Annotated in this window: 51 protein-coding genes (2 of these 51 running past the window's edge); 30 read left to right on the top strand and 21 right to left on the bottom strand. The window is 74.3% G+C overall.

The features are described from left to right. Positions 1-257, bottom strand: partial view of a prolipoprotein diacylglyceryl transferase gene (gene lgt / locus AAG589_RS20785; RefSeq protein ID WP_430569197.1) — the 5' end (the start) only. 730 nt of this gene lie to the left of the window's left edge; the window shows 257 of its 987 coding nt (coding positions 1-257); the start codon lies at positions 255-257; the stop codon falls past the left edge of the window. A gap of 62 nt (positions 258-319) precedes the next feature. Beyond that, positions 320-1,891, bottom strand: coding sequence for a SulP family inorganic anion transporter (locus AAG589_RS20780; protein WP_446719772.1), 1,572 nt, complete (start codon positions 1,889-1,891; stop codon positions 320-322). A gap of 173 nt (positions 1,892-2,064) precedes the next feature. Between AAG589_RS20780 and AAG589_RS20775 the strand changes: the two genes are divergently transcribed. Then, complete coding sequence (locus AAG589_RS20775; protein ID WP_430569196.1) at positions 2,065-3,279, top strand: MFS transporter; 1,215 nt, start codon at positions 2,065-2,067, stop codon at positions 3,277-3,279. 30 nt (positions 3,280-3,309) lie between these two features. On the opposite strand, the gene AAG589_RS20770 is transcribed toward AAG589_RS20775, so the two are convergent. The 5 genes from AAG589_RS20770 to AAG589_RS20750 all read right to left on the bottom strand — a co-directional run bounded on the left by AAG589_RS20770 (position 3,310) and on the right by AAG589_RS20750 (position 8,986). After that, complete coding sequence (locus AAG589_RS20770; protein ID WP_430569195.1) at positions 3,310-4,698, bottom strand: MFS transporter; 1,389 nt, start codon at positions 4,696-4,698, stop codon at positions 3,310-3,312. Beyond that, a complete protein-coding gene (locus AAG589_RS20765) occupies positions 4,695-5,669 on the bottom strand; it encodes a ChbG/HpnK family deacetylase (protein ID WP_430569194.1) in 975 nt (324 codons plus the stop codon). Before AAG589_RS20765 ends, AAG589_RS20770 begins: the two co-directional genes overlap by 4 nt. Next, positions 5,666-6,832 carry an ROK family protein gene (locus tag AAG589_RS20760; RefSeq protein WP_430569193.1) on the bottom strand — a complete coding sequence of 389 codons (1,167 nt, stop codon included), beginning with the start codon at positions 6,830-6,832 and terminating at the stop codon, positions 5,666-5,668. Before AAG589_RS20760 ends, AAG589_RS20765 begins: the two co-directional genes overlap by 4 nt. A 130-nt stretch (positions 6,833-6,962) precedes the next feature. Further along, positions 6,963-7,760, bottom strand: coding sequence for a glycosyltransferase family 2 protein (locus AAG589_RS20755; protein ID WP_430569229.1), 798 nt, complete (start codon positions 7,758-7,760; stop codon positions 6,963-6,965). 392 nt (positions 7,761-8,152) lie between these two features. Then, the gene (locus AAG589_RS20750) at positions 8,153-8,986 is read right to left on the bottom strand and encodes a DUF5926 family protein (RefSeq protein WP_430569192.1); all 834 of its coding nucleotides are present in this window, start codon (positions 8,984-8,986) and stop codon (positions 8,153-8,155) included. Between the two features lie 279 nt (positions 8,987-9,265). On the opposite strand from AAG589_RS20750, the gene AAG589_RS20745 reads away from it, so the two are divergent. From AAG589_RS20745 to AAG589_RS20730, 4 genes are all read left to right on the top strand, one after another. Continuing rightward, complete coding sequence (locus tag AAG589_RS20745) at positions 9,266-10,639, top strand: CoA transferase (RefSeq protein ID WP_430569191.1); 1,374 nt, start codon at positions 9,266-9,268, stop codon at positions 10,637-10,639. 117 nt (positions 10,640-10,756) lie between these two features. After that, on the top strand, positions 10,757-11,350 hold the full coding sequence (locus AAG589_RS20740; protein WP_430569190.1) for a sulfite oxidase-like oxidoreductase: 594 nt from the start codon (positions 10,757-10,759) through the stop codon (positions 11,348-11,350). After that, the gene (locus AAG589_RS20735; protein WP_430569189.1) at positions 11,347-12,057 is read left to right on the top strand and encodes an FAD-binding oxidoreductase; all 711 of its coding nucleotides are present in this window, start codon (positions 11,347-11,349) and stop codon (positions 12,055-12,057) included. Before AAG589_RS20740 ends, AAG589_RS20735 begins: the two co-directional genes overlap by 4 nt. Beyond that, the gene (locus AAG589_RS20730; RefSeq protein WP_430569188.1) at positions 12,057-12,341 is read left to right on the top strand and encodes a DUF6510 family protein; all 285 of its coding nucleotides are present in this window, start codon (positions 12,057-12,059) and stop codon (positions 12,339-12,341) included. The genes AAG589_RS20735 and AAG589_RS20730 overlap by 1 nt, the downstream gene beginning before the upstream one ends. Positions 12,342-12,371: 30 nt before the next feature. Here AAG589_RS20730 and AAG589_RS20725 read toward each other — a convergent pair whose 3' ends face one another. The 3 genes from AAG589_RS20725 to AAG589_RS20715 form a co-directional block, all read right to left on the bottom strand. Beyond that, positions 12,372-13,328: a Ppx/GppA phosphatase family protein gene (locus AAG589_RS20725; RefSeq protein WP_430569187.1), complete on the bottom strand. Its 957-nt coding sequence runs from the start codon at positions 13,326-13,328 to the stop codon at positions 12,372-12,374. A 121-nt stretch (positions 13,329-13,449) separates the two neighbouring features. Continuing rightward, the gene (locus AAG589_RS20720; protein WP_430569186.1) at positions 13,450-13,824 is read right to left on the bottom strand and encodes an SHOCT domain-containing protein; all 375 of its coding nucleotides are present in this window, start codon (positions 13,822-13,824) and stop codon (positions 13,450-13,452) included. Positions 13,825-13,998: 174 nt separating this feature from the next. Then, on the bottom strand, positions 13,999-15,456 hold the full coding sequence (locus AAG589_RS20715; RefSeq protein ID WP_430569185.1) for a glutamyl-tRNA reductase: 1,458 nt from the start codon (positions 15,454-15,456) through the stop codon (positions 13,999-14,001). Between the two features lie 49 nt (positions 15,457-15,505). Here AAG589_RS20715 and hemE point away from each other — a divergent pair, with 49 nt between their 5' ends. The 7 genes from hemE (at position 15,506) to AAG589_RS20680 (ending at position 23,282) form a co-directional block, all read left to right on the top strand. Then, positions 15,506-16,675, top strand: coding sequence for a uroporphyrinogen decarboxylase (gene hemE / locus AAG589_RS20710; RefSeq protein WP_430569184.1), 1,170 nt, complete (start codon positions 15,506-15,508; stop codon positions 16,673-16,675). After that, positions 16,672-18,189 (top strand): protoporphyrinogen/coproporphyrinogen oxidase, encoded by a 1,518-nt coding sequence (locus AAG589_RS20705; RefSeq protein ID WP_430569183.1) that lies wholly within the window; start codon positions 16,672-16,674, stop codon positions 18,187-18,189. The genes hemE and AAG589_RS20705 overlap by 4 nt, the downstream gene beginning before the upstream one ends. 273 nt (positions 18,190-18,462) lie before the next feature. Then, positions 18,463-19,551, top strand: a complete 1,089-nt coding sequence (gene hemC / locus AAG589_RS20700; protein ID WP_430569182.1) for a hydroxymethylbilane synthase — start codon at positions 18,463-18,465, stop codon at positions 19,549-19,551. Continuing rightward, positions 19,548-20,393, top strand: a complete 846-nt coding sequence (locus tag AAG589_RS20695) for a uroporphyrinogen-III synthase (RefSeq protein WP_430569181.1) — start codon at positions 19,548-19,550, stop codon at positions 20,391-20,393. The genes hemC and AAG589_RS20695 overlap by 4 nt, the downstream gene beginning before the upstream one ends. 62 nt (positions 20,394-20,455) lie before the next feature. Then, positions 20,456-21,406, top strand: coding sequence for a porphobilinogen synthase (gene hemB, locus AAG589_RS20690; RefSeq protein WP_430569228.1), 951 nt, complete (start codon positions 20,456-20,458; stop codon positions 21,404-21,406). Then, positions 21,394-22,746, top strand: coding sequence for a glutamate-1-semialdehyde 2,1-aminomutase (gene hemL, locus AAG589_RS20685; RefSeq protein ID WP_430569180.1), 1,353 nt, complete (start codon positions 21,394-21,396; stop codon positions 22,744-22,746). Before hemB ends, hemL begins: the two co-directional genes overlap by 13 nt. Beyond that, entirely contained in the window at positions 22,743-23,282 is a 540-nt protein-coding gene (locus AAG589_RS20680; protein ID WP_430569179.1) for a cysteine hydrolase family protein, read from the top strand. Before hemL ends, AAG589_RS20680 begins: the two co-directional genes overlap by 4 nt. A 22-nt stretch (positions 23,283-23,304) precedes the next feature. On the opposite strand, the gene AAG589_RS20675 is transcribed toward AAG589_RS20680, so the two are convergent. Continuing rightward, positions 23,305-23,862 (bottom strand): TetR/AcrR family transcriptional regulator, encoded by a 558-nt coding sequence (locus tag AAG589_RS20675; protein WP_430569178.1) that lies wholly within the window; start codon positions 23,860-23,862, stop codon positions 23,305-23,307. A gap of 127 nt (positions 23,863-23,989) precedes the next feature. Between AAG589_RS20675 and AAG589_RS20670 the strand changes: the two genes are divergently transcribed. The 13 genes from AAG589_RS20670 (at position 23,990) to AAG589_RS20610 (ending at position 41,609) form a co-directional block, all read left to right on the top strand. Beyond that, complete coding sequence (locus AAG589_RS20670; RefSeq protein ID WP_430569177.1) at positions 23,990-25,822, top strand: ABC transporter ATP-binding protein; 1,833 nt, start codon at positions 23,990-23,992, stop codon at positions 25,820-25,822. A 199-nt stretch (positions 25,823-26,021) separates the two neighbouring features. Beyond that, positions 26,022-27,152 (top strand): LacI family DNA-binding transcriptional regulator, encoded by a 1,131-nt coding sequence (locus tag AAG589_RS20665; RefSeq protein ID WP_430569176.1) that lies wholly within the window; start codon positions 26,022-26,024, stop codon positions 27,150-27,152. Between the two features lie 160 nt (positions 27,153-27,312). Next, a complete protein-coding gene (locus AAG589_RS20660; protein WP_430569175.1) occupies positions 27,313-28,974 on the top strand; it encodes an ABC transporter substrate-binding protein in 1,662 nt (553 codons plus the stop codon). A 129-nt stretch (positions 28,975-29,103) separates the two neighbouring features. After that, complete coding sequence (locus AAG589_RS20655; RefSeq protein ID WP_430569174.1) at positions 29,104-30,084, top strand: ABC transporter permease; 981 nt, start codon at positions 29,104-29,106, stop codon at positions 30,082-30,084. A gap of 5 nt (positions 30,085-30,089) precedes the next feature. Beyond that, the gene (locus AAG589_RS20650) at positions 30,090-31,079 is read left to right on the top strand and encodes an ABC transporter permease (protein WP_430569173.1); all 990 of its coding nucleotides are present in this window, start codon (positions 30,090-30,092) and stop codon (positions 31,077-31,079) included. Then, positions 31,076-32,761: an ABC transporter ATP-binding protein gene (locus AAG589_RS20645; protein WP_430569172.1), complete on the top strand. Its 1,686-nt coding sequence runs from the start codon at positions 31,076-31,078 to the stop codon at positions 32,759-32,761. The genes AAG589_RS20650 and AAG589_RS20645 overlap by 4 nt, the downstream gene beginning before the upstream one ends. Positions 32,762-32,901: 140 nt before the next feature. Further along, the gene (locus tag AAG589_RS20640) at positions 32,902-33,783 is read left to right on the top strand and encodes an alpha/beta fold hydrolase (RefSeq protein WP_430569171.1); all 882 of its coding nucleotides are present in this window, start codon (positions 32,902-32,904) and stop codon (positions 33,781-33,783) included. 66 nt (positions 33,784-33,849) lie between these two features. Continuing rightward, positions 33,850-35,025, top strand: a complete 1,176-nt coding sequence (locus tag AAG589_RS20635; protein WP_430569170.1) for a glycoside hydrolase family 1 protein — start codon at positions 33,850-33,852, stop codon at positions 35,023-35,025. Positions 35,026-35,282: 257 nt separating this feature from the next. After that, entirely contained in the window at positions 35,283-37,523 is a 2,241-nt protein-coding gene (locus AAG589_RS20630; RefSeq protein ID WP_430569169.1) for a glycoside hydrolase family 3 N-terminal domain-containing protein, read from the top strand. 35 nt (positions 37,524-37,558) lie between these two features. Continuing rightward, positions 37,559-37,951, top strand: coding sequence for a VOC family protein (locus tag AAG589_RS20625; RefSeq protein WP_430569168.1), 393 nt, complete (start codon positions 37,559-37,561; stop codon positions 37,949-37,951). A 58-nt stretch (positions 37,952-38,009) separates the two neighbouring features. Next, positions 38,010-38,351: a metal-sensitive transcriptional regulator gene (locus tag AAG589_RS20620; RefSeq protein ID WP_430569167.1), complete on the top strand. Its 342-nt coding sequence runs from the start codon at positions 38,010-38,012 to the stop codon at positions 38,349-38,351. 35 nt (positions 38,352-38,386) lie between these two features. Continuing rightward, entirely contained in the window at positions 38,387-38,764 is a 378-nt protein-coding gene (locus AAG589_RS20615) for a heavy-metal-associated domain-containing protein (RefSeq protein WP_430569166.1), read from the top strand. Between the two features lie 196 nt (positions 38,765-38,960). Further along, positions 38,961-41,609 carry a heavy metal translocating P-type ATPase gene (locus AAG589_RS20610; RefSeq protein WP_430569165.1) on the top strand — a complete coding sequence of 883 codons (2,649 nt, stop codon included), beginning with the start codon at positions 38,961-38,963 and terminating at the stop codon, positions 41,607-41,609. A gap of 87 nt (positions 41,610-41,696) precedes the next feature. On the opposite strand, the gene AAG589_RS20605 is transcribed toward AAG589_RS20610, so the two are convergent. Genes AAG589_RS20605 through AAG589_RS20590 form a run of 4 tightly spaced genes read right to left on the bottom strand, consistent with a single transcriptional unit; the run spans position 41,697 to position 44,395 of the window. After that, positions 41,697-42,488: an ABC transporter permease gene (locus tag AAG589_RS20605; protein ID WP_430569164.1), complete on the bottom strand. Its 792-nt coding sequence runs from the start codon at positions 42,486-42,488 to the stop codon at positions 41,697-41,699. Then, complete coding sequence (locus tag AAG589_RS20600) at positions 42,485-43,432, bottom strand: ABC transporter ATP-binding protein (protein ID WP_430569163.1); 948 nt, start codon at positions 43,430-43,432, stop codon at positions 42,485-42,487. Before AAG589_RS20600 ends, AAG589_RS20605 begins: the two co-directional genes overlap by 4 nt. Continuing rightward, complete coding sequence (locus tag AAG589_RS20595) at positions 43,429-43,731, bottom strand: transcriptional regulator (protein WP_430569162.1); 303 nt, start codon at positions 43,729-43,731, stop codon at positions 43,429-43,431. Before AAG589_RS20595 ends, AAG589_RS20600 begins: the two co-directional genes overlap by 4 nt. Then, positions 43,724-44,395 (bottom strand): hypothetical protein, encoded by a 672-nt coding sequence (locus AAG589_RS20590; RefSeq protein ID WP_430569161.1) that lies wholly within the window; start codon positions 44,393-44,395, stop codon positions 43,724-43,726. The genes AAG589_RS20595 and AAG589_RS20590 overlap by 8 nt, the downstream gene beginning before the upstream one ends. 147 nt (positions 44,396-44,542) lie before the next feature. Between AAG589_RS20590 and AAG589_RS20585 the strand changes: the two genes are divergently transcribed. The 3 genes from AAG589_RS20585 (at position 44,543) to AAG589_RS20575 (ending at position 46,680) form a co-directional block, all read left to right on the top strand. Further along, entirely contained in the window at positions 44,543-45,487 is a 945-nt protein-coding gene (locus AAG589_RS20585; protein WP_430569160.1) for an SPFH domain-containing protein, read from the top strand. Between the two features lie 59 nt (positions 45,488-45,546). Beyond that, complete coding sequence (locus AAG589_RS20580) at positions 45,547-45,783, top strand: hypothetical protein (protein ID WP_430569159.1); 237 nt, start codon at positions 45,547-45,549, stop codon at positions 45,781-45,783. A 63-nt stretch (positions 45,784-45,846) separates the two neighbouring features. Beyond that, a complete protein-coding gene (locus AAG589_RS20575) occupies positions 45,847-46,680 on the top strand; it encodes a CPBP family intramembrane glutamic endopeptidase (RefSeq protein WP_430569227.1) in 834 nt (277 codons plus the stop codon). A gap of 102 nt (positions 46,681-46,782) precedes the next feature. Here AAG589_RS20575 and AAG589_RS20570 read toward each other — a convergent pair whose 3' ends face one another. Genes AAG589_RS20570 through AAG589_RS20555 form a run of 4 tightly spaced genes read right to left on the bottom strand, consistent with a single transcriptional unit; the run spans position 46,783 to position 52,273 of the window. Continuing rightward, positions 46,783-48,468, bottom strand: a complete 1,686-nt coding sequence (locus AAG589_RS20570; protein ID WP_430569158.1) for an ABC transporter ATP-binding protein — start codon at positions 48,466-48,468, stop codon at positions 46,783-46,785. Continuing rightward, on the bottom strand, positions 48,465-49,565 hold the full coding sequence (locus AAG589_RS20565; RefSeq protein WP_430569157.1) for an ABC transporter permease: 1,101 nt from the start codon (positions 49,563-49,565) through the stop codon (positions 48,465-48,467). The genes AAG589_RS20570 and AAG589_RS20565 overlap by 4 nt, the downstream gene beginning before the upstream one ends. Beyond that, positions 49,565-50,608: an ABC transporter permease gene (locus tag AAG589_RS20560; RefSeq protein WP_430569156.1), complete on the bottom strand. Its 1,044-nt coding sequence runs from the start codon at positions 50,606-50,608 to the stop codon at positions 49,565-49,567. Before AAG589_RS20560 ends, AAG589_RS20565 begins: the two co-directional genes overlap by 1 nt. 21 nt (positions 50,609-50,629) lie before the next feature. Next, on the bottom strand, positions 50,630-52,273 hold the full coding sequence (locus AAG589_RS20555; RefSeq protein ID WP_430569155.1) for an ABC transporter substrate-binding protein: 1,644 nt from the start codon (positions 52,271-52,273) through the stop codon (positions 50,630-50,632). 206 nt (positions 52,274-52,479) lie between these two features. On the opposite strand from AAG589_RS20555, the gene AAG589_RS20550 reads away from it, so the two are divergent. Then, complete coding sequence (locus AAG589_RS20550; protein WP_430569154.1) at positions 52,480-55,167, top strand: lysylphosphatidylglycerol synthase transmembrane domain-containing protein; 2,688 nt, start codon at positions 52,480-52,482, stop codon at positions 55,165-55,167. Beyond that, on the top strand, positions 55,164-56,075 hold the full coding sequence (locus tag AAG589_RS20545; protein ID WP_430569153.1) for an AraC family transcriptional regulator: 912 nt from the start codon (positions 55,164-55,166) through the stop codon (positions 56,073-56,075). Before AAG589_RS20550 ends, AAG589_RS20545 begins: the two co-directional genes overlap by 4 nt. On the opposite strand, the gene AAG589_RS20540 is transcribed toward AAG589_RS20545, so the two are convergent. Both AAG589_RS20540 and AAG589_RS20535 read right to left on the bottom strand, forming a co-directional pair. Then, positions 55,982-57,268 (bottom strand): MFS transporter, encoded by a 1,287-nt coding sequence (locus AAG589_RS20540; protein WP_430569152.1) that lies wholly within the window; start codon positions 57,266-57,268, stop codon positions 55,982-55,984. The two genes, AAG589_RS20545 and AAG589_RS20540, sit on opposite strands and share 94 nt — an antisense overlap. A gap of 170 nt (positions 57,269-57,438) precedes the next feature. Beyond that, positions 57,439-57,671, bottom strand: partial view of an HU family DNA-binding protein gene (locus tag AAG589_RS20535; protein WP_079573476.1) — the 3' portion only. It continues 49 nt past the right edge of the window; the window shows 233 of its 282 coding nt (coding positions 50-282); its start codon lies off the right edge, out of view; the stop codon is at positions 57,439-57,441.

The following is a 57,671-nucleotide window of genomic DNA, read 5'->3' as shown; positions in this document are numbered from 1 at the left end:
CACGGGCCGGTGCCGTCCGAGTAGTCGCCCAGGTGGGTGAGCACGTGGTAGATCCGCGCGACGACGATGCCCAGCGGCACCGCCCACATCACGATGTCGAGGGTCACCTCGGGGCCGGCGCCGCGCGCGACGAGGCGCCGGTGCGTGATCCACGTGGCCAGCACGATGCCGGCGAGCAGGCACAGCGCGTAGACGTGGACCGAGAACGGCCCGAGCTCGAGCACCGACCAGGCGGGGTCCGGGCTGGGGATCGACATGGAGAGTCCTCCGGCAGCGGGCATGGCCCGAACCTACCGCGAGCCGCCGTCCGCCCGGCGCGTCAGTGGCCGGCGCCGAGCCTGCCCGCGAGCCGGTCGAGGCGCTCGGCGCTGTCGGCGTCGAGCCCGCGGAACTCGACCGTCGTCCCGTGCTGGGCGTACTTGTGCTGGACGGCGTCGAGGGCGGCGACGGTGGACGCGTCCCACACGTGCGCGCCCGACATGTCGACGATCACGCGGCGCGGGTCGCCGGCGTAGTCGAACTGGTAGACGAGGTCGTTGGACGACGCGAAGAAGAGCTCGCCGTCGACGACGTAGACGCGCTCGCCGTCGGGGTCACCCGTGCCCTCGGCGCCGTCGTCCAGGCGCGTGACCGTGGTCAGGTGCGCCACCCGCCGCACGAACAGGACCGCCGCCACCACGACGCCGACGACCACGCCGTAGGCGAGGTTGTGGGTGGCGACCGTGACCGCGACGGTGGCGAGCATGACCGCCGTCTCCGACTTCGGCATGCGCCGCAGCGTGGCGGGGCGGATCGAGTGCCAGTCGAACGTGCCGACCGAGACCATGATCATCACGGCCACCAGGGCGGCCATCGGGATGATCGCGACGACGTCCCCCAGGCCGACGACCAGCACCAGGAGGAAGACGCCGGCGAGGAAGGTCGACAGCCGGGTGCGCGCGCCGGAGACCTTCACGTTGATCATGGTCTGGCCGATCATGGCGCAGCCGCCCATGCCGCCGAAGAGCCCCGTGACGACGTTCGCGACACCCTGCCCCCACGACTCGCGGGTCTTGTTCGAGTGCGAGTCCGTGATGTCGTCGACGAGCTTGGCCGTCAGCATCGACTCGATGAGCCCGACCAGGGCCATGGCGAGCGCGTACGGCGCGATGATGCGCAGCGTGTCGAGGGTCAGGGGGACGTCGGGGAGCCCGAGCGTGGGCAGCGAGTCCGGCAGCGCGCCCTCGTCCCCGACCGTCGGGACCGCGAGCGACGCGCCCACGGTGACGAGCGTCAGCAGGACGATGGCCACCAGCGGCGCCGGCACGACGCGCGTGAGCCGGGGGAACCCCACGATGATCGCGATGCCCGCCCCCACGAGCGGGTAGACGACCCACGGCACGCCGACGAGGTGCGGCACCTGGGACGTGAAGATGAGGATCGCGAGCGCGTTGACGAAGCCGACCATCACCGAGCGGGGGATGAACCGCATGAGCCTGGCGACGCCCAGCAGGCCCAGCACGACCTGGAGGATCCCGCCGAGGATCACGGTCGCGACGAGGTAGTCGACGCCGTGGTCGCGCACGACGGGCGCGACGACCAGCGCGACGGCGCCCGTGGCGGCGGAGATCATCGCCGGCCGGCCGCCGACGAACGAGATCGTCACCGCCATCGTGAACGCCGCGAACAGCCCGATGCGCGGGTCGACGCCCGCGATGATCGAGAATGCGATCGCCTCCGGGATCAGCGCGACGGCGACCACGAGGCCCGCGAGGACCTCCGTGCGCAGGCGGCGGACCGAGGAGAACGCGGCCCGGAACGAGAACTCCGCGCCGGCGTCCGGCGGGCCGGCCACGGGCTGGACGGCGGAGAGCTGGACGGCAGGCTGGTCGGCGCGCGGGTCGCGGGGCACGCGGGTCTCCGTTCGGTCGGGTGGGGACGCGCGTCGTCGCGGCGTGAGGCGGAGGGCCGCGGCCTACGAGCGGGGCCGGGCGAGCGCCGACTCTACCCGGCCGGCCGAGGGCTGCGACGATGGGCTCCGCCAGTCCTCTCCGCCCGAGCCCGTGAAAGGCGACCGACCCCGCCGTGTACTCCCTCCTCCTGGCGATCATCTACGTCGCCTTCGTCAGCCTCGGGCTTCCCGACTCCCTCGTCGGCGCCGGCTGGCCCGTCATGCACGCCGACCTCGGCGTCCCCGTCGCGTTCGCCGGCATCATCACCATGATCATCGCCGGCGGGACGATCCTCTCGAGCCTGGCGTCGGAGCGAGTGACGCGGCGGTTCGGTGCCGGCGTCGTCACCGCCGTCAGCGTCGGGCTGACCGCCGCCGCGCTCGTGGGGTTCTCCGTCTCGGGCTCGTTCTGGCTGCTGTGCCTGTGGGCGATCCCCTACGGGCTGGGGGCGGGCGCGGTGGACGCCGCGCTCAACAACTTCGTGGCCCTGCACTACGCGGCGCGGCACATGAACTGGCTGCACAGCTTCTGGGGCGTCGGGGCGTCGATCAGCCCGTTCATCATGAGCTACGCCCTCACCTCGGGCCTGGGCTGGTCCAGCGCCTACCGCGTCGTCGGCGTCGCGCAGGCCGTGCTCACGGCCGTGCTGATCCTCAGCATCCCGCTCTGGAGGAAGGTCCGGCCCACGCCGGCGGCGGAGCACGACGCCGCGGAGCCGCCGGGCGGCGGCTCCCACGTGCCGCTCACGCAGGCGCTGCGGATCCCCGGCGTGCTCCTGATCCTGGCGGCCTTCTTCGCCTACTGCGCGCTCGAGAGCACCGCGATCCTGTGGGCGTCGACCTACCTGGTCACCGACCGCGGCGTGGACTCCGCCACGGCGGCCGCGTTCGCCTCCCTCTTCCTCCTCGGCATCACGGCCGGGCGGTTCCTCGCCGGCTTCGTCGCCGACCGCATCGGCGACAAGCTCCTGATCCGCGGCGGCTTCGCCGTGGTCGGCGTCGGCGTCCTGCTGGTCGCGCTGCCCGTCGCCACGCCGGTGCCCGCCCTAGTCGGCCTCGTGGTCGCAGGGCTCGGGTGCGCGCCGGTCTACCCGGCGATCATCCACTCCACCCCGGCCAACTTCGGTGCCCGCAGCTCCCAGGCGATCATCGGGATCCAGATGGCCGCGGCGTACACGGGCTCGACGCTCGCCCCGCCCGCCTTCGGCGCGCTCTCGACCTGGGCGGGGGCCTGGATCTTCCCCCTGTTCCTCGCGGTGCTCGTCGCCCTGGGACTGGTCATGTCCGAGCGGCTCAACCGGCTCGTCGCCCGGCGGTCGCGGGTCGACGATCTCGTCGCCCGTCCTTGAGCGGGCCTGCCGAACAGGCGGTTGACACCGCTATGGGCGCGATTCGCGTCCCATAACGGTGTCAACCGCCTGTTCGGCACCCCGGGTCCGGAGCGGGTAGAGCCAGAAGCAGACGAACGCCAGCACGGCGAGGACCACCGGCACGCCGCCGATCAGCAGGCGCATGCCGGTGGCCACCTGCGGCACCTGCGTCGCCGCGCCCTCGACATAGCCGCTCGCGGCCAGCATGCCCGCCACGACCACCGCCTGCACCACCACGGAACCGCGCACCACGAAGCCGTTGGCGCCGAAGTACATGCCCTCGCGGCGCATCCCGGTGCGGCGCTCGTCGTCGTCGATCACCTGTCCGAGGGCCACCTCCAGCACCTGCATGAGGCCGGCCACGCCCAGGCCCACCGCCAGGCCGGCCGCGGCCCCGCCCAGCACGGTGGTGGGCAGCAGGTACAGGCAGGTCGCGAGCCCGTAGACCGCGACGACGGCGAGCATCGTGGTGCGCGGACCGAGCCGGCGCACCACCCACGACCAGCCCCAGATCGCGGGGATGGCGGCCACGAAGATCGGCGCCAGCAGCAGCGTCGCGTCGGCGTCCGTGCCGCCCACGGTGTACTTCACGTAGAACGGGATGCCGGCCAGCAGCACCGACGTGGTGCTCTGCAGCAGCAACGACCCCAGCACGTACGTGACGAACGCGCGGTTGGCGAACGTGTACCGCAGCTGGTCGCGCAGCCCGACGGCGGACTCGCGGGCGCGCACCGCGTCGTCGGCGTCGCGCTCCACCATGCCCAGCAGCGACCAGGCGAAGAACGCGGCGCACACCACGGCGAGCGCCACGCCCATGCCCGCCCAGCCGATCGCGTCGTAGAGCAGCGGGGCCCCCGCCGTGCCGAGGATCATCCCCACCAGCGCGAAGAGCTGCCGGGGCGCGTTGCCGCGCGCCCGCTCCGCCGTCGTGCGGAAGATCTCCGGGAACAGCGCGGACACGTTGAGCACGACCGCCACGTACGCGACGTCGAACACCGCGACGACGAGCAGGAACCACACCACGAGCCCCGCGGCGGGCAACGCGGGCGGCGCCCACACCAGCGCGAACGCCACGACGAGCGGCACGATCCCCAGCACGATCCACGGCACCCGGCGGCCCCAGCGGGTGCGGCGCCGGTCGGAGGCCGCGCCCACCACCGGGTTGAGCACCGCGTTGAGGATGCCGTGCGCCACCATCGCGCCCGCGACCCACCCGGCGGGCACCCCCAGGTGGTCGACGTAGAAGAACACGACGAACGCGGAGAACGTCTGCAGCATGAGGTTCGCCGGGAACGCCGACGCGCCGTAGGCGACGGCCTGGGCGCGCGTCGGGGCGCCGTCGAGCCGCCGGTCGCGCAGCCGCGCGAGCACGCCCGAGCCGGTCGCGGTGTCGCTCACCGCTCGCCCCGCTGCACCGTCTCGCCCCGCTGCACCGCGCGCAGGTCGCGCCAGCCGACGCGGACCAGCCCCTCGTCCGCGATCACGGCGGCCACGTCCGGGTCGCGCAGCAGCCGCTCCTCGTACCCGCGCTTGGGCGCGGCGTAGTCGACGGCGTCGGAGAGCTCGTCGCCCTGGAGCATCGGGTGCAGGAAGATCTCCGTGACCCCCGGCCGCACGCGGCGCAGCAGGTCGAGGAAGCCCGCCTTCACGGACTCGTAGTCCTCCGCGTCGGGCGTCCCCTCCCCCGCCAGCTCGAACGGGTGCGTCCACAGGCGGTCGAGGATGACGACGCCCGCCGCGTCGGCGGCCGCGGTCGCGGCGTCGAGGATCTCCTGCGAGCCCGGCGCCTCCGGGTCGGCGCCCATCGCCTCCAGCCCGTCCAGGGAGCGCGGCAGCCGGAACGGCAGGCCGCGCTCGGCCGCGAGCCGGAGCACCTGCGGCAGGAACGTGCGCCCCGTCGCCAGCCCGTAGACCGAGCCCATGTGGTTGTCCAGGTGGGTCACGTCGACGCCCGCCGCGAGGGCGGCGTCGAGCTGCGCCGCGAGCTCGGCCGCGACGTCCTCGTCCCGCGCCTGGCGCTCCACGACGTCGACCGTCGCGGGGAAGTACCCGGCGTCGTCCACCAGCGACGTGCCCACGCCCGTGAGCGGGCGCCACCGGTAGCGGGTCCACTCGCTGGTGAGCACCAGGTGCACGCCGACGTCCAGGCCCGGGTCGGCCGCGGCCCTCGCGAGCGCGTCCGGCGCCCACGGGCACGGCACCATGACGGTGCTCGAGTCGAGGTGCCCGTCGGCCAGCAGCGGCAGGATCGCGCGGTTGGCGGCCCGGCACATGCCCAGGTCGTCGGCGTTGAGGACGATCGCTCGGGCGTCGGGGGCGAGGCCGAGGCGGGCGGTGAGGTCGGACGGCGGCGCGTCGGCCGCGCTCACCGGGACGCCCCGTCGGCCGCCGCGGCGGCCTCGGCCACGTCGTCGGCCAGCCGGGCGCGCAGCGCCTCGCCGGCCGCGTACGCGGCGCCCAGCACGGCGCCGTCCGCGCCGAGGGGCGACGCGTCGACGTGCACGGGCAGGACGCCGATGCGGTCGCGCAGGTAGGTGGCGACCCGGGCGTGGATCGCGGGGCGCGCGGCCTCGTCCGCGAGGACGAAGGCCTCCGGGTCGAGCACGATGGCCAGCGACGCGATGATGACGCCGACGCGTCGCGCCAGCTCCGCGACCACCTCGTCCGCCACGCCGTCGCCCGCCTCCGCGCGGTCGATCAGCTCGCGGACCGTGACGTCCTCCGGCAGGTCGTGGTCCTTCGCCAGCGCCGCGATCGCGGCGTCGCCCAGCACCTGCTCGCCCAGCGCATGGCCCGGCTGGGGCAGGAACGCCACCTCCCCGGCGATGCCCGCCGCGCCCCGGTGCAGGCGACCGTCGAGCACGATGCCCGCGCCGAAGCCCGCGCCGAAGGAGACCGTGACGAACGACGACCGGCCGCGCCCGGCGCCGCGGTGCTGCTCGGCGACGGCGGCCAGGTTCACGTCGTTGTCCAGCGTCACCGGGCATCCGAGGGCGTCCACCAGCGCGTCGTGCAGCGCCGTCCCGCCCTTCTCGTAGCCGGGAACGTGCAGCACGGTGGTGTGGTCGGCGCCCACGACGGCGGGGAACGCGACGACGGCGCGGCTCACCTCCACCTGGCGGCCCGGCTCGAGGCGCGCCTGCACGTCCTCGCGGCAGGAGTTCGCCAGCACGGCCGCGGCGCGCGCCCGCGCCACCGGGGTGCGCTGCACGTCGCGCCGCTCGGCGCGCGCCCGGACGGCGCCCGTCGCGTCCACCAGGGCGACCCGCACCCGGTCCCGGGCGACGTCCACGCCGAGCCCGAACGCGGCGTCGGGGTCGGGCCGGAACCGTCCCTCGCCGCCGTCGTCCGCGGTCGCGCCGCTCGCCCGGAGCGCCGCGAGCGCGTCCGCGACCGTCGCACGCGGCAGCCCGGTCGCCGCGGCCGCGGAGGCCTCGTCGCCCGGGCCGTCCGACACCAGCGTGTCGAGCACCTCGAGGACGTCGGACCCGCGCAGCGGGCCGGGGGTTCCGGTGTCAGGGGTGGTGCGCATCTGGCCTCCGTCGGGGCGGTCCGGGGCGCGTTCGCCCCGGCGCTGTGAGCCTAGCCACGCCCCCGCGAGGTTGTCGACGCGGCGCGTCCCCGCTGCTCAGATGCCAGATCGACGAACTGTCCGGGGATGCTCAGGACGGGGCGTTCTCGTGCGAGCGGCCGATGCCGCGCACCGCGTCCACCGCGCCCCGCACCCGGCGCGCGTTGACCGCGAGCACGACGTCCCGGTACTGGCCGGCCCGGTGCAGCTGGCCCTTGAGGTCGTTCGACGACGGGCGGTGCTTGAGGTCGCACGGCACCTCGACGGCCACGTACCCCTGCCGCAGCAGGTCGATCGTCATGCCGGTCTCCACGCCCCAGCCGTGCGCCAGCGGCGTCGCCGCCTCGAACGCCTCGCGCGTGAGGCAGCGCATGCCGGACAGCGGCTGGCTCGGGCTCCACCCGGTGAGGTGCTGGATGGCGCGCCGCGCCGTGCCGACGACGATGCCGCGGCCGCCGGCCCCCGTCTGCTTCGGCAGGAGGGCGATCGCGAGGTCGGCCACGCCCTCGCGCACCGGGGCGACGAGCGGTGCCGTGTTCACGGCCGTGTCGCCGAGGTCGCCGTCCACGAACAGCAGGAGGCGCGGGGCGCGACCATCGGCGTCGCGCATCGCGACGACCGCGGCGCCGGTCTCCATCGCGGCCGCCTTGCCGCGGTTGTGCGAGTGCCGCACGACGACGGCGCCGGCGTCGCGCGCCACGTGCTGCGTGTCGTCGGTGGAGCCGTCGTCGACCACGAGGACGAGGTCGACGTGCGGGATCGCGCGGGCCGAGCGCACGGTCGCGGCGATGCGCGCGGACTCGTCCTTGGCGGGGATGATCACCGCGACGCGCTGCGGGTTGCGACGCCCCTGGGCCACCGGCGGCCGCGGCGTCTTCGCGACCGGCAGTGCGCCGACGCGGGTGGCGACGGACGTGCCGCCACCGCCGTTGCCCTCGCGGCCTTCGTGGCCGGCGACGCGGTTCCGCTCGCCGGCGTCGTCCTGGCTGGTGGACACCTCAGCGCCCGTGCGGGTCGCCCCGTGGTCCGTGTTCACGACTCCCTGCCTGTTGGGTGGATCTCGCCCGTGTCGGCCGGCGCGCGGCCGGCGTGCTGTGCGGTGTCCCCTTGGGGGAATCACCGGGGTTCAGAAGAGCAATCTTTTCCCGAGAAACTGTACTCCCCCGGAACGCCCGACCTCGGGTCAAGAAACGGTGTCGACCGGGACGTGCCGTGAAGATCGTGCGGAGCCCGCGACGTCGCGGGACCGCCGGGCGACCGAGGCCGCCGGACGGCGCCGCGTCAGCGCAGCGTCACCTGTCGGGAGACGATACCGGCCCGGGCCCGGCGCTCGTTCGCGTCGAGCGGGTCCGTGATCGCGAGCGCGTCGTCGAGGCGGCGCGCGAGCTCCGCCACCGGCTCCTCCAGCTCCGCCGCCTCCGTGCCGCGCGGCAGCTCCCACACCGGCACGACGAGCCCGCAGGCGCGGAACATCCCGAGGAACTTGCCGCCGGCAAGACCGGACTCGCGGCGGGCGTGCAGCCGCGCGATCGCGTCGACGACGGCGTCCTCGTCCTCCGTGCGCGCCCAGCGCAGGAACTCCCGCGACATGCGGCACCAGTACGCCGCCGGTACGGACGCCAGCTTCACGGTCGGGATCGACGCCTCGGCCGCCTCCTCGAGGGACTCGCGGATCTCGTCCGTCATCTCGGTGCCGGCGTCGATCCAGTAGTCGTAGCCGTCGTGCACGGTCACCTCGAACGGCACGTCGAGGTCGAGCACGTCCTGCAGGCGCGGGTCGCCGTCCTGGGGCGCGGGGAGCTCCTCGGGCAGCACGCCCGTGCCGGGCTCCGCCGCGAGCGCCGCGAGCAGGGCGGCGGCGAGGTCGCGGCTGAGGTCGTCGGACGCGCCCATGCCGTGCAGCGCGAGCAGCACCGTGCCGTCCTCGCGGTGCAGCGCGCACCACCCGCCCGGCAGGACGGTGGTGACGGTGACGTCGCGCGCGCCGTGCTCCGCCGTCGTCCGCGCCGTCGCCGTGGCGGACGGCACCACCTCGCGCAGCGCGACCCAGTCCGCCTCCCCGGGAAGACCCTCGAACGGACGCAGGACGGGGGTGGTCGCAGAGCTCTTGGCCATGCCCGCGATCCTATCCGGCCCGCACGCCCCGCCGAGGTAGTCCCGATCTCCGCGAGGAAGTCCAGGTCTCCGCGAGGTAGTCCAGGTCTCCGCGAGGTAGTCCAGGTCTCCGCGAGGTAGTTCGAACTACTTCGCGCAGATGTGGACTACCTCGGCCGGGCTCGAACTACCTCGCGGAGACCTGAACTACCTCGGCCGGGCTCGAACTACCTCGCGGAGATCTGAACTACCTCGGCAGGATCTGAACTACCTCGCGGGCGGCGTGGGTACGGTGGCCGGATGGAGCCGTGGCGCCGCCTGGTGGCGGACTACCGGTCGGGCACCGCGTCGGGCCTCGCCCACGACGACGCGGTCGACGCGCGCGAGGCCCCGGGGCTCGACGGCGCGCGGGACGGCTGGCTCGCGGCCACGCTGCCGGCGCTGGACCTGGCGCTCGGGTCCGTCGCGGCGCTGTGCTCGGCCGCCGCGCGGGCGGGTGCCACCGGGCCGGTCGTGGAGCGCGGCCCGTCGCCGGCGCGCGTCGCGGCGTCGTTCGGCTCCGACCGGCTGCTGCGGCTCGACGGCCGGCCGGTGCCCGGGTTCGCGCCGCTGTCCGGCTTCTTCCGCGCCCAGGACGGCTGGGTGCGCACGCACGCCAACTACCCGCACCACCGGGCGCGGCTGCTGCACCTGCTCGGCCTGCCCGACGGCACCGACCGCGACGGCCTCGCCGCCCGCCTCGCCGACACGCCGGCCGCACCCCTCGAGGACGACGCCGCCGCGGCGGGCGCGATCGTCGTCCGCGTGCGGGGCGAGGCGGAGTGGCGCGGGTCCGACCCGGGCCGGGCGGCGCACGACGGTCCCCTCGTGCGGCTCCGGGCGCGGGACGACGTCGCCCCCGAGCGCGTCGCCCTGCCCGGCGGCCCGGCGCCGCTGGCCGGCGTGCGGGTGCTCGACCTGACGCGCGTCATCGCCGGGCCTGTCGCCACCCGGGCGCTGGCCGCGCTCGGCGCGGACGTGCTGCGCGTGGACCCGCCCGTGCCCGCCGAGATCCGCCACCAGCACCTCGACGTCGGGCAGGGCAAGCGCAGCACGCTGCTCGACCTGCACGACGCCGGCGACCGCGAGCGCGCGCAGGCCCTGCTCGACGAGGCCGACGTGCTGGTGACCGGCTACCGCCCGGGCGCGCTCGAGGCGTTCGAGCTGCGCCCGCCCTCCGGGGCCGTCGTCGCGCGCGTCTCCGCCTGGGGCGACGACGGCCCCTGGGCGCACCGGCGCGGCTTCGATTCGATCGTGCAGGCGGCGTCGGGCGTGGCGCTCCTCGAGTCCGCGGACGGCGACTCCCCGGGCGCACTGCCCGCGCAGGCGCTCGACCACGCGACCGGCTACCTGCTCGCCGCCGGTGTCGTGGACGCGCTGGCCGCGCGCGACGCCGACGGCCGCGGGCGCGACGTCTCGGCGGCGCTGGCCCGCACCGCCGCCTGGCTGCTGGACGCCGACGGGCGGGATCCCGGGCACCCGCCGGCCGCCGCACCAGGACCGGAGGCGGTCGTGAGCCACGGCCACCGACCGCGCGTCACGACCGCACGCCCCGCGCTGCCCGGCCACGACGACCACCCGGAACCCGCGCACCCGTGGGGCAGCGACCACGCGGGCTGGGCGACGTCGACCTGAGGACGCCGCTCGCCGAGGGGCGCCGCCGGGTGCGAAGCGCGCGCGCCTCTGGTCTGATCGGATCGTCTGATCGGACTGACCCGGCGCGCACCGCCCGGGCGACGAGAGGGGTCGGCGATGGCGGTCGTGACACGGGGGTTCGGGGGCCGGCGCCCCGAGCCGGAGCACGACATCCCGCCGGGGCAGTTCGTCACGGGCGACTTCCCGGTGCTGTCGGCGGGGCCGACACCGAACGTCGACGAGTCGCGCTGGGAGCTCACCGTCCGCACCGAGACGGGCGAGGGCACCTCGTGGACGTGGGAGCAGCTCATGGCGCTGCCCGCGGAGGACGTCGAGACCGACATCCACTGCGTGACGCACTGGTCCAAGCTCGGCACGACGTGGCGCGGCGTCTCCCTCGACACGCTGCTGGCCGACGTCGAGACCAGTGCGGAGTTCGTCATGGCGCGCTCCTACGGCGGGTACACCACGAACCTGCCGCTGCAGGACCTGCTGGACGGGCAGGCGTGGGTGGCGTTCGAGTTCGAGGGCGAGCCCCTGGAGCCGGTGCACGGCGGCCCGGCACGGCTGCTGGTGCCGCACCTGTACTTCTGGAAGAGCGCGAAGTGGTTGCGCGGCCTGGACCTCATGGACGACGAGGACCTGGGCTTCTGGGAGCAGAACGGGTACCACGCCTACGGCGACCCCTGGCTCGAGCAGCGGTACGCGTGAGCTGGCACGTCGCGACCGTGGTCGGCGCGCGACCGCTGACGCGCACAGCGCGCGCCCTGACCCTGGCGGTGCCGGGCTTCGCGGGGGCGCTGCCGGGCCAGCACGTCGACGTGCGGCTGACGGCGCCGGACGGATACCAGGCCACCCGCGCCTACTCGCTGGCCCAGACCGGCGTCGACGAGCGCGTCGACCTCGTGGTGGACGAGGTGCCAGGCGGCGAGGTGTCCCCCTACCTGGTACGCGACGCGCGGCCGGGCGACCAGCTCGAGGTGCGCGGGCCGCTCGGCGGGTACTTCGTGTGGCACGACGGCGACACCGCCCCGGTGCTGCTCGTGGCCGGCGGCTCCGGCGTCGTGCCGTTCCTCGCGATGCTGCGCGCCCGCCGCGAGGCCGGACGCCGGGCACCGTTCCGGCTCGTGTGCTCCGTGCGCACGCCCGCCGACGCGATCGAGCGCGGCGAGGTCGACACCCCCGACCGGGGGCTCGACGTGCGCTGGGTCTTCACCCGCGAGGCGCCGCCCGGCTGGCCCGCGCCGCCGCGCCGGATCACGACCGACGACCTGACCGCCCCCGGCTTCGGGCCCGACGACGGCACCGCCGTGTTCGTCTGCGGCCCCACCGGCTTCGTGGAGGCGGCCGCCGGCCTGCTCACCGGCCTCGGGCACCCGCCCGACCGGGTCCGCACCGAGCGCTTCGGAGGTGCCTGATGACGACGCCCGACGCGGCCGTTCCCGTGCCCGTCCTCGACGGGTCGGCCCTGGCCGGCGCGCTGAGCGAGGTCTACGTCTTCGACGCCACCCGCGCCGTGGTGCGGTGCGCGACCTGCGGCCACACCGACGTCCTCGCCCGCACCACCGTGCACCTGTCCGCCATGGGCGGCGTCGTGCGCTGCGCGACCTGCGCCGCCGTCCTGCTCGTCGTCGTCGAACGCCCCGACGGCACCCGCGTGTCGGCGTCCGGCGCCGCCTGGGTGCAGGCCCCACCCCGCTGAGCCCGTCGATCTGAGAGTCCTACCGCCCGCTCACAGGTGGTCGAGCCACTGCAGCACGGCGCCCTCGCGCAGCGCCCACGGGCAGATCTCGACCTCGTCGACGCCGAGGGCGCGCATGGTCTCCTCCGCCACGACCGCGCCGCCGACGATCTGGTAGGTGCGCTCCGGCGTCACGCCCGGCAGCGCGGTGCGCCCCTCGGCGGTGAGCCGGGCGAGGCGCGGCACCCAGTCCGCGAGCTGGGCGAGGCGCAGCCGCCAGCGGTCGTCCGGGCCCACCGCCTCCACCTGCATGCCCGCCAGGCGCGCGAGGGAGCGGAACGTCTTCGACGTCGCGACCACGTGGTCGGGGGCGGGCACGGTGGCCAGCCGGTCGACGACGGGCGCCAGCAGCGCGCGGGCGTGCACCCGAAGGGCCTGCACCTGCTCGGCCGGCGGCGGGTCGTCGGGCAGGTACTCGCGCGTGGTCCGGCCGGCGCCGAGCGGCACGGACGCCGCGAGGTCCGGCTCCTCGTCGACGCCGGACGCGATCTCCAGCGACCCGCCTCCGACGTCGAGCACCAGCAGCCGGCCGGCGGCCCACCCGTGCCAGCGGCGGGCGGCGAGGAACGTCAGCCGGGCCTCGTCCTCGCCGGACAGCACCACCACCTCGCGACCCACCCGGGCCGCGATCTGGGCGAGCACCGCGGCGCCGTTCGCGGCGTCCCGCAGCGCGGAGGTCGCCATCGGCAGCAGCTCGTCGACGGCGGACTCGCGCGCGACGGCCAGGACGTCGTCGACCGCCGCCAGCATGGCCCGCTCGCCCTCGGCGGACAGCGCGCCGTCGGCGTCCAGGTAGCGCATGAGCCGCACGGTGATCTTGCGCTCCGCGTGCGGCACGGGGCGGACGCCGTACCGCGCGTCCAGCACGAGCAGGTGCACCGTGTTGGAGCCGATGTCGATGACGCCGAGCCGTGGCGCCCGCGGCGGGGTCGTGCCTGCGCTGCTCATGGGAGCCGAGCGTAGCGCCGGGCGCGGGGCCGGGAGCACGAACGCCGGTCGAGCCTGTCGAGACCTCCGACGGGTCTCGACAGGCTCGACCGGCGAGCGGGGCGCCTCGAGGGCGCGAGCGTCAGGAGAGGGCCTTCGCCTTGAGGCGCTCGTACTCCTCGGGCGTGATCGTGCCCTCGTCGAGCAGCTTCTTCGCCGAGGCGATGTGGTCGGCCGGGGAACCCGCGACCTCCCGGATGTAGGCGTCGGTGCCGGCCTTCGCGTCCTTGACCGCCGCGAGCTGCCGCTCGGACATGCCGCGGCCGCGGGCGATGAGGTAGACGAGGGCGGTGAGCAGCGGGATGAAGATCAGGAAGATCACCCACACCGCCTTCCACCAGCCCGACAGCTCCCGGTCGCGGAAGAGGTCGGTCAGGATCTGGAACAGCACCATCAGATAGGCGACGAACAGGAAGATCCAGACGAGGTACCAGAAGAAGTCCCAGAAGGTGTCCATGCTCAGCGTGTCCTTTCGAGGCAGTCACGACCTTCGGAGGTCGTCCGGCGGCGGACCGTTGCCCGCGCTCGGAACGCTAGTGGCGACATGCCGGACGCGCGCGTCGAAACGGGGTGATCTAGGCCCCGACCCGGCGAACCGGTCGCTCCGGGAGGTTCGCGACAGCCGGGACGCTCAGCGGTCGACGGCGCGCTCGGCGTCGGCGACGAGCTCCTCGGCGCCCGCCACGACCGCGGCCTCCTCGGCCCGCGCCCGGGCCAGCGCGTCGGCACGCACCGCCACGATCTCGCCGTGCAGGGCGGCGTGCACGCGCTTGCGGACGTCGCGCGCGATGGCGTCGACGTCGGCCTCGTCCGGCGTCTCGCCGCGGGCCGCGAGCTCCGTGGCGAGGCGGTCGACCGCCGTGTCGACCTCCTGACGCACCCGCTCCTCGGCGGCGTCGAACAGCGCGACGACGGCGGCGTCCGCGGCACGGCCGAGGCGGGTCTCCTCGAAGTCCGCGGCGGCGTCGTCCACGATCCGGCGCGCCCGGTCGACGACGTCCGCGGCGGTGGCCGGGGCGTGCGCCTTGAGCGTGCCCAGGTCGTAGAGCAGCACGCCCTCGACGTCGGCCACGCGCGGGTCGACGTCGCGGTGCAGCGCGAGGTCCAGCACCACCAGGGGGCGCGGCTCCGGCTCCTCACCCGCGGCGACCGCGGCCCGCTCGCGGGAGCGCACCACCGCGGCGGCGTCGAGCACGTACTCCAGGGACGCCTCGGCGGGAATCGCTGGTTGAGCCTGTCGAGACCCGGAGGTGGTCTCGACAGGCTCGACCGACGCGACGGTCGGTGCCGGGCGACGCCCGCGCGCGCCCGAGCAGGACACCACCAGGTCGGCGTCGGCGAGCGCCGCGACGAGGTCGTCGACGGGCTCGACGTCGTGCCCCTCGGCGAACGCCTCGGCGCGGCCGGAGCGCGAGTAGACCCGCACGTCGTCGCCGCCGCGGGCCCGCAGGGCCGCCACCGACGCCCCCGCGTACGAGCCGGTGCCGATGAGCACCGTCCGCACGCCGCGCCACGACCCGTCCTGCTCCACGGCCCGGCCGTGCGTCAGGTCCCGGCCGGCGAGGTCCAGACCGAGCGACACGACCGACCGCCCGGCGGCGCCGAGCTCCGTCCGCGTCCCGACGCGCTTGGACGTGCGCGACGCCGTCTGGAACAGCAGCTCGAGGGTCTTGGACGTGGTGCCGTCCTCGCGGGCCTCCGCCAGGGCGCGCTTCACCTGCCCGGCGATCTCGCGCTCCCCCACGACCATCGAGTCCAGGCCCGCGGCCACGGTGAACAGGTGCGAGGTGACCTCCGGCCCGGTGCGGACCGTGAAGGAGTCGGCGGCGACGTCCTCGGACACGCCGGAGCTGGCGGCGACGAGCGCCGCGACGTGCCGCGTCGCATGCCGGAGGGCGTCGCCCTGCAGCGGCGCGTCGATGTCCAGGTAGAGCTCGAACCGGTTGCACGTGGAGATCACGACCGAGCCCTGCACGGGCCCGCACGAACCGACGGCGACGCGCCCCACGGAGCCGGATCCGGTGGACAGCCGCTCGAGCGCGTCCAGGTCCAGCTCGCGGTGCGAGGCGGTGAGGGAGAGGAGTACCACAGTGGCTCCACTTTAAGAGGGCCGAAGAGGCGGGGCAGAATCATGGACCGTGACATCCCCCACGATCCCGGCCGAGACACCGTCGGCGCCGAGCCAGCTGCCCGCCGACCACCCCCTGGTCGACGGCCGGACGACGCACGCCCCGCTGGTGCGTGCCCTGCGGGGCGACCGTCCGGACGTGACGCCCGTGTGGTTCATGCGGCAGGCGGGCCGGTCCCTGCCCGAGTACCGCGAGGTCCGTCAGGGGGTAGGGATGCTCGACTCCTGCCTCCGGCCACCGCTCGCCGCGGAAATCACCCTCCAGCCCGTGCGACGCCACCACGTGGACGCCGCCGTCTTCTTCAGCGACATCGTCGTCCCGCTGCGCCTCGCGGGCGTGGACGTCGACATCAAGCCCGGCGTCGGGCCGGTCATGGACCAGCCGTACCGGACGGCCCCGGACGTCGAGCGGCTCACGTCGCGCACGCTGGACGACGGCGCCCTCGCGCCGATCGCGGAGGCCGTGCGGCTGACGGTGGCCGAGCTCGGCGACGTGCCGCTGCTGGGCTTCGGCGGCGCGCCGTTCACGCTCGCCGCCTACCTGGTCGAGGGCCGCCCGTCGCGCGACCACCTCGCCGCCCGCACCCTCATGCACGCCGACCCCGAGACGTGGGCCCGCCTCACCGCCTGGACGGCGGAGCTCACCGGCCGCTTCCTGCGCGCCCAGGTGCTCGCCGGCGCGTCCGCCGTGCAGCTCTTCGACTCCTGGGCCGGGTCCCTGGCGCTCGCCGACTACACCGCGCACGTGGCGCCGTCGTCGACCGCCGCGCTCGCGCACGTCGCCGACCTGCGCGTGCCGGGCCGGTCGCCCGAGGGCGACGACGACGGGCTGGCCGCGATCCACTTCGGCACCGGCACGGGGCACCTGCTGCCCGCCCTGCGCGACGTGCTCGACGCCGCCGGGGTCGCGCACCCGGCCGTCGGCGTCGACTACCGCACGCCGCTCGACGAGGCCGCCGCCCTGCTCGCCGACCACCCGCGCGGGCCCGTGCCCGTGCAGGGCAACATCGACCCGGCGCTGCTGGGCGCCCCGTGGCCGGTGCTCGAGGCGCACGTGCGCGACGTCGTCGCCCGCGGCCAGGCCGCGCCCGGGCACGTCGTCAACCTGGGCCACGGCGTGCCGCCGGACACCGACCCCACCGTGCTGACGCGCGTCGTCGAGCTGGTGCACTCGCTGTGACGCCGCTCCCGCCGCTCGGCGCCCCCGCCCACGTGCCCTCGGGCCGGCCCGCACGGCCGCCCGAGCACGTGGACGCGGTCGTCGTGGGCGGCGGGATCGGCGGGCTCGTCGCGGCCCGCACCCTGGTGCATCGCGGGCTGCAGGTGGTACTGCTCGAGGCGTCCGACCGCGTGGGCGGCCCGGTGCGCGGCGGCGCGTTCGGCTCGCTGCCCGTACGGCTCGACCTCGGCGCCGAGTCGTTCGCGGCGCGCGGCACCGCCGTCACCGACCTGGCCGAGGAGCTCGGGCTGGACGTCGTGAGCCCGGCGGCGCTGTCCGCCTGGGGGTACGCGGCCGGTCGCGCGTTCCCGCTGCCGAAGGCGGGCGTGCTCGGCATCCCCTCGCTGCCGTGGGCGCCCGACGTGCGGCGCGCGATCGGCTGGCCCGGCGTCGCGCGGGCCGCGCTCGACCGCGTGCTGCCGCGGTTCGTCGCCGACACCACCGACCTCGGCACGCTGGTGCGCTCCCGGCTCGGGCGGCGCGTCGCCGAGCGGCTCGTGGCGCCCGTCGCCACGGGCGTGCACTCCGCGCCCCTGGACCGCCTCGACGTCGCCGCCGTCGCGCCCGGGCTGCTCGACGCCTTCGCCCGCACCGGGTCGCTGTCGCGCGCCGTCGGCGAGCTGCGGGCGGCCGCGCCCGCCGGGTCCGCCGTGCGCGGGATCGACGGCGGCATCCACGCGATCGTCGAGGCGCTCACGGGCGAGGTCGCCGCGAGCGCCGAGGAGTTCGCCGACTCCCCACGCACCGACGCGACCGGTCCGATCCACGCCGCCGTGCGCGTGGGGCAGCAGGTCGACGGCGTGGAACGGGTCGGCGCCGACTGGCAGGTGACCACCACCGTGGGCGACACCGTGCGCGCGCCGCGGCTGGTCGTGACGACGCCGCAGCTCGCGCCGCTGCTGGCGCCGTGGGTGACGGAACCGGGCGCGGAGAGCCCCGGCGGCGTCCGCGTGCCGACGCCCGAGCGGGGCGCCGACATCTGGCTCGCGACGCTCCTGCTCGACGCGCCCGAGCTCGACGACGCCCCCCGCGGCTCCGGGCTCCTCGTCGCGCCCGACGCCGACGGCACCTCGGGGTCCACGACCGGGGTGCGCGCCAAGGCGCTGACGCACGCGACGGCGAAGTGGCCGTGGCTCGCCGACCGCGTCCGCGCCGCCGCCGGGCCGGGAGCGCACGTCGTGCGGCTGTCGTACGGCCGGATCGGCACCACGACCGAGCCGCCGACGGCCGACGAGGCCGCCCGCGACGCGTCCGCCCTGCTCGGCGTCGACCTCACCGACCGCGTCCGTGACCACCTGCTGCAGCGCTGGGACGGCTCCCTCCCCCCGCCCACGCCCGCCTACCGTGCCGAGGTCACCGCGTTCACCGCCGCCGTCGGCCACACCCCGGGGCTGGCCGTCACCGGCGGCTGGATCGCGGGCACCGGCCTCGCGGCGATCGTCACGCACGCGCAGGCCGCCGTCGCCGCCCTCTGACGCCCCGCGAGGTAGTTCCGGATCCCGCGAGGTAGCTCCGGGCTGCGCGAGGTAGTTCATCTGCGCGCGAGGTGGTTCCGGAACTACCTCGCGGGATGTGGAACTACCTCGCGGGATGTGGAACTACCTCGGCAGGGTTCGGACTACCTCGCGGGATGGTGGTGACGCATCGTCATGACCTCACGTCACGACGTCGGGCAGAACCGTGTGAGATCGGCCTCCCGACCCGGCCGAAGTTGTCCACAGGCGGCAGCGCTGCGCGACACTGGACAGGTGAGCACCCCCGAGACCGCCCCCGCCCCGCTGCGCCTCGGTACCCGCGGCAGCGCCCTCGCGACGACGCAGTCCGGCCTGGTCGCGCGCCGGCTGGAGGAGCTGCTGGGCCGCCCGGTCGAGCTGGTGCGCATCCGCACGGAGGGCGACGTCAAGACCGGCTCGCTCGCCTCCCTCGGCGGCACGGGCGTCTTCGTCACCGCGCTGCGCGAGGCGCTGCTCGACGGGCGCTGCGACGTCGCCGTGCACTCCCTCAAGGACCTGCCGACGGCGCAGCCGGACGACCTCACGATCGTCACCCCCGAGCGGGAGGACCCGCGCGACGCGCTGTGCGCCCGCGACGGCCTCACCCTCGACACGCTCCCCCGCGGCGCCCGCGTCGGCACGGGCTCCCCGCGCCGCGCAGCGCAGGTGCAGGCCGCACGCCCCGACGTCGAGCTGGTGGACATCCGCGGCAACGTCGAGACGCGGCTGGCCCGCGCGCTCGGCCCGGACGCCGACCTGGACGCCGTCGTCCTCGCGCTCGCCGGGCTGACCCGCCTCGGCCGCACCGCGGTGGTCTCGCAGGCGCTCGACCCGGTCGTCGTGGCCCCCGCCCCCGGGCAGGGCGCGCTCGCCGTCGAGGCCCGCACCGCCGACCTGGCCCCCGGCACCGCCCTGGCCGACGCGTTCGCCGCGCTCGACCACCGCCCCACGCGGCTCGCCGTGCTGGCCGAGCGCGCGGTGCTGGCGCGGCTCGAGGCCGGCTGCGCCGCCCCCGTCGGCGCGCACGCCCGCGTCGAGGCGGGCGAGCTGCAGCTCACGGCCGTCGTCGCGCGCGTCGACGGGACGGAGCAGCTCACGCACAGCGCGTCGGCGGCCCTCGCCGCGGACGGCACCTCCCTCGACCCGGCCGCGCAGGACGACGCCGCGACCGCGCTGGGCGTCCGGGTGGCGGAGTCGCTGCTCGCCGACGGCGCGGCCCGCCTCGCGCCGCTGGTCGGCGGCACGGGCGAGCCCCGCACCGGGGAGGACGACGACGTCGCGCCGCGCACGGACGTCGAGCCGCTGCACGCGCCCGTCGGCACCGACGACCCGGAGGGCGCGTGAGCCCCGACGCCTCCCAGGACGCCCCGGCGAGGTCCGTGCTCGTGGCGCGGGCCCCGGGCCGCGGCGCCGGCCTCGCGGCGCGCCTGCAGGACGCCGGGTTGGACGTCGTCGTCGCGCCGGTGATCGAGCGCGCCCCGGCGGACGACCTCGCCCCGCTCGACGCCGCCGCCCGCGGCCTGGTCGGCGGGGCCTACGCGTGGGCGGTCGCGACCAGCGTGAACGCCGTCGACGCCCTGGCCGACGCCGCCGCCCGGACCGGCACCCGCCTCGCGGAGGCCCGCACCCGGTGGGCCGCCGTCGGCCCGGCGACCGCCCGCGCGCTCGAGGCCACCGGCGTCACGACCGACCTCGTGCCCGACGACGCGACCGCCGCCGGGCTGGTCGCGGCGTTCCCCGACCCGGCCGTCACCGACCCCGAGACGCCCGCCGTGCTGCTGCCGCTCGGGGACCTCGCCCGCCCCACCCTCGACGAGGGCCTGTCCGCCCGCGGCTGGGTGCCGCAGGTCGTGACCGCGTACCGCACGGTGCGCCACGACCTGCCGCCCGACGTCGCGGCGCGCGCCCGCGCGGGCGGGTTCGACGTCGTCGTGGTGTCCTCCGGCTCGGTGGCGCGCGAGATCGCCGCCCAGGCCGGCACGGGCACCCCCGTCGTCGCCATCGGCGGCCCGTCCGCCGACGCCGCGCGCGACGCCGGCCTGCGCGTCGCCGCCGTCGCGGCCCGGCCCACGGACGACGCGCTCGCCGCCGCCGTCGAGCGGGCGCTGTCGGAGCTTGACCCACCAGATCCTCGGCCCACGGGAGACCACCGTGCGCCGGACACCTCAGCGAAGGAGCACCCGTGAGCACCTCGGGCAGCACGTCCGGAATCGTGTACCGCCCCCGCCGCCTGCGCACCACGCCGCGCATGCGGCGGCTGGCCGCCGAGACCCGCCTGCACGCGGCGGACCTCGTGCTGCCGCTGTTCGTCAAGGAGGGGCTGGCCGAGCCCGCGCCGATCACGTCGATGCCGGGCCAGGTGCAGCACTCCGAGGCCTCGCTGCGCGACGCCGTCGCCGACGCGGCCCGCGCCGGCCTGGGCGGCGTGATGCTCTTCGGCATCCCCGCGGAGCGCGACGCGACCGGCACCGCCGGCGACGACCCGGACGGGATCCTGCAGCGCGGCATCCGGATCGCCCGCGAGGCCGTCGCCGCCGTGGAGGCCGACACGGGCCGCCCGGGCCCGGTCGTCATGGCCGACACCTGCCTCGACGAGTTCACCGACCACGGCCACTGCGGCGTGCTCACCGCGGACGGCACCGTGGACAACGACGCCACCCTCGACCGGTACGCGGCGATGGCCGTGGCACAGGCGCGGGCGGGCGCGGAGGTCGTGGCGCCGTCCGGGATGATGGACGGCCAGGTCGCGGTCATCCGCGACGCGCTCGACGACGCCGGCTTCGAGCAGGTGAGCATCCTCGCCTACAGCGCCAAGTACGCCAGCGCGTTCTACGGCCCGTTCCGCGAGGCCGTCGACAGCGCCCTGCAGGGCGACCGCCGCACGTACCAGATGGACGCCGCCAACGCCCGCGAGGGCCTGCGCGAGGCCGACCTCGACCTCGCCGAGGGCGCGGACATGGTCATGGTGAAGCCGGCCGGGACGTCGCTCGACGTGCTGCGCGGGGTCGCGGACCGCTCCGACGTGCCCGTCGCGGCGTACCAGGTCAGCGGCGAGTACGCGATGATCGAGGCGGCCGCGGCGCACGGCTGGATCGACCGGAAGGGCGCCGTGCTCGAGTCCGTGCTCGCCATCAAGCGCGCCGGCGCGGACGTCGTCCTCACCTACTGGGCCAACGAGATCGCGGAGTGGATCAAGTGACCGGAACGACCCTCGACAACCACGCCGCGTTCCTGCGCGCCCAGGCCGCCATCCCCGGCGGCGTGAACTCGCCCGTGCGGGCGTACGGCTCGGTGGGCGGCGACCCGCGGTTCCTGGCGAGCGCCCGCGGCCCGTACGTCACCGACGTCGCCGGGCGCGAGTACGTGGACCTCGTCTGCTCGTGGGGCCCGGCCCTGCTGGGCCACGCGCACCCCGAGGTCGTGGCGGCCGTGCAGGACGCCGCCGCGCGCGGCCTGTCCTTCGGCGCGCCCACCGTCGCCGAGGTCGAGCTCGCGGAGGAGATCCGCCGTCGGGTGCCCGTCGCCGAGCGCGTCCGCCTGGTGTCCACCGGCACCGAGGCGACGATGACGGCGATCCGGCTGGCGCGCGGCGTCACCGGGCGCCCGCTGGTGGTGAAGTTCGCCGGCTGCTACCACGGCCACGTCGACGCGCTGCTGGCCGAGGCCGGGTCGGGCGTCGCGACGCTCGCCATGCCGGGCACCGCCGGCGTCACCGAGGCGTCGGCCGCGGAGACACTCGTGCTGCCGTACAACGACCTGGCCGCCGTCGAGGCGGCGTTCGCCCAGCGCGGCTCGCAGATCGCGGCCGTCATCACCGAGGCCAGCCCCGCCAACATGGGCGTCGTGCCGCCCGCCGAGGGCTTCAACGAGGGCCTGCGGCGCATCACCCGCGAGCACGGCGCCCTGATGATCATGGACGAGGTGCTCACCGGCTTCCGCGTGGGCCCGTCCGGCTGGTGGGGGCTGGAGAACGGCCGCATCCGGGCCGAGGGCGGCGAGGGGTACACGCCCGACCTGCTCACCTTCGGCAAGGTCGTGGGCGGCGGCATGCCCGTGGCGGGCCTCGGCGGCCCGGCGGCGATCATGGACCAGCTCGCCCCGACCGGTCCCGTCTACCAGGCGGGCACGCTGTCCGGGAACCCGGTGGCCGTGGCCGCCGGCCTCACCACGCTGCGCCTGGCCGACGACGCCGTGTACGCGCGGGTGGACGCCGTCGCGGACGCGATCGCCACGGCGCTCGGCGACGCCCTGTCGGCCGAGGGCGTGGAGCACCGCGTGCAGCGCGCCGGATCGCTGTTCTCGACGTTCTTCGGGCCGCTCGCCGCGGAGCACGGGGTGCGCGACTACGCGCAGGCCCAGGCGCAAGAGGCTTTCCGCTACCGCGCCCTGTTCCACGCGCTGCTCGACGCCGGCGTCAACCTGCCGCCGTCGGTCTTCGAGGCGTGGTTCGTCTCCGCCGCGCACGACGACGCCGCCGTGAACCGCATCCTCGACGCCCTGCCCGCGGGCGCGAAGGCCGCCGCCGCGGCGACCCCGTGACCGGGCGGACCGCCCTGCTGGTGATCGATCTCCAGGTCGGGGTCCTCGACGGGTGCCTCGATGCCGACGGCGTGGTGCACCGGACGGCGGCCCTCGTGGACCGCGCACGCTCCGAGGGGGTGCCGGTGATCTGGGTGCAGGACCACGGCGGCCTCCCGGAGGGCTCGCCGGGCTGGCAGCTGGCACCGCCGCTCGCGCGGGCGCCGGGCGAGCCGCTCGTGCGCAAGACCTACCGCGACTCGTTCGCCGGCACGGACCTGGCGGAGCGGCTGGACGACGTCGGCGCCACCCGGCTCGTCGTGGCCGGGGCACAGTCGGACTACTGCATCCGGACCACCACGCAGGCCGCCGCGGCACGCGGCCTCGACGTCACGCTCGTCAGCGACGCCCACACGACGACGGACGCCGAGTGGGAGGGCGTCGTCGTCCCCGCCGAGCACATCGTGGCGCACACGACCATGTACTTCTCCGGCCTGCGCTACCCCGGCGGGCAGCACGGCGTCGCGCCGCACGACAGCGTCGTGCTGACCGCCTGACGACGGCCCGCGCTTCCCGACGTCAGGGAGCGAGGGCCTTGTCGACGGTGCGCACCAGCATCGGGACGACGTCGCGCCGCGCCGCCTGCCCCTCGCGCAGCGTGGCCCACGCGAGGTAGAGCTGCGCCCACACGACGCCCACCGCCCACTCGACGTCGAGCTCGCGGTCGATGCTGCCCTCACGGTGCCCCCGCGCCACGAGCGCGGCGAGCGGGGCCGCGCCCTGGCCGTCGAGGACCGCGTCGGGGACGACGCCGGTGAACAGCAGCGTGAGCAGGTCGCCCAGCAGCAGGTACTCGGGGCACAGCCGCAGCAGCGCCTCCCGCGCGTCCCCCTCCTCGAGCCGCGCCCGCGCCTGCGCGTCGGTCAGCCGGGCGACCGTCTCGGTCGCGACGGCGTCGAGCAGCGCGGCACGGTCGGGGAAGTACCGGTGGAGGGTGGTGCGGCCGACGCCGGCGGCGTCGGCGATCTGCCCGAGCGAGGTCGCGGCGTCGCGCGCGAGCTCCCGGACCGCAGCCTCGACGATCGCGCGCCGGGTGCGCGCGCGGGCCCTCGTCTCCGCCCCGTGCACCTCCGTCATGTCGCGAACGCTACACCTGGGAATGGTTAACTGCTTGACCATGTTGGAACAGCAATGTTCCACTTTGGAGCCGACCGCCCCGCCGCGACGTCGTCAACAAAGGTTGACGAATTGAGGAGCGTCAACCATGGTTGACAGCATGGCCGCCACCGAGACCTCTCCCCCTCCCGAGCGCTCCGGCCGCGAGCGCCTGCGCATCCTGCTCGGCTTCGTCCGCCCGCACCGCCGCACCCTCGCGCTCGGGCTGGTGCTCGGGCTGCTCGCCACGGCGATGAGCCTCGCCACCCCGATGGTCACCAAGTGGGTGCTCGACACCCTCTCGACAGGCACGTCGATGGGCGGGCCGGTGGCCTGGCTCGTCGGCCTGATGATCCTCGGCTCGGTGGTCGGGCTGTTCCAGTGGATCCTGCTGGGGCGCCTCGCGGAGGACGTCGTCTACGAGGCCCGGTCGTCGATCGTCACGCGCTACCTGCGGGCCAAGGTCGGCGCCATCACCTCGAAGCCGGCGGGCGAGCTCGTCACGCGCGTCACCTCCGACACCCTGCTGCTGCGCGAGGCGACGTCGAACAGCCTGGTCAGCCTCGTCAACGGGTTCATCTCCCTGGTCGGCACGCTCGTCCTCATGGCGGTGCTCGACCTCACGCTGCTGGCCTCGACGGTGGTGGCGATCGTCGTCGTCGCCGTCGCGATGGGGCTGCTGCTGCCGGGCATCGGCAAGGCGCAGCACCGCACGCAGGAGGCGGTGGGCCGCCTGGGCGGCGCCGTCGAGGGCGCGGTGCGCGCGGTACGCACGGTCAAGGCCAGCGGCGCCGAGGAGCGGCAGGGCCGGAAGATCCTCGGCGACGCGCAGGAGGCGCGGAAGCATGCGGTGACGGCGGTGAAGACCGAGGCCGTCGCCTGGACGGTCTCGTGGGGCGGCATCCAGCTCGCGATCATCGTCATCCTCGGGCTGGGCGCCTGGCGCGTCTCTCAGGACTTGCTGGCCGTCTCCAGCCTGGTCGCGTTCCTGCTCTACGCGTTCAACATCGTCGGCCCGATCTCCGAGCTCACGCAGGCGTTCACCACGCTGCAGTCGGGCCTCGCCGCCGCGGAGCGGATCCGCGAGGTCGAGACGATGGAGCTCGAGGAGGACGACGCCGCCCGGCCCGCCGTGGCTCCGGGCGCCACGGCGGACGACCGGCACGCGGGCGGCCCCGTCCTCGTGCTCGACGGCGTCACGGCGGGCTACGCAGAGGGCTCCCCGGTGGTGCACGACGTCTCGCTCGAGGTACCGCGGCGCGGGCACGTCGCCCTGGTGGGCCCGTCCGGGGCGGGCAAGACGACGCTGCTGTCGCTGCTGCTGCGGTTCCTCGAGCCGACGTCGGGCGAGCTGCGGCTCGACGGCACGCCGTACCGCAGACTGACCCACGCCCAGGTGCGCGCCCGCTTCGCCTACGTGGAGCAGGAGACGCCGGTCGTGCCCGGGACCATCCGCGAGAACCTGCTGTTCAGCCGTCCGGACGCCACCGACGCGCAGGTCCGCGAGGTGCTCGAGGCGGTGCGCCTCGCCGCCGACCTGGACGCCCTGCCCGACGGGCTGGACACCTCGCTCGTGTCGTCCGCCGTCTCCGGCGGGCAGCGGCAGCGCATCGCCCTGGCCCGGGCGCTGCTCAAGGAGCCGGACGTGCTGCTGCTCGACGAGGCGACGTCCCAGGTCGACGGCCTCACGGAGGCGGCGATCCACGACGCGATCCGCGCGCACACGCGGCACGGCGCCGTCGTCACCGTCGCGCACCGGCTGTCCACCGTGCTCGACGCCGACCAGATCCTCGTCATGGAGGGCGGCCGGGTCCGCGCGAGCGGCACGCACGAGGAGCTGCACGCCACCGACGAGCTGTACCGCGACCTCGTCGCGGCGCTGCGCATCGCCGTCGACGCGGAGCCGGCGGACAGCCCGTCGACGGCGCCCGCCACCGCCTGACCCCCACCTGCCTTCCAGCAAGCGATCTCTCGCGCCACGGGACCGGATGACGCGAGAGATCGCTTGCTGGAAGGCAGGGCCGGGGTGAGCCCCCGCCCCCGTCGACCTGACCAGCCGCGATACCCCGATGTATGCGCAGTCACTATCGTGGGACCGCTCGCACACCCGTGCGGGCGACGCAGGATGTCAAGGAGTTCCGGTGGCGAAGGCCCCCACGGTGTACGACGTCGCGCAGCGCGCGGGGGTCTCGATCGCGACCGTCTCGCGGGTGCTGCGACGCCCCGACGACGTGCGCGAGCGGACCCGCACGGTGGTGCACGAGGCGATCCGCGAGCTCGGCTACGTGCCGTCCGGCGCGGCCCGGGGCCTGGCGGCGCGCTCGACGGGCGTGCTCGGCCTGTGCTTCCCGGACGTCGACGGCATCGACGAGGCCGCCGACCTGCCCGACCCGGTGCGGGTGGGCGAGGCCGTCGAGGTGGTGCGCGACGTCGGCGGGCCGGTCACCGCCCGGTGGAGCAACCTCTACCTCGGCGAGGTGATGCGTGGCGCGGAGCTCGAGGCGTGGCGCACCGGCCACGCGGTGATGATCGGCGTCGCGCGCGGGCTGCGCCGCGCCCAGGCGGTCAACGAGCTCGCGGGCCGCGTGGACGGGCTCGCGGTGCTGTCGAAGTCGGTCCCCGACGACCTGTTGGCGCACATCGCCCGCCGCGTGCCCGTCGTCGTCATGGCCGGCCCGCCGCAGGACGACGACTACGACCACATCTCGGTGGACAACCGCGCGGGCACGCGCGCGCTCGTCGACCACCTGATCGCCGACCACGGCATCCGCGACCTCGCGTTCGTGGGCGGCCCGTTCGACTCCCCCGACGCGCACGAGCGCTTCCAGGGCTTCCGCGACGCGCTGACCACGGCCGGGCTCGAGGCCCCCGACGAGCCGGCCGCCCGCAGCGACTTCACGCGGGCCGGCGCGCGCGACCTCGCCCGCACGATGCTCGAGGCGCACGTGACCGGGCGCGGGACGGGCGCCACGGGCCGCGCGCTCCCCCGCGCGCTGGTCTGCTCGAACGACCAGACGGCGCTCGGCTTCCTCGACGTGCTCACCGAGGCGGGCGTGGACGTCCCGGGCGAGGTCGTGCTGACCGGCTTCGACGGCATCGACGCCACGCAGGCCTCGATCCCGCGGCTCACCACGGTGAGCCAGCCGATGGTCGAGCTGGGCCGGGCCGCGGTCGAGCTGCTGCGCACGCGGCTGGGCGACCCGTCGGCCCCGCCGGCGACGGTGAACCTGCCCGTGCGGGTGCTGCTGCGCGAGAGCTGCGGCTGCTCGTGACCGCCTCCGCCCGGGAGCCTCTCGGACCGCGCCCGGGCCCTTGGCCACACGGTTTGCCGCTCCGAAATGTATGCGCATACACTCGCCGGGACGTCGCACGCCGACCCCGGCGTGCGCGGGCCCTCACAGGAGAGGCCTCGACGAAGAGGAGTGGATGTCCATGACGCGCACAGCGCGCTCGGGGCGGCGCCTGGCCGCCATCGCGGCCACCGTCGCGGTGCTGGCCACTGCGGCCTGCTCGGCACCCGTGCAGAACAAGGGCGACGACGGCGCCGCCGGCGGCGCGACGTCGATGCTCATCGCGGCCGACAACGGCTCGCCGACGTTCGACCGGAACTTCAACCCGTACTCGTCCGGCAAGCGCAACACGACGACGTACATGTACGAGCCGCTGGTCATCATCAACGAGATGAGCGGCGAGGAGACCCCCTGGCTGGCCACGGGCTACGACCAGCCCGACGCCAAGACGGTCGTCTTCACCATCCGTGACGGCGTGACGTGGTCCGACGGCGAGCCCCTCACCGCCGAGGACGTGAAGTACTCGTTCGACCTCGTCAAGAAGCACCCCGAGATGGACCTCAAGGGCGCCTGGTCGCACCTGAAGTCGGTCGAGGTCGACGGGAACACCGTCGTCGCGCACCTGAAGACCGAGGACGTCCCCGCCGCGAAGATCCTCGCGCAGCAGCTCATCGTCCCGGAGCACATCTGGAAGGACGTCAAGGACCCGGTCACCTGGACCAACGAGGAGCCCGTCGGCTCGGGCCCCTACGTGCTCGGCAAGTTCACGCCGAACCAGTACACGCTCACCAAGAACGAGAAGTACTGGCAGGCGGACAAGGTGGCCGTCGAGGAGCTCGTGCAGCCCGCCGCCAACTCCGAGCTCGACATCGTCAACAACGGCTACGACTGGGCCTACGCGTTCATGAGCGACGTCGAGGACACCTGGGTCAAGGCCGACCCCGACAACAACACGTACTGGTTCCCGGCGGGCGCGGCGATCTCGCTCATCCCGAACATGACCAAGGCGCCGTACGACAACGCCGACTTCCGCAAGGGCATCGCGCTCGCGCTGGACAAGCAGGCCATCGCCGACAAGGCCGAGCAGGGCTACGTCGACCGGGCCAGCCAGACCGGCCTCATGCTGCCCAACCAGGAGAAGATCCTCGACACGTCGATCCCGAACGAGGGGTACATCGACCAGGACACCGACGCCGCCCTCGACGCGTTCGAGAAGGCCGGGTACACGAAGAAGGGCGAGAAGCTCGTCGACTCGTCCGGCAAGCCGCTGAAGATCACGATCACCACCCCGAACGGCTGGTCCGACTGGCTGCAGGGCGTGGAGCAGGTCAAGAGCCAGCTGAACGCGATCGGCATCGACGTCACCGTCGTGCAGCCGCAGGCCGCCGCGTACCAGAAGGAGCTCCGCACGGGCGACTTCGACATGATCATGGGCACCGTCGGCGGCACCGGGCAGCCGTTCCAGGACTACAACGGCCTCATGGGGTCGGAGTTCCGCCTCGACCTCGGCAAGACGGCGTCCGGCAACTACGGACGCTTCGAGTCGAAGGAGGCCGACCAGCTGCTCGCCGAGCTCAAGGTGACCACCGACGAGGCGAAGCAGCTCGAGATCACGCACCAGCTCGAGCAGATCACGTACGAGCAGCTGCCGATGATCGCCCTGTTCTACGGCGGCTCGTGGGGCCTGTTCTCGAACAAGAACTTCACCGGCTGGCCCAGCGCGGACGACCCCTACGCCTCCCCGAAGACGTGGGACTCGACCCCGCTGCTGGTCCTCACGCACCTCAAGCCCGCCCAGGGCTGACCCGGTCAGGTCGTTGTGGGTGGGCTCGTGGCCCTGTTCCGCCACGAAACAGGGCCACGAGCCCACCCGCAACGACCGCCCGCACGACCCCACCCCGACCGACCGACCACCACCGACCCGGAGGCTCCGTTGCGCTACGCGCTCCGCAAGCTCGGCCTGCTGGTCCTCACGCTGTGGGCGGCGGTGACGCTGAACTTCGTCATCCCGCGCCTCATGCCCGGCTCGCCCGCTGACGCGGCCATCGCCAAGCTCGCCCAGAACGGCCCCGTGACGCCGTCGGTGCAGGCGGCGATCGAGGCCCAGCTGGGCATGCCCGGCGGCAGCATCTGGGACCAGTACGTCACGTACCTGAACAACGTCATCCACCTCGACTTCGGGGTGTCCTACACCTTCTTCCCGCAGCAGGTCTCCGAGCTCGTCGCCGGCGCGCTGCCGTGGACGCTGATCATGGTCGGCGCCGTCACGATCATCGCGTTCGTGATCGGCACCCTGATCGGCATCGGCGCGGCCTGGAAGCGCGGCACCTGGATGGACTCCCTGCCCACCGTGGCCGGCAGCTTCCTCTCCGCGTTCCCCTACTTCTGGACCGCGCTGCTCATCGTCTTCTTCCTCGGCTACGTGCTCGGCTGGTTCCCGACGTCGGGCGCCTACTCCGCCACCGCGGTGCCGAACCTGTCGTGGGAGTTCCTCGGCGACGTGCTGTACCACGCGGCCCTGCCCGCGGTGACGATCCTCATCACGTCCCTGGGCGGCTGGATCCTCGGCATGCGCAACACGATGATCAACACGCTCGGCGACGACTACGTGACGTTCGCCGAGGCCAACGGCCTGCGCGGCCGCACGGTCGCGATCCGCTACGCCGCCCGCAACGCGATCCTGCCGAACCTCACCGGCTTCGGCATGGCGCTCGGCGGCGTCGTCGGCGGCTCCCTGCTCGTGGAGCAGGTGTTCGCGTACCCCGGCGTCGGCTACCTGCTCTTCAACGCCGTCACCAACCAGGACTTCCCGCTGATGCAGGCGCTCTTCCTCATGATCACCGTGAGCGTGCTGCTGGCGAACTTCCTGGTGGAGATCCTCTACGGCGTCCTCGACCCCCGAACGAGGCGGTGACCCCCATGGCTGCAGATCCGACCACCACGACCACCGCCACGACGCCCGACCCCAGCGGCCCCGCCCCCGAGCCCGCCCGCGGCGCCAAGCCGGTCAACGGCCCTCGGCGCCCCGCCCGCACCCGGCTGGGCCGCACCGGCCAGGTCGTCGGCCGCGCGTTCGCGACCGTCTGGGCCAACCCCAAGGCCCGCGTGGGGCTCGTCATCCTGGGGCTGTTCGTCCTCATGGCGATCTTCGCGCCGCTGCTCGCGCCCTACTCCCCGCACGACGACTCGTTCGCCCGCAACGAGCCCGGCAGCGCCGCGCACTGGCTCGGCACCACCGGAGCCGGCGAGGACGTGCTGTCCCAGGTGATCTACGGCGCCCGCGTCTCCCTGCTCGTCGGCTTCGTCGCGGGCGGCCTGTCGACCGTCGTCGCCGTCGTCATCGGCCTGTCGTGGGGCTACCTGCGCGGCTGGGGCAACGACGTCGTCAACTTCCTCGTCAACCTGTTCCTCGTGATGCCGGGCCTGCCGCTGATGATCATCATCGCGGCGTACCTGCAGAACGGCGGGCTGCCGATGATCATCCTGGTCGTCGTCATCACCGGCTGGGCGTGGGGCGCCCGCGTGCTGCGCTCGCAGACGCAGTCGCTGCGCTCGCGCGACTTCGTGACGGCGGCGATCTTCTCCGGCGAGAGCTCGGCGCGCGTCATCTTCCGCGAGATCCTGCCGAACATGACCTCGATGATCGCCGGGTCGTTCTTCGGCGCCGCGACGTCGGCGGTGCTCGCCGAGTCGGGCCTGTCGTTCCTCGGCCTGGGGGACATGGCCACCGTGAGCTGGGGCTCGATGATCTTCTGGGCCCAGAACTCGATGGCCATCCTCACCGGCCAGTGGATCCTCCTGTTCGCCCCGGGTCTGTGCATCGCGCTGCTGGCGACCTCCATGACCCTCGTGAACTTCGGCGTCGACGGGTTGTCCAACCCGCGCCTGCGGGAAGGGACCGGCCGATGAGCCTGCTCGAGATCCAGGACCTGTCCGTCGTCTACGAGCCCCGCGGGGCCGTCCCGACGCACGCCGTCAAGAACGCAAACCTCACCCTGGAGCAGGGCGAGTTCGTGGGCCTGGTCGGCGAGTCCGGTTCCGGCAAGTCGACGCTCGGCTTCGCCGTGACCCGCCTCGCGAAGGCGCCGGCGCGCATCTCCGGCGGGCGCATCGTGTTCGACGGCACCGACATCGCGCACCTGGACGCCGAGGAGCTGCGCGTGCAGCGCCGCGGCGGGTTCGCCATGGTGCTCCAGTCGGGCATGAACGCGCTCAACCCGGTGCGGACCATCGCGAACCACTTCGGCGACATCTTCGCCGCGCACGGGCACGTGCCGAAGGCGAAGCGGCGCCAGCGGGCGATCGAGCTGCTCGACAAGGTGCAGCTGCCGTCCACGGTGCTCGACCGCTACCCCGGCGAGCTCTCCGGCGGCATGCGCCAGCGCGTCTCCATCGCCCTCGCCCTGTCGCTCGAGCCGCGGCTCATGGTGTTCGACGAGCCCACCACGGCCCTCGACGTGCTCGTGCAGCACGCCGTCATGGACACCATCCGCGAGCTCCAGGCCGCGGAGGGCTTCACCGCCGTGCTCATCTCGCACGACCTCGGCGTCGTGCTGGAGTCGGCCGAGCGCGTCGTCGTCATGCACGACGGCGAGATCGTCGAGGACGGCGCGTCGCGGCAGATCTTCTCCGCGCCCGCGCACCCGTACACGCAGATGCTGCTGAGCCACTACGCCGACCCGCGGGCCGAGGTCGTGGAGCTGCCCGGCTTCGAGCGCAAGACGCCGGCCACCGCCGGCCGGGACGGCGATGCGCCGTCGGCACGGCCCGAGCGCGCGGCCGCGCACGACGCGATCGTCGTCGACCACGTGTCGAAGGTGTACCCGCCGCCGCGCCGCGGCGAGAAGGCCGTCACCGCCGTCGACGACGTGTCGTTCCGCCTGGAGCCCGGCGCCGCGATGGCGCTGGTCGGCCAGTCCGGCTCGGGCAAGTCGACCATCGCGAAGATGGTCACGGGCGTGGAGCGGCCGACGTCGGGCACCGTGACGTTCGGCGACCTGCGCGTCGACCGGCTGCGCCGCCGCCGGCTCAAGACCCTGCACGCGGACGTCCAGATGGTGTTCCAGGACCCGTACTCGGCGCTCAACCCGCTGCACACCGTGGAGTACACGCTCACCCGGCCGGTGGAGAACTTCACCGGGCTCACCGGCGAGGCGGCGCGCGGGCGTGTGCTCGAGCTCCTCGAGACCGTGGGGCTCACGCCCGTCGAGCAGTACGCGGCCAAGCTGCCGCACCAGCTGTCGGGCGGGCAGCGCCAGCGCGTCGTCATCGCGCGCGCCCTGGCGTCGAACCCGCAGGTGCTCATCGCCGACGAGCCCGTCTCGATGCTCGACGTGTCGCTGCGCGCCGGCGTGCTCAGCCTGCTGGAGGACCTGCGCGCGGACCTCGGCGTCTCGCTGCTGTACATCACGCACGACCTGCTGTCGGCGCGCGTCGTGACCGACCAGATCATGGTGCTGCACCACGGCCAGGTCGTGGAGTCCGGCGGCACCACGCAGGTGCTGCGCTTCCCCGAGGACGCCTACACGACGCAGCTGCTGGACGCGATCCCGCAGCCCGCGCGCCGGTTCGCCGACGGGGCCGCGTCGTGACCGCCCGCCCGCCGGTTGAGCCTGTCGAAACCCCGTCATCGCTGGTTGAGCCCGTCGAAACCCCGTCATCGCTGGTTGAGCCTGTCGAAACCCCGTCCGCGGTCTCGACACGCTCGACCAGCGGGAGCGTGCGGCCGGGCGTGCCGTTCTCGGTCCTGCCGCTGCCGGACGGCGTCGAGCCGCTGGTGCTCGACGTGCCGGTGGGCCCGCTCACCGCGCTGCGCGCCGTCGTGCCGGACGGCGTGGAGCGCCGCGCGGTGGCCCTGCTCGTGCCCGGGTTCACCGGGTCGAAGGAGGACCACCGGCTGCTGCTGCCGCTGCTGGCCGAGCGCGGCGTCGAGGCGTGGACGTACTCCCAGCGCGGGCAGGCCGACTCCGCCGCGCCGCGCGGCGTGGGCTCCTACCGCCGCGACGACTTCACGGGCGACGCGCTCGACGTCGCCGCCCTCGTGGCCGCGACAGCCGGCGTCGAGCCCGGGGCGCTGCACCTGCTGGGCCACAGCTTCGGCGGCACGGTCGCGGCGGCCACGGCCGTGCGCGACCCGGCGTCGTTCGCGAGCCTCACGATGCTCTGCTCCGGCCCGCACGGCTGGCCCGGGCGCAAGGACGCCGAGCGCGACCGGCTGCTGGCCGCCGCCGGGCTCGTCGACCTGTGGACGCTCGACAACCCGTCGCTCGCGCGGCGGCTCGCCGAGGAACCGGCCGCCGCGGCCGACCTCGACGTCGAGGTCCGCTTCCTGCGGGAGCGGTCCGTCGCCACGAGCGTCGACAACCTGCTGGGCGCCATCGACGTCCTCGCCGACGTCCACGACGTCACGCCCGACCTGGCCGCCACCGGCCTGCCGGTGCTCGTCGCGCACGGCGTGGACGACGCCGCGTGGCCGCAGCCGTGGCAGCGCGCCATGGCCGAGCGGCTCGGCGCCCGGTACGAGGTGATCGCCGACGCCGGCCACCTCCCCAACGTCGAGAACCCGCCGGCGACCGCGGACCTGCTCGCCGACTTCTGGACCACCTCGCACTGAACGACCACACGGCGCCGGGCCCCGCTCGCGCCGCTGGACACCGCACCACAACGTAAGGACCATCTCGTGCTGCACTTCCCCGAGGGCTTCCGCTGGGGCGCCGCCACCGCGGCCCACCAGATCGAGGGCAACAACATCAACAGCGACTGGTGGCCGCGCGAGCACGCCGCCGGCACCTCGATCGTCGAGCCCAGCGGCGACGCGGCCGACAGCTACCACCGCTACCGCGAGGACATGACGCTCCTGCGCGACGCCGGCCTGGACACGTACCGCTTCTCCATCGAGTGGGCGCGCATCGAGCCCGAGGAGGGCTTCGTCTCCCGCGCCGAGATCGCGCACTACCGCCGCATGGTCGAGACGTGCCTCGAGCTCGGCATCACCCCGATGGTCACGCTGATGCACTTCACCGTGCCGCGCTGGTTCTACCACGAGGGCATGTGGCGCTCCCCCAAGGCCGCCGACCGCTTCGCCCGCTTCACCGAGCTCGCGCTGCCGATCCTCGGGAACGACGTCGACTACGTCTGCACCATCAACGAGCCGAACATCGCCGCGATGATCGCGGGCGGCGAGGACCCCGCCAACCTGGTCGCCTACGGCCTGCCCGCCCCCGACCTGCAGGTCGCGGACACGCTGCTGGAGTCCCACCACCGCTCGCGCGAGATCCTCGCCGGCGTCGGCGGTATCAAGTCCGGCTGGACCGTGGCCACGCAGGACTTCCAGCCCGAGCCGGGCTGCGAGGACGTGGCCCACGAGTACGGCTACCAGCGCGACGACTGGTACCTCGAGGCCGCCCGCGGCGACGACTGGGTGGGCGTCCAGGCCTACACCCGCACGATCATCGGCCCCGACGGCCCCCGCCAGGTGCCGGACGGCGTCGAGACCACGCTCACCGGCTGGGAGTTCTACCCGCTCGCGCTGGAGCACGGCGTGCGCTCGGCCTGGGAGAAGACGCAGGGCGTGCCGGTGTTCGTCACCGAGAACGGCATGGCCACCTCCGACGACGCCCGCCGCATCGACTACACCGAGGGCGCGCTGGCCGGCCTGCACTCGGCGATCACCGACGGCGTCGACGTCCGCGGCTACCTGCACTGGAGCCTGCTGGACAACTACGAGTGGGCCTCCGGCTTCCGCCCCACGTTCGGCCTGGTCGGGTTCGACCCCGAGACCTTCGAGCGCCGTCCGAAGCCGTCGCTGGGCTGGCTCGGCTCCGTCGCGCAGGCGAACGGCCTCACCGTCCGCTGACCGCGAGGTAGTCCCAACCCCCGCGAGGTAGTCCCAACCCTCGCGAGGTAGTTCAGGAATCCGCGAGGTAGTTCTGGGCCCCGCGAGGTAGTTCAGAAATCGCCGAGGTAGTTCGAAATCTCGTGAGGTAGTCGACTACCTCGCGGTGATGCGAACTACCTCGGCGATTTCTGAACTACCTCGCGGAACCTGGGACTACCTCGCGGAACTTGGAACTACCTCGGCACGACCGCCCCTCCGACGGAAGACTCTGAGCCATGACCGACCTGCCGTACCGCGACCCGTCCCTGTCCCCCGCCGAGCGGGTCGAGGACCTGCTGAGCCGGATGACGCTGCCCGAGAAGGTCGGGCAGATGCTGCAGCTCAACGCGATGGACGACCTCGAGGACATCGTCGTCGAGCGGCTGGCCGGGTCGATCCTGCACGCGTCGCCGTCGCGCGTCGTGGAGGCGATCGAGCTGGCGCGCGGCACGCGGCTCGGTATCCCGCTGCTGGTGGCGGACGACGCGATCCACGGCCACGGGTTCTTCCCCGGCGCGACGGTGTTCCCCAGCCAGCTGGGGATGGCGGCCACCTGGGACCTCGACCTGGTGGAGCGGGCGGCGCGCGCGACGGCGGTCGAGGCCGCCGCGACCGGCCTGCACTGGACGTTCTCCCCCGTGCTGTGCATCACCCGCGACCTGCGCTGGGGCCGCGTGAACGAGACGTTCGGCGAGGACCCGCACCTCATCGGGGAGCTCGGCGCCGCGATGGTGCGCGGCTACCAGGGCGAGGGCCTCGCCGACCCGACGGCGGTGCTCGCGACCGCGAAGCACTTCGCCGGCTACTCCGAGACGCAGGGCGGCCGAGACGCCACCGAGGCCGACCTCTCGCCGCGCAAGCTGCGCTCGTGGTTCCTGCCGCCGTTCGAGCGCGTGGTCCGCGAGGGCGTGCGCACCGTGATGATCGGCTACCAGGCCATCGACGGCGTGCCCATCACCACCAGCCGCTGGCTGCTGCAGGGCGTGCTCAAGGACGAGTGGGGCTTCGACGGCACGCTCGTCACCGACTGGGACAACGTGGGCCGCATGGTCTGGGAGCAGTTCGTCAGCCCCGACCACGCGCACGCGTCCGCCGCCGCGGTCGACGCCGGCAACGACGTCATCATGGCGACGCCGAGGTTCTTCTCCGGCGCGCAGGAGGCCGTCGCCGACGGCCGCATCGACGAGGCCCGGCTCGACGACGCGGTGCGGCGCATCCTGCGCCTCAAGGTGGACCTCGGGCTCTTCGAGGACCCGCGCGCGCCCGTCGCGGAGCGCATCGAGGCCGTCGTCGGCTCGGCCGAGCACCGCGACCTGGCGCTCGACGTCGCGCGCGGATCGCTCGTGCTGCTGGAGAACGACGGCACCCTGCCGCTCGACGCCGCCCGCCCGCTGAGGGTCGCCGTCGTCGGGCCGAACGCGGACGACCCGCACGCGCAGCTCGGCGACTGGGCGGGTGCGTCCGGCCAGGTGAGCTGGATCCGCGACGGGCACCCGCGCGAGCTGACGGAGACGGTGCTCGACGGCCTGCGCGCCGTCGCGCCGGCGTCGTGGGAGGTCACGCACGCCCGCGGCGCGAACATCGTCGAGCTGGGCCCCGACCCGGACGGCACGCACTTCCCCGACGGCCAGCCGCGCCCCCCGGCGGCGTTGCCCGCGCCGTCCGACCCGACGCTGCTGGCCGCGGCGGAGGGCGCCGCCCGCGCGGCCGACGTCGTCGTCGCCGTCCTGGGCGACGAGGTCGCGCTGGCCGGCGAGGGCAAGTCCACCGCGACGCTGGAGCTGCAGGGCGGGCAGGTGGAGCTGCTGGAGCGGCTCGTCGCCACCGGCACGCCCGTCGTCGTCGTGCTCGTCGCGTCCAAGCCGTTGGTGCTGCCGGACGCCGCGCGCCGCGCCGCCGCCCTGGTGCACGCCGCCAACCCGGGGATGCGCGGCGGCCGGGCCGTCGCGGAGCTGCTGCTCGGGCTCATCGAGCCGACGGGCCGCCTGCCGATCTCGTACGCCCTGCACGCCGGGCAGCAGCCGGTGTTCTACCACCAGGTCCGCGGTCAGCACGGCACCCGGTACGCCGACATGACCCAGCGCCCGCCGTACGTGTTCGGCGAGGGCCGCTCGTACACGTCCGTCGAGTACTCCGGCCTGGAGCTGGACGCCGACGACGTCGCGCGCGACGGCGTCGTGCGCGGCCGCGTCACCGTCGCCAACACCGGGGCGCGCCCGACGGTCGAGACCGTGCAGGTGTACGTGAGCGACCGCGTCACCTCCGTGACCTGGGCCGACCGCGAGCTGAAGACCTTCCGCCGCGTGCCGCTCGCGCCCGGCGAGAGCACCGTCGTCGAGGTCGAGGTGCCCGCCGCCGACTGCTCGATCGTCGACGCCGCCGGCCGCCGCGTCGTCGAGCCGGGCGAGTTCGAGCTGCTGGTCGGCCCCAGCTCGCGCCGCGAGGACCTGCTGGCGGCGCCTTTCCGTATCTCCTGAGGGCCGGTGGCCCGCGCGGCTCCTACCCTGGGTCCATGGCCGCCGCCGCTCACCTGTTCCACCATCTCGGCGTGTTCGCCGGCGACTTCGCCGCGAGCGAGCGCTTCTACACCGCGGCGCTCGCCACCCTCGGCGTCGAGCCCGGCTACCGCACGGACGTCACCGCGGAATACTGGGTCCCCGGGCGCGACACCCCGAGCCTGTCGCTCGAGACGGCGCCGCGTCCCACCGACGTGACCCGCGGCCTCCACCTGGCCTTCGAGGCCGCCGACCGCGCCGCCGTCGACGCCTTCCACCGCGCGGCCGTCGCGGCCGGCGGCACGTCGCGCCACGCGCCGCGGTTCTGGCCGGAGTACCGCGCCTACACGGCGTTCGTCAGCGACCCCGACGGCAACAACGTCGAGGCCCTCGTCAAGGAGGTGCGCTGAGACGCACCCGACTCCTCGGAAGGGTTGACGTCGTACCCCCTAGGGGTATGGTGGAGCCATGACCGACACGACCGCGCCCGTCGCCGCCACCGCGGCGGACAGCCACCAGCACGACGGCCCGCACGGCTACGCCTCCGACAAGGAGGCGTACCTCAAGCGCATGCGCCGCATCGAGGGACAGGTGCGCGGCATCGCGCGCATGATCGACGAGGACGTGTACTGCATCGACATCCTCACCCAGGTGTCCGCGGTGACCAAGGCCCTGCAGGCGGTCTCCATCGGCCTCGTCGAGGACCACCTGGGCCACTGCGTCGTCGACGCCGCCCGGCAGTCCGAGGCCGAGGGCGCCGCAAAGGTCAAGGAGGCCGCCGACGCCATCGGCCGCCTCGTCCGTAGCTGAACCACCCGTTGCTGACCCACTCTCAAGGAGCACGCATGAGCACCGTCACCACCCTGGGCGTCACCGGCATGACCTGCGGCAACTGCGTCGCGCACGTGACGAAGGACCTCTCGGCCGTCCCCGGCGTCGTCGACGTGAGCGTCGAGCTGCGCGCCGGCGGCACGTCCGACGTCGCCGTCTTCTCCGACGCCCCGCTCGACGAGGCCGCGCTGCGCGAGGCCGTCGACGAGGCCGGGTACGACGTCGCCACCGTCGCCGTCCAGTCCGACGCGCTCGCCGCCCAGCAGGCCGCGCAGGCGCCCGCCCGTCAGGAGGCGCACAACTGCGCCTGCGGCTGCGGCGCCGACGCGGCAGCCGGGGCCGACGCGCCCGCGCAGAAGACCTACGACCTGGCCGTGCCGCCGCGCGCCTGAGTCCACGGCTCCCCAGCCACACCCCGCGGACCGCCTGCCGAACCGTCGCCCGCCCGGCCTCTCGACCGACCCGGGCCGCCGCGACCCAGGCCCTCCGCGCCGCGCCGTCGTCCACCGACGCGGCGCCCCCACCGCGACCCCGCCGCCCCGGGTCGTCGCGGGTGACCTCCACCCAGCACCTCAGGGAGTCACCCTCATGAGCACCCCCACGTCCTCGCCGGTCACCCCGGCAGGACCCGCCCCGGCCGCGCCGCCGATCCTCGAGGTCGACCTCGCCATCGAGGGCATGACCTGCGCGTCGTGCGTGGCGCGCGTCGAGAAGCGGCTCAACCGCGTCGACGGCGTCACCGCCACCGTGAACCTGCCGCTCGAGAGCGCGCACGTCGAGCTCACCGCGCCCGTCGACGACGCCGACCTGGTCGGGGCCGTCGAGAAGGCCGGCTACGGCGCCCGCGTCACCGCGCGCCGCGACGTCGCGCCCTCTCCGCTGGTCGAGCCTGTCGAGACCACCACCCCGCCGGTCGAGCCTGTCGAGACCACCACCCCGCCGGTCGAGCCTGTCGAGACCACGGACCGGGTTTCGACAAGCTCAACCAGCGGCCCCCGGGTGTCGACAGGCTCAACCAGCGGCCCCCGGGTGTCGACCAGCCCATCCGGCGGCGGTGACGCCCGGGGCGCCGACCTGCGCCGCCGGCTCATCGCGTCCGCGGTGCTCAGCGTGCCGGTGGTGGCGCTGTCGATGATCCCGGCGCTGCAGTTCACCGGCTGGCAGTGGGTGGTCGCCGCCGCCGCGCTGCCGGTCGTGACGTGGGGCGCGTGGCCGTTCCACACCGCGGCGGCACGGGCGGCCCGGCACGGCGCGTCCACGATGGACACGCTCGTCTCGCTCGGGGTCGCCGCCGCGACGCTGTGGTCGCTGTGGGCGCTCACGCTCGGCGGCGCGGGCGAGCTCGGCATGACGATGCGGCCGTCGCTGATCCCGTCGGAGTCCGGCGGCACGCCCGAGCTGTACTTCGAGGTCGCGGCCGTCGTCACGACCTTCCTCCTCGCCGGCCGGTACGCCGAGCACCGCTCGCGCCGCCGCGCCGGCGACGCCCTGCGCTCGCTGCTGGAGCTGGGCGCCAAGGACGCCGAACGGGTGCGGCTCGCCGCGGACGGCACGCCCCTGACCGAGCCCGACGGAGGGCGCGTCACCGAGCGCGTGCCCGTCGCGGACCTCGCCGTCGGCGACGTGTTCGTCGTGCGGCCGGGCGAGAAGGTCGCGACCGACGGCGAGGTGGTCGAGGGGGCGAGCGCCGTCGACACGTCGCTGCTCACCGGCGAGCCGGTGCCGGTCGACGTCGGCCCCGGGGACGTCGTCACCGGCGCGACGGTCAACACGTCCGGCCACCTGCTGGTGCGCGCCACCCGCGTGGGCGAGGAGACGACGCTCGCGCAGATCGGGCGGCTCGTGTCGCAGGCGCAGACCGGCAAGGCCCCCGTGGCCCGGCTCGCCGACCGCATCTCCGCCGTCTTCGTGCCGATCGTCATCGGGCTGTCCGTGCTCACCCTGGTGGGCTGGCTGCTGGCCGGGGCGGACCTGCAGATGGCGTTCACCGCCGCCGTCGCGGTGCTGATCATCGCGTGCCCGTGCGCGCTCGGCCTCGCCACGCCCACCGCGCTGCTGGTCGGCACCGGCCGCGGCGCGCAGCTCGGCATCCTCATCAAGGGGCCGGAGATCCTCGAGTCCACCCGCCGCGTCGACACCGTCGTGCTCGACAAGACCGGCACCGTCACCGAGGGCCGCATGCAGGTGGAGCGCGTGCTCGTCCCCGACCTGTCAGGACCACGAGCAGGTTCTGATGGTCCTGGCCCTGACAACTCGCGGGAGCGGGAGGTGCTCGCCCACGCCGGCGCCGTCGAGTCGCTCAGCGAGCACCCGATCGCCCACGCGGTGGCCGCCGCCGCACGCGAGTTATCAGGGCCACGAGCAGGTTCTGTGGGTCCTGGCCCTGACAGCTCGGGCGGGACCGGGACGGGGGCCGACGGCGTCGGGATCGGCGCGCTGCAGGCGTTCGACTTCCGCGCGACGCCGGGCGGCGGCGTCGAGGCGGTCGTGCGGCGCGCGCACTCAGGCGTCAGCGGTCTCGCCGTCGACGGTGGGCTGAACGCGCGCCGCGTGCTCGTCGGGCAGCCGTCGTGGCTGGCCGGCCAGGGCGTCGCGTTCGACGGCGACCTCGCCACCGCGTTCACGGACGCCGAGGCCACCGGCGCGAGCGCCGTCGTCGTCGCGTGGGACGGCGCCGCCCGCGGCGTGGTCGTGCTGCGCGACCCGGTCAAGACGACCTCCGCCGAGGCCGTGCGCGAGCTGCGCGACCTGGGCCTGCGGCCCGTGCTGCTCACCGGCGACGGCGAGGGCGCCGCCCGTGTCGCCGCCCGGGAGGTCGGCATCGCGGAGGAGGACGTCGTCGCCCGCGTGCTGCCGCAGGACAAGGCCGCCGTCGTCGCCCGCCTGCAGGGCGAGGGGCGGGTCGTCGCGATGGTCGGCGACGGCGTGAACGACGCCGCCGCGCTCGCCACCGCGGACCTCGGCCTCGCGATGGGCACCGGCACCGACGTCGCGATCGAGGCGAGCGACATCACGCTGGTGCGCGGCGACCTGCGCGCCGCCCCCGCGGCGGTCCGCCTGTCCCGCGGCACGCTGCGGGTGGTCAAGCAGAACCTGTTCTGGGCGTTCGCCTACAACGTGGCGGCGATCCCGCTCGCCGCGGCGGGGCTGCTCAACCCGATGATCGCGGGGGCGGCCATGGCCGCGTCGTCCGTCATCGTCGTCGGCAACTCGCTGCGCCTGCGCCGCGCCGGCTGACCGAGACGTTGTGAGCGGGCGTTTGGCCCTGTTTCGGTCGCGAAACAGGGCCAAACGCCCGCTCACAACACATCGGGGTCGGCTCGGTCAGCGGAAGCGTCGGCCCTCGTCGCGGCGGTAGGCCCACACGGCCAGGGCAGCGAAGAGCGCCGTCCAGCCGAGGAGCACCACCCACGCCAGCCCGTACGCCGGCTCGCCGGTGAGGGCCTGGACCAGCAGGTCACGACCGGCCCGCGTGGGCGTGGCCTGCGAGATCGCGTCCAGCCACGACGGGAACGCCTGCGGCGGCAGGAAGAGCCCGCCCGCGAACGCCAGCGGGAACAGCACCGCCTGCACCACCGGTAGCGCGGCCTTCGCGGACAGGGAGTACCCCACGGCCATGCCGAGCAGCACGAACGGCACGGAGACCAGCAGGATGGTGCCCACCCCGGCGAGGAGCTGCCCGAACGTCACGGTCGCGGCGGTGAACAGCCAGCCGATGAGGATGAGCGGCACCAGCCCGAACAGCGCGAAGATCGCGCCGTTGCCGATCCGCGCGACCATCCGCGGGCCGGGGCCGGCGGGCAGGGAGCGCAGGAACGGGTCGAACGGGAGCTGCCGGTCCTCCGCCACGCCCAGCCCGTAGGTGAACAGGCTGGCGGAGCAGACGGCGAACAGGCCCAGGCTCGCCACGGACATCGTCGACCACAGCGGGTCGTTCGCGACGTCGCGCTGCGGCACCACGAAGAAGAACATCGCCAGCGCGGGGAACAGCATGTTGCCCAGCACCGCGATCGGCACGCGCACCGTCTCGAGGAACTGGTAGCGCAGGTGCAGCCAGGTCAGCCGCAGCGGCCCGGGGGCCGCCCCGGCCCGGGCGGGGATCGTCGTCGCGCTCATCGTGCCGCCTCCATCACCATCTCCTCGAAGGCCTCCTCCAGGCTCGCGCCCCGGATCCGGAGGTCGTGGAAGTCCACGTCGTCGCGCACCAGCGACCGGACGAGCTCGTCGGCGTCCGCCGTGTACAGCTCCTGGGTGCCGTCGTCCAGGCGCTCGGCGCGCACGACGCCGCGCCACGCGGCGAGGTCCGCCGTCGCCCGCACCGCCACCCGGCGCAGCCCCACGCGCTGCAGGATCGCCTCGAGCGTGTCGTCCGCGCGGACCACGCCGCGGTCGATGACGACGACGCGCTGCGCCAGCGCCTGCACCTCCTCGAGGTAGTGGCTGGTGAGCAGCACGGTGCCGCCGCCCGCGTGGTAGGCGCGGATCGCGTCCCACAGCGCCTGGCGCGCGCCGACGTCGAGGCCGGTGGTCGGCTCGTCGAGCAGGACGACGCGCGGCCGCCCCACGAGCGACAGCGCGACGGCGAGCCGCCGCTTCTGCCCGCCGGACAGCGCGCCCGTCTGGCGTCGCGCGAGGTCGGCGAGCCCGAACTGCTCCAGCAGCTCGCCGGTGGGCACCGGGTCGGCGAAGTGCCCGCCGACGAAGTCGACCACCTCGCGCACGCGCAGCGTGGCCGGCAGCCCCGTCTCCTGCGGGGTGATGCCGAGGCCGGCGCGGCTGGCGGCGTCGCGCGGGTCGCCGCCCAGCAGTCGCACCGTGCCCGCGTCGGGGCGACGCTGGCCGCTGACGAGGGACAGCAGCGTGGACTTGCCGGCCCCGTTGGGCCCGAGCAGGCCCACCAGCTCACCGGGCCCGACGTCGAGCGAGACGTCGTCGAGCGCGACGACGTCGCCGAACCGTCGGGTGACGCCGCGCACGGCGACGACGGCGGGGGTGGGCACGGGGGCTGGCGCGGCGTCGGCCCGGGCAGGGGCGCGCTCCGGCGGTCGGGTGCGGGTCATGATCCGGCTCCTCTCAGCAGGCCGCTGAGGGCCTCTTGGTAGTCCTCGAAGGCGCGCCGCCCCGTCGGGGTGAGCGCGAGGTAGGTCGCAGGGGTGCGACCCTCGTGGGTCTTGGTGACGCGGACGTAGCCCGCGTCCTCGAGCTTGCGCAGGTGGGTGGACAGGTTGCCGGCGGTCATGTCGAGCAGCTTCTGCAGCCTGGGGAAGCTCAGCTCGTCGCCCGTGTCGAGCGCGGCGAGCGTCGCGACGACGCGCAGCCGTGCGGGGGCGTGGATGACCGGGTCGAGGGCGTCAGCCACGGCCCACCTCCGCGGCCGCGCGGCGCCGCGCGCGCACGACGCGCGGGTGCTCGACGGCCGCCATGACGAGGAACCCGCCGCCGCCCGCGAGCGCCATCACGAGGTAGGTGCCCGGCAGCCCGACGAGCGTCGCCGCCCCCGCCACCAGCAGGATCCACGCGCCGAGGACGAAGAGGTTGCGCTCGCCGAACGCCGTCGCGCCGCCCAGGTAGATCAGCCCGACGACGAGGCATGCGCCGCCGTTGCTGGCCAGCGCCATCACCTCGGTGTCCGCGCCGGTCCGCGCGAGGCCGCCGAGGAACACGCCGAACGTGAGGAAGCCGAGCATCCAGGACCAGCCGTACATCGCGCCGGTGCGGGCGGAGACGCCGCGCGTGCCCGCCGTCCGGCTGAGGGTGTGCACCATCGTGAACACCACGGCCGCGGCGATCGCTCCCGCGAAGACCCAGAACGCCCAGGCCTCCGGCTGCTCCCGCCCCTGCACGCTGGACCACAGCACCAGGTAGCCGGCCAGCCACGCGACGCCCCACACGCCGTAGAGCGCGCGGCCGTCCGGCCCGAGGGCCGCGCGGGCACGGTCCTGCTGCTCGCGGATGAGCCGCAGGGAGTCGGCGGCGGCCAGCCCGGGGTCGTCGTCGCCGGGGCGGTCAGGGTGGTCGGTCATCGGTTCCTCACGGTGAACTTTGCGGCGCAAACTGGTTTGTCGATCATTGCAGCTCGTCGCGCAGTCCACAACCCCCAAAAATGTGATATCACTTTGCTATCGCATCGCGCGGGACGCGGTCCCGCCACCCCGACCCAGGAGCACCCGATGAGCGACAGCACTCCCCCGCAGACCACCACCGGCGGGCCTCCGGCCGGCCGCCCCGTCGGCCACGACGGCACCCGCGTCGACGTCGCGGAGCGGGCGGCCTGGTCCCTCGGCGCCGGCGGTGCCGTGCTCGCCGTGGTCGTGAGCGTCGCCCTGGTCCTGGGCGGCATCCTCGCCGCGGCCTCGGGCAACGGCGTGGCCGTCCCGGTCGGGGTGGTGCTGATCGTGGTCGGCTTCCTGCTGTTCACCGGCATCGGCGTCATCAGCCCGGGGCAGACCCTCGTCGTCCAGCTCTTCGGTCGGTACCTGGGCACGGTCCGCCGCACCGGCCTGGTGCTCACGGTGCCGCTGTCCACCCGGCGCCGCGTCTCCGTGCGGGTCCGCAACTTCGAGACCAGCGAGCTCAAGGTCAACGACGCCGACGGCAACCCGATCAACATCGCCGCGATCGTCGTCTGGCAGGTGGCCGACACCGCCCGGGCGAGCTTCGCCGTCGAGGACTACGACGACTTCGTCTCCGTGCAGGCCGAGTCGGCGCTGCGGCACGTCGCCATGTCACACCCGTACGACGGCGGGGACGGCGTCGAGTCGCTGCGCGGCGCCACGGAGCTCGTGTCGGAGGAGATCGCCGCGGAGGTCGCGGCGCGGGTGACCGTGGCCGGCGTCGAGGTCGTCGAGGCGCGCATCTCCAACCTGGCGTACGCGCCCGAGATCGCCCAGGCCATGCTGCAGCGCCAGCAGGCGGGCGCGATCATCGCCGCCCGGTCGCGCATCGTCGAGGGCGCCGTGTCGATGGTCGAGGACGCGCTGAACCGCCTCGAGTCGGAGGGCGTCGTCACGCTCGACGACGAACGCCGCGCCACGATGGTGTCGAACCTGCTGGTGGTGCTGTGCGGCGAGAGTCGTGCCACGCCCGTCGTCAACGCGGGATCGCTGTACCAGTGACGCCCGTCGCCCCTGCGACAGGGGACGAGCCCGGGGACGACGCGGCGTCCCCGGGCGCCGTGCGTCCTGAAGGTCCCGGGCGTCCCGCCCGAGCCCCACGGCCCGCCCGCAAGCAGGTGCTGCTGCGCCTCGACCCGGCGATCCACGACGCCGTCGCCCGCTGGGCCGCCGACGACCTGCGCAGCGTCAACGCCCAGATCGACCTGCTGCTGCGCCGGGCGCTCAAGGACGCCGGGCGGCTGCCGCGCGACGCGCCGCCCGCCCGGCGTCCCGGCCGTCCCGCGAACGACGCCTGAGGACCTGACCGCCGTCTGGGAGCCGGCGCAGGGCAGCCGCCCTACCCTGGGCCGGTGACCGCTGTGCCGTCCCCCGCGCTCCCGAAGCCCGTCGCGCCCGCCACCACGCCCGCCGCCCGGCGCCGCACCACCGCCGAGGTCTGGATCGTCCTGGGCCTCAGCCTGGGGCAGAGCGGCGTGTACGCGCTGGTCAACATCGTCGCGCGGCTCACGGCCGAGACCCGGCTCGCGGACCAGACCGCGACGCTCAACGCCAGCCAGTCCGACCGCTCGCTGCTCGACCTCACCTACCAGCTGCTGGGCATCGTCTTCGCCCTGGTGCCCGTCGCCCTGGCGCTCTACCTGCTGAGCGGCCGGGCCGGCGCCACCTGGCGCGGCACCCGCCGGCGGATCGGCCTCGACTGGGGTCTCGAGGACGCACGCCCCGGGCGCGACGTCGCGTGGGGCTTCGGCCTGGCCGCCGCCATCGGCATCCCCGGGCTCGCGTTCTACGCCCTCGGCCGCCTGCTCGGCATCACGGTCCAGGTGCAGGCCAGCGCCCTGAACGAGCACTGGTGGACGGTGCCGGTGCTCGTGCTCGCCGCGCTCCAGAACGGGCTGCTCGAGGAGGTCGTGGCCGTCGCCTACCTGCACGAGCGCACCCGCGACCTCGGCTGGTCCCGCCTGTGGTTCGTGGTGTGGAGCTCGCTGCTGCGCGGGTCGTACCACCTGTACCAGGGCATCGGGCCGTTCTTCGGCAACGTCGTGATGGGCCTGGTGTTCTCGTGGTTCTACACCAGCCGCTGGGGCCGGCAGCGCGTGGTACCGCTCGTCATCGCGCACACCCTGCTCGACGTCGTCGCCTTCGTCGGCTACGCGCTCCTGCCGCAGGAGTGGAAGGACGCGCTCGGGCTCTGACCGGCCTCCGCTGGTTGAGCTTGTCGAAACCCAGTACCGGGTTTCGACAAGCTCAACCAGCGAGGGCGGGTTTCGACAGGCTCAACCAGCGAACGGGGACCGCTACCTCGGCTGCCGCAGGGCGCGGAGCCCCTCGCGGTGCGCGGCCTGCTCCTCCGGGTCGGGCACGGGCAGCGAGGCCAGCAGCTGCTTGGTGTACGTCTCGCGGGGCGCGCCGAGCACCTGCTCGCCGGTGCCCTCCTCGACCAGCTGCCCGCGGTAGAGCACCGCGATCCGGTCGGCCAGGAGGTCCACGACGGCCAGGTCGTGCGACACGAACAGGCACGCGAAGCCCAGCTCCTTCTGCAGCTCGGCGAAGAGCTCCAGCACGCGCGCCTGCACGGAGACGTCGAGCGCCGACGTCGGCTCGTCCGCGACGAGGAGCTCCGGGTCGAGCGCCAGGCCGCGCGCCAGCGACGCGCGCTGCCGCTGCCCGCCGGACAGCTCGTGCGGGAAGCGGTCGCCGTAGCTGCGCGGCAGCTGCACCGCCTCGAGCAGCTCGTCGACACGGCCGCGCGCGGCCTCCGGCGTCCGGGCCCGGCCGTGCACCACCAGCGGCTCGGCCACGCACTCGGCGATGGTCAGCAGCGGGTTGAACGACGTGGCCGGGTCCTGGAACACGAACCCCAGCCGCGGGCGCATCGCCTTGAGGTCGCGACCCTTGGCGCCGCGCATCTCCGTGCCGAGCACCCGCAGCGAGCCGTCGCTCACCGGGGTCAGGCCGGCGATCGCGCGGGCGATCGTCGTCTTGCCCGAGCCCGACTCCCCCACCAGCCCCAGCACCTCGCCGGGGCGGATCGCGAGGTCCACGCCGTCCACCGCGGTGAACGCCGGCTGCCGGAACCGGCCCGGGTACGTGATGGTCAGCCCCTCGGCCCGGACCACCGGCTCCGACGACTCCCACCCCTCGGGGCGGGCGACCGCCCGGTCGACGGCGCGGGCGGTGCCCTCCCCGACGCGCGGCACGGCCTGGAGCAGCGCCTTCGTGTAGTCGGCCTGCGGGTGCGCGAACAGGTCGCGCACGGGCGCCTGCTCCACCAGCTTGCCCTGGTACATCACGGCGACACGGTCGGCCAGGTCGGCCACCACGCCCATGTTGTGCGTGATGAGCACGATGGCGGTGCCCGTCTCGTCGCGCAGGTGGCGCAGCAGGTCGAGGATCTCGGCCTGCACGGTGACGTCCAGCGCCGTCGTCGGCTCGTCCGCGACGATGAGGCTCGGCCCCAGCACCAGCGCCATCGCGATGACGATGCGCTGCTTCTGCCCGCCCGAGAACTGGTGCGGGTAGTGGTCCACCCGGCGGGTCGGGTCGGGGATGCCGACCGTGCCGAGCACCTCGATCGCGCGGCGCCGCGCCTCCTTCCTCGACACGTCGCCGTGCGCGCGGATGCCCTCGGCGATCTGCCAGCCCACCGTGTACACGGGGTTGAGCACGCTGGAGGGCTCCTGGAACACCATCGCCACGTCGCGGCCGCGCACCTGCCGCAGCTTCGCGGCGGAGACGTTCACGACGTCGGTCGTCGCGCCGTCGCGCCCCGTGAGGACCACGGCGCCGCTCGTGGTCGCCGTCTCCGGCAGCAGGCCGAGGATGGTCTTGGCCGTGACGGTCTTGCCGGAGCCGGACTCGCCGACGACGGCGAGCACCTCGCCGGGCTGGACGTCGAGGCTCACGCCGTCGACGGCCCGCACCGGGCCGGCGTCCGTGGCGAACGAGACCTCGAGATCGGTGATCGACGCGACGGCGCTCATGCGTCGCCTCCCTTCGGGTTCTGGGTCTCGTCGTCTCCGCTGGTCGAGCCTGTCGAAACCTGGGTCTCGACAGGCTCGACCAGCGGGGTGGAGGTCGCCGCGACGGCACCGGACACCTGGCCCGAGCGGGCCCGGGAGCGCAGGCGCGGGTCGGCCAGGTCGTTCAGCGACTCGCCCATGAGGGTCATGCCCATCGCCGCGAGGACGATGGCGAGGCCCGGGAACAGCGCCGTCCACCAGATGCCGGACGTGACGTCGGCGAGGGAGCGCTGCAGGTCGTAGCCCCACTCCGCGGCCGCCGTCGGCTCGATGCCGAAGCCGAGGAAGCCGAGCCCGGCGAGCGTGAGGATCGCCTCGGACGCGTTGAGCGTGACGATCAGCGGCAGCGTGCGCGTGGAGTTGCGCAGCACGTGGCGGGTCATGATGCGCCAGTGCCCGGTGCCGAGCACGCGCGCCGAGTCGACGAACGCCTCCGCCTTGATGCGCACCACCTCGGCCCGCACCACCCGGAAGTACTGCGGCACGAACACCACCGTGATCGACAGGGCGGCGGCGAAGATGCCGCCCCACATGCTCGACTGCCCACCCGAGATGACGATGGCGAGCAGGATCGCGAGCAGCAGCGACGGGAACGCGTAGATCGCGTCCGCCACCACCACGAGCACGCGGTCGAGCCAGCCGCCGAAGTACCCCGACACGAGGCCGAGCAGCACGCCGACGACGATCGACGACAGCACCGCGACCAGCACCACCAGCAGCGCCGTGCGAGCGCCCCAGATCACCCGGGACAGCACGTCGTAGCCGCCGACGGTGGTGCCGAACCAGTGCTCGGCGCTGGGCGGCATCTGGGCGCCGAACGCGCCGTCGAGGTCGCGCAGCTGGGACCAGCCGTACGGGGCCAGCAGCGGCGCGAGGACCGCCACGAGCACGAACACGGCGGTGAGCACGAGGCCCGCGACGAGCATCCCGCGCTGCAGCCCGACGCTCTGGCGCACCTGGTGCACCACGGGCAGCTTCTTGAACCGGGCCCACCGGCCGTCCACGTGCTCCGGGGCCGCGCCGGCGGTGCCGACGCTCGTGATCTCTCCGCTGGTCATCAGTACCTCACCCTCGGGTCGATCAGGGCGGCGATGACGTCCACGAGGAAGTTCGTCACCGCCACGACCACGGCCATCAGCACGACGATCCCCTGCACGGCGACGAAGTCGCGCGCCTGCAGGTACTCCGACAGCTGGAAGCCGAGGCCGCGCCACTCGAACGTGGTCTCGGTGAGCACCGCGCCCACGAGCAGCATCGCGACCTGCATGCCGGCCACGGTGATGATCGGGATGAGCGCCGGCCGCCACGCGTGCTTGCGCACGAGACGGCTCTCCGTGACGCCCCGCGAGCGCGCCGCGTCGATGTAGCCGGCGCCGAGCGTGCCGATCATGTTGGTGCGCACCAGCCGCAGGAACACGCCGGCCGTGAGCAGGCCGAGCGCGAGCGCCGGCAGGAACGCGTGCGACAGCACGTCGAGGACGACCTCCGGGTCCCCCGTCCGGAACGCGTCGACCAGCATGAAGCCGGAGTCCGCCCCGGCGAGCTGCATCGCGATCTCCCCGTCCGTGGACACGCGCCCCGCGACCGGGAACCAGCCCAGCCACACGGAGAACACGAGCTTGAGGATGAGGCCGGCGAAGAACACCGGGGTCGCGTACGCGAGGATCGCGAGGATGCGGAGGACGGCGTCGGGCAGCCGGTCGCGGAAGTAGCCGCTGATCATGCCGAACGGGACGCCGAGCACGAGCGCGACGAGGATCGCGTAGAACGCCAGCTCCAGGGTGGCCGCGCCGTAGGTCGTGAGCACCTCGGTGACCGGCCGGCCGTCGCTGATCGTGGTGCCGAAGTCGCCGGTGAAGATGCCCGTCAGGAAGTCCCAGTACTGCACCAGGATCGGACGGTCGTAGCCGGCCGCGTGGATCAGCTCGGCGAGCTGGTCGGGCGGCAGCTTGCCGCCCTGTGCGGCCGTGATGGGGTCACCCGTCGCGCGCATGAGCGCGAAGACCGCGGTGACCAGGATGAACACGGTGGGGATGATGAGCAGGAAGCGCACCAGGACGTACCGCCCCAGTGCGCTCCCTGCCGTGCTACGTGCAGCCACGAGAAGAGCTCAGCCCGTCCCTCAGCCCTTGGCCAGCGCGGCGTAGCGGAACTTGAACGACGCGTCCAAGGTGTCCTTGACGCCCGTGACGTCCTTGCCCGCGATCGCGATCTGGTCGCCCTGCAGGTACGGGACGGTCGAGAGGTCCTTCGCCTCGTCCGCCTGGATCTGCTCGATGAGCTGGGTGCGCTCGTCGGCGTCCGCCGTCGACGTCTGCTGCTTGATCAGCTTGTCGACGGCCGGGTTGGAGTAGTTGTTGTCGAGGAAGTTGCCCTCGGCGAAGAACGGCGTGAGGTAGTTGTCCGCGTCGGAGTAGTCCGGGAACCAGCCGAGCTGGTAGGCCGGGTACTTGTCCTCCACGCGGTCCTTCGAGTACTGCACCCACTCCGTGGTCTGGAGGTTGACCTTGAACAGGCCGTCGGACTCGAGCTGGTCCTTGAGGAGCGCGTACTCGTCGCCCGACGACGGGCCGTAGTGGTCGTTCGAGTACTGCAGGTCGAGCTCGACCGGGGTGGTGACCCCGGCGTCCTCGAGCGTCTTCTTCGCCTTGGCGGCGTCAGGTCCGCCCTGGCCGTCGCCGTACAGCTCCTTGAGCGGCTGCGTGGCGCCGGTCAGGCCGTCGGGCACGAAGGAGTACAACGGGCTGTAGGTGCCCTTGTAGACCTGATCGGCGATCGCCTGGCGGTCGATGAGGTCCGCGACGGCCTGCCGCACCGCGAGCGCCTTCTTCGGGTCGGCGTCCGGCTGCTTCGTGCCGTACGGCTGCGTGTTGAAGTTGAACGTGATGTAGCGGATCTCGCCGCCCGGGCCCTTGACGACCTGGACGCTGTCGTCCTTGCCGAGGTCCTCGATGTCGGTGGGCGACAGCGAGCGGAAGGCGACGTCGACCGAACCGTCTTGCACCTCGAGCTTGAGGTTGGAGGCGTCGGTGAAGTACTTGACGTTGATCTTGGGCGTCTTGGCGGGGCCGTTGAGGCCCTGGTACCCGTCGTACGCCTCGTAGCTCACCAGCTCGTTGAGCTTGTAGCCGGTGATCGTGTACTGGCCGGCGAAGGCGTTCGCGTCCACGATCTCCTGGTCGGGGGTGAGCTCGTCGGGCGAGAACACCTCCTCGTCGACGATGGGGCCCGCGCTGGTCGACAGGACCTGCGGGAACGTCTGGTCGTCCGGGTTCTTGAGGTGGAAGACGGCGGTGGTGTCGTCCGGCGTCTCCACGCTGTCGAGGTTCGCGAGCAGCGACCACGGACCGTTGTCGGCCTTGATCTTGAGCACGCGGTCGAACGAGAACTTCACGTCGGACGACGTGAGGTCGTGCCCGTTGGCCCACTTCAGCCCCGGCTTGATCTTGACCGTGTACTCGGTGGGCGAGGTGAACTCCGCCGACTCCGCGATGTCGGGCTTCACGTCGGAGCTGCCGTACGGGTTGTTCATCAGGAACGGGTAGACCTGGAGCGCGACCGTGAGCGAGCCGTTGTCGTACGCCCCGGCCGGGTCGAGCGACGTGACCTTGTCCGTGGTGCCGACGATCAGGGACTCGGCACTCCCGCCCCCGTCACCGTCACCGCTGCCGCCGGAACCGCCGCCGCACGCGGTCAGCACCAGCGCGAGCGCTGCCGTTCCTGCAGCTCCTGCGAGCAGGCGTCGCGAGCCTCTGATGGCACTCATGGTCGTGGTCCCCTTCGTCCAGGCCGGCCGCGGCGGTGGCCGCGGACTCGTCACGATGCGGGCGTTTCTAGCACAGCGTTGTGTCGCCGTGGTCACGGGCGTGGGTCACACCCGGACCCGCGATGGCATCGTGGTCCGGGAACCTACCACCGCTCTCCGCCTCGTGTCACAGGCCGTGAGGCCCGGTTCCGCCTAGACTTTCCGGCATGTCCGGAGCGAGCACCGCGGGTCCCGTCGGGGAGCCGTCGCACCGGAACCCGGCGAGCGACGGCGCACCGCCGACCGGCCCGCTGCAGGCGCTGCTCGGCGGGGACGCCTCCGAGCACGGCCAGACGGCCGACCTGGTGCGCGTCGTCGACACCCCCGAGGCCCGGGTGCGGCACCCCTCCGACATGCTCGGCATGGTGGTCAGCGCGCTCGCCGTGGCCCTCGTGCTGGTGCTGTCCGTGGTCGCGCACGCGACCACGGAGGGCGTCACCCAGGACGTGCGGACCTTCAGCTCCCTGCTGGCCCGCATCCTGTTCATCCCGGTCCAGGTGCTCGAGGGCCTCATCACCCTGTTCGTGCCCGCCGCCGTGCTGATCGAGCTGGGCTGGCGCCGCCTCGGCCGGCAGGTGGTGGAGTCCATCTGCGCGGCCGCTCTGGGCCTCGTGCTGGGCGTCGTCACGGCGCTGACCATCTCCACGTTCGGCAGCGACGAGCTGGTGCGCGGGCTCTCGGTGTTTCGCGACGGGGCCTGGCAGCTCACCGTCCCGGGGTACGTCGCCGCGATCGCCGGCCTGCTCACCACGGCCGGGCCGCGCACCCGCCGGCGCACGGTGCGCTGGTCGTGGAACGTGCTGTACCTGGCGCTGTTCATCGTGCTCATCACCGGCCAGGTGTCGCTGCCGGGCGTGCTCGTCGCGCTGCTGCTCGGCCGCCTGGCGGGGCAGGCCGTGCAGTACGTGTCCGGCGTGCGCAGCGAGCGCGCCTACGGCGCCGACCTGGTGTCGGCGGTGCGGCGGGCCGGCTTCCACCCGACGGCGCTGGTGCGGGTCCGCGACGTCTCCGCCGTCGTCGACGACGAGGCGGACCCCGACCACGCGCCCGCCGTGCCCGAGGACCCGGTGGCCTCCTACGACGCCGACGGCGACGTCGTCGACGCCCCCGAGGACGAGGACCAGACGCTGCCGCCGGACCCCACCACCGCGGACGCGGCCGCCCTGGCCCTCACCCGCTCCGGCGACAACCGGGTGTACGCGCTGTTCACGGGCGACGGCGAGCCGCGCCGCGACGTCGTCGTGCTCGACGGCGACCGCCAGGTGCTCACCACGGTGCAGCGGCTGTGGCGCGCGCTGCGGCTGCGCGGCCTCGAGGGGCGCGCAGCGATCTCGCTGCGTGCCGCCGCCGAGCGCACGGCCCTGCTCGCGTACGCGGCCCAGGCTGCCGGCGTGCGCACCCCGCGGCTGGAGGGCATCGGCGTCGCGGACGACTCCGTCGTCCTGGTGCAGGAGCACGCGCGCGGCGCCGTCTCGCTGCGCGACCTCGAGCCCGACGACCTCGACGGGCCGCGCGGCGACGCGGTGCTCGCGCAGGCGTGGGAGCAGCTGCGCCGCGCGCACGAGGCCGGGCTCACCCACCACGCCCTGACGCCCGACGTCGTGCTGGTGCACCGGGACATCTCCGGCGCGCCGCACGTGTGGCTCACCGGCTGGGAGCAGGGCGAGATCGCGTCGGGCACTCTGTCGCGACGGCTGGACCTCACGCAGATGCTCGCGCTGCTGGCCCTGCGGGTCGGCGCACGCCGCGCGCTCGCCTCCGCGGTGCGCGCCCTGCCCGACGACGACATCGCCGCCATCGGCCCGCTGCTGCAGTCCATCGCGCTGCCCAGCCCCACGCGCGAGGAGGTGCGGCGCGCGAAGGGCCTGCTGGACGAGCTGCGCGAGGCGCTCGTCGAGCGCCTGCCGCAGGCGGACGTGCAGCCGCAGAACATCACGCGCTTCGGCGCGCGCACGGTCATCATGCTGGCGCTGACGATCGTCGCCGTCACGGTGATCGTCACGACGCTGAACTTCGAGGAGATCGCCTCCGCGATCACCGAGGCGAACCCGTGGTGGGTCGCGGCGTCGTTCGCGCTCGGGGCCATCACCTGGTTCGGGGCGGCGCTGACGTTCGTCGCCTTCTCGCCGGAGAAGCTGCCTCTGTGGCGCGCGACGCTCACCCAGATGGCCGGCTCGTTCGTGTCGCTGGCCGCCCCCGCCGGCATCGGGCCCGCGGCGCTCAACCTGCGGATGCTCACCCGCCGCGGCGTGGCCACCCCGATGGCGGTCGCGACCGTGGCACTGGTGCAGCTCTCGCAGTTCGTCGTCACGGTGCTGCTGCTGGTCGTGCTGTCGGTGTCGACCGGCTCCGGCGGCCTCATCGACCTCCCGTCCACGACGGTGCTGCTCGCCATCGCGGGCGTGGCCGTCGCCGTCGTCGCGACCCTGCTGGTGCCGGCCGTGCGCCGGTGGGCGTGGGAGAAGGCCCGGCCCACGCTGGAGCAGGTGTGGCCGCGGCTGTCGCAGATGCTCGGCCAGCCGACCCGCCTCGCGCTGGGCCTCGGGGGCAACGTCATCATGACGCTGGGCTACGTGCTCGCGTTCGACGCCGCCCTCGCCGCGTTCGGGCAGTCGCTCAACCTCATCGACGTCGCGGTGATCTACCTGGTCGGCAACTCCGTCGGCGCCATGGTGCCCACCCCCGGCGGCCTGGGTGGCGTCGAGGGCGCGCTCATCGCCGGGCTCACCGCCGCCGGCATCCCGGCGTCGCTCTCCGTCACGGTGACCATGCTCTACCGCGTCGTCACCTACTGGGCCCGCGTGCCGATCGGCTGGGTGGCGATGAAGCGCCTCGAGAAGACCGGCGACCTGTGACCGCACTGGACGCCCCGGCCCGCTGCACGCCGAGCACGGCAGCGTCGGTGGCCGCCGAGGAGCTCGACCGCGTGCTCGCGGGGCTGCAGTGGCGGTTCGTGGACCGGTCCCGGCACGCCCTGGCCGCCGGCGAGTGGGCGGAGCACGCGGCCGGGGACGCGGCCCTCCTGCTCGTCACGGCGGGGCTGGTGCGCGTGCGCGGGGCGGGCGACGTCGCCGACCTGGCGCCCGGCGACTTCCTGTTCCTGCCGCACGGCCCGCGGTTCGAGGTGCACGCGCTCTCGGACGCCGCCGTGCAGGGCGTGCGGGTCGCGCCCGTCGGGGCGGACGACGGCGCGGGCGTGCTGCCCGCCGTCGTGCAGCTCACCGAGCTGCCGCAGACCGAGCCGACGGCCGCCACGATGCTGCGCTCCCTGGTGGAGGACTACCGCGCCCCGCGCAGCGTGCTCGGCGACCGCGTCGTCACGCTCGTCGCGTCCATGGCGATCAGCGCCTGGTACGCGCGCGGCTGCGCCCCGGCGCGCTGGCTGATGCAGCGCGAGGACCCGGGGCTGGCCAGCGCCGTCGCGGCGATCCACGCCGACCCCGGCCGCGAGTGGACGGTCGACGACCTGGCCCGGGTCGCCCTCGCCTCCCGGTCCGGCTTCGCCGCCCGGTTCCGCGCCGCGACGGGGCTGACGCCCGGCCGGTACCTGGCGCAGGTGCGGGTGGCGCACGCGCGCTGCCTGCTGACGGCGGGCGACCTGCCGGTCGCGACGATCGCCCGCCGCCTGGGCTACGGGTCGGACACGGCGTTCGGCCGCGCCTTCCGGCGTCAGACGGGCGCGACGCCGTCCGAGTACCGCCGCGACAGCGTGCTGCGCACCAGGACCCCGCCCGCGACGGCCGCGACCGCGGCCACGAGGTAGGTCCAGCCGACCCCCACGGAGTCGACGCCGAGGCCGCCCACCGCGGAGCCGAGGATGATCGCCGTCTGGAACGCGGCGACCACGAGCCCGCTGCCCGCCTCGACCTGGTCCGGCATCATCCGCGTGATCCACACCTGCACCACGTTGAGGATGCCGCCGAAGGCCGCGCCCCACACCACCACCGCGGGGTACACGAGCAGCGGCACGGACGCGGACAGCCCGACGGCGGCGACGCCCGCGCCGATCGTCACCGGCACGGCGAGCAGCAGCACCGCGAGGTGCCGGTCGACGAGCGCCCCGATGGCGAAGTTCCCGACCAGCCCGCCGACGCCGAACAGCGCCAGCAGCACGGCGACCGCCCCGACGTCCGAGCCCGGCAGCAGCGACAGCGCGGGCCGCACGTACGTGTAGCCGGCGAAGTGCCCGCCGATCACCGCGACGATGGCCACCAGGCCGAGCGCGACGCCCGGCGAGCGCAGGGCGCGGCCCGTCGCCGACCAGCCGATGCCCGGCGTCGGCGCCACGGGCGGCAGGGCGACGCGCATCGCCACCGCCGTCACCACGGTGACCACCGCGGCCGCCACGAACACGACCCGCCAGCCGGCGGCGGCGCTGAGGATCACACCCAGCGGCACGCCCGCCACGGTGGCGACCGTCGTGCCCGCGTTGACGATCATCATCGCCCGGCCCACCCGGTCGGCCGGGACCAGCTGCGTCGCGATGACCAGCGACATCGACCAGTAGCCGCCCAGCGCCGCGCCGAGCAGCAGGCGGGCCGCCATGAGCACCCCGATGCTCGGTGCCACCGCGACCAGCACGTTGGAGGCGACGGCGCCCAGCGCCAGCACCACGAGCAGCGTGCGCCGGTCGGTGCGCGGGAACAGGGAGCCCAGCACCAGGGCCGTGAGCAGCGCCGTCAGGGCCGTGGCGCTCACGGAGAGGCCCACCACGCCCTCGGAGACGCCGAGGTCCTGCGCCACCGGCGTGAGCACCCCGGGCGGCAGGAACTCCGCCGTCACCAGCGAGAAGCTCCCCAGGAACATCGTGGCCAGCGCGAGCCCGGCGCGGCGGGGCGGCAGCGGGCCGGCCGGCGGCGTCGTGCTCGTCGGCGTGCTGGTCGTCGTGCTGGTCGGAGCGGCCGCCGTCGTGCTGGCGGGTGCGGCCGCGGCGGTGTCGATCGGGTTCGTCGTCATGCTGGTCGCAACAACGACCGTCCGCGCCCGGGCCGACCGGGACGCCGACGGACTCGATCCAGACGCCACACGACCGGGGGCCGGGAAACGCCGGAGGCCCGCCGCTCGCGTGATGCGAGCGGCGGGCCTCCGGGGTGCCGACACGACGCGGACGTCGTGTCAGCGAAGGATCACTTCGCGACGGCCTTCTTCAGCAGCGAGCCGGCGCTGATCTTCACACCGAAGCCGGCCGGGATCTGGATCTCCTCGCCGGTGCGCGGGTTGCGACCGGTGCGGGCCGCGCGCTCGACGCGCTCGACCGAGAGCAGACCCGTGACCTTGACCGCCTCACCCTTGGCGAGCGACTCCTCGAGCACCGCCTGGAAGGCGTTGAGGAACTTCTCCGCCTCCGCCTTGCTGAGCT

Source organism: Isoptericola sp. F-RaC21, assembly GCF_038593535.1.
GTDB lineage: Bacteria > Actinomycetota > Actinomycetes > Actinomycetales > Cellulomonadaceae > Isoptericola.
The sequence above is the reverse complement of the archived record's forward strand: the minus strand, read 5'-3'. Positions and strand labels throughout refer to the sequence as shown.

Bases quoted from the DNA above. Each gene is read 5' to 3' on its own strand.
- AAG589_RS20760 (WP_430569193.1), bottom strand. From the start codon at position 6,832: ATGCGCACCACCCCTGACACCGGAACCCCCGGCCCGCTGCGCGGGTCC.
- AAG589_RS20750 (WP_430569192.1), bottom strand. From the start codon at position 8,986: ATGGCCAAGAGCTCTGCGACCACCCCCGTCCTGCGTCCGTTCGAGGGT.
- AAG589_RS20745 (WP_430569191.1), top strand. From the start codon at position 9,266: ATGGAGCCGTGGCGCCGCCTGGTGGCGGACTACCGGTCGGGCACCGCG.
- AAG589_RS20740 (WP_430569190.1), top strand. From the start codon at position 10,757: ATGGCGGTCGTGACACGGGGGTTCGGGGGCCGGCGCCCCGAGCCGGAG.
- AAG589_RS20730 (WP_430569188.1), top strand. From the start codon at position 12,057: ATGACGACGCCCGACGCGGCCGTTCCCGTGCCCGTCCTCGACGGGTCG.
- AAG589_RS20725 (WP_430569187.1), bottom strand. From the start codon at position 13,328: ATGAGCAGCGCAGGCACGACCCCGCCGCGGGCGCCACGGCTCGGCGTC.
- AAG589_RS20720 (WP_430569186.1), bottom strand. From the start codon at position 13,824: ATGGACACCTTCTGGGACTTCTTCTGGTACCTCGTCTGGATCTTCCTG.
- hemB (WP_430569228.1), top strand. From the start codon at position 20,456: ATGCGGCGGCTGGCCGCCGAGACCCGCCTGCACGCGGCGGACCTCGTG.
- AAG589_RS20675 (WP_430569178.1), bottom strand. From the start codon at position 23,862: ATGACGGAGGTGCACGGGGCGGAGACGAGGGCCCGCGCGCGCACCCGG.
- AAG589_RS20670 (WP_430569177.1), top strand. From the start codon at position 23,990: ATGGTTGACAGCATGGCCGCCACCGAGACCTCTCCCCCTCCCGAGCGC.
- AAG589_RS20660 (WP_430569175.1), top strand. From the start codon at position 27,313: ATGACGCGCACAGCGCGCTCGGGGCGGCGCCTGGCCGCCATCGCGGCC.
- AAG589_RS20650 (WP_430569173.1), top strand. From the start codon at position 30,090: ATGGCTGCAGATCCGACCACCACGACCACCGCCACGACGCCCGACCCC.
- AAG589_RS20645 (WP_430569172.1), top strand. From the start codon at position 31,076: ATGAGCCTGCTCGAGATCCAGGACCTGTCCGTCGTCTACGAGCCCCGC.
- AAG589_RS20630 (WP_430569169.1), top strand. From the start codon at position 35,283: ATGACCGACCTGCCGTACCGCGACCCGTCCCTGTCCCCCGCCGAGCGG.
- AAG589_RS20625 (WP_430569168.1), top strand. From the start codon at position 37,559: ATGGCCGCCGCCGCTCACCTGTTCCACCATCTCGGCGTGTTCGCCGGC.
- AAG589_RS20620 (WP_430569167.1), top strand. From the start codon at position 38,010: ATGACCGACACGACCGCGCCCGTCGCCGCCACCGCGGCGGACAGCCAC.
- AAG589_RS20615 (WP_430569166.1), top strand. From the start codon at position 38,387: ATGAGCACCGTCACCACCCTGGGCGTCACCGGCATGACCTGCGGCAAC.
- AAG589_RS20610 (WP_430569165.1), top strand. From the start codon at position 38,961: ATGAGCACCCCCACGTCCTCGCCGGTCACCCCGGCAGGACCCGCCCCG.
- AAG589_RS20605 (WP_430569164.1), bottom strand. From the start codon at position 42,488: ATGAGCGCGACGACGATCCCCGCCCGGGCCGGGGCGGCCCCCGGGCCG.
- AAG589_RS20600 (WP_430569163.1), bottom strand. From the start codon at position 43,432: ATGACCCGCACCCGACCGCCGGAGCGCGCCCCTGCCCGGGCCGACGCC.
- AAG589_RS20590 (WP_430569161.1), bottom strand. From the start codon at position 44,395: ATGACCGACCACCCTGACCGCCCCGGCGACGACGACCCCGGGCTGGCC.
- AAG589_RS20585 (WP_430569160.1), top strand. From the start codon at position 44,543: ATGAGCGACAGCACTCCCCCGCAGACCACCACCGGCGGGCCTCCGGCC.
- AAG589_RS20570 (WP_430569158.1), bottom strand. From the start codon at position 48,468: ATGAGCGCCGTCGCGTCGATCACCGATCTCGAGGTCTCGTTCGCCACG.
- AAG589_RS20565 (WP_430569157.1), bottom strand. From the start codon at position 49,565: ATGACCAGCGGAGAGATCACGAGCGTCGGCACCGCCGGCGCGGCCCCG.
- AAG589_RS20555 (WP_430569155.1), bottom strand. From the start codon at position 52,273: ATGAGTGCCATCAGAGGCTCGCGACGCCTGCTCGCAGGAGCTGCAGGA.
- AAG589_RS20550 (WP_430569154.1), top strand. From the start codon at position 52,480: ATGTCCGGAGCGAGCACCGCGGGTCCCGTCGGGGAGCCGTCGCACCGG.
- AAG589_RS20540 (WP_430569152.1), bottom strand. From the start codon at position 57,268: ATGACGACGAACCCGATCGACACCGCCGCGGCCGCACCCGCCAGCACG.